The sequence below is a fragment of the Roseicyclus sp. genome, from assembly GCF_018402035.1.
In the GTDB taxonomy this organism is placed as follows: Bacteria; Pseudomonadota; Alphaproteobacteria; order Rhodobacterales; family Rhodobacteraceae; genus Roseicyclus.
Genome location: NZ_JAGYJN010000003.1, coordinates 230687 through 286179, shown reverse-complemented (window position 1 = coordinate 286179; position 55493 = coordinate 230687). Strand labels below are relative to the sequence as shown.

At 62.1% G+C, this 55493-nt stretch carries 54 protein-coding genes (2 of these 54 running past the window's edge); 24 read left to right on the top strand and 30 right to left on the bottom strand.

Features of this window, described 5'->3' with window-relative positions:
* The 4 genes in view from KG698_RS07415 to KG698_RS07400 are tightly spaced (at most 47 nt apart) and all read right to left on the bottom strand, a layout consistent with a single transcriptional unit that may run on beyond the window.
* Positions 1-743, bottom strand: partial view of a flagellar motor protein MotB gene (locus KG698_RS07415; RefSeq protein ID WP_213684920.1) — the 5' portion only. The gene continues 103 nt to the left of window position 1, outside the view; 743 of the gene's 846 nt are visible here — the first part of the coding sequence; it begins with the start codon at positions 741-743; its stop codon lies off the left edge, out of view.
* A 47-nt stretch (positions 744-790) separates the two neighbouring features.
* On the bottom strand, positions 791-2053 hold the full coding sequence (gene arsJ / locus KG698_RS07410; RefSeq protein WP_213684919.1) for an organoarsenical effux MFS transporter ArsJ: 1263 nt from the start codon (positions 2051-2053) through the stop codon (positions 791-793).
* On the bottom strand, positions 2050-3048 hold the full coding sequence (locus KG698_RS07405; RefSeq protein WP_213684918.1) for an ArsJ-associated glyceraldehyde-3-phosphate dehydrogenase: 999 nt from the start codon (positions 3046-3048) through the stop codon (positions 2050-2052). Before KG698_RS07405 ends, arsJ begins: the two co-directional genes overlap by 4 nt.
* Positions 3045-3890, bottom strand: coding sequence for a helix-turn-helix domain-containing protein (locus KG698_RS07400; protein ID WP_213684917.1), 846 nt, complete (start codon positions 3888-3890; stop codon positions 3045-3047). The genes KG698_RS07405 and KG698_RS07400 overlap by 4 nt, the downstream gene beginning before the upstream one ends.
* A 145-nt stretch (positions 3891-4035) precedes the next feature.
* Here KG698_RS07400 and KG698_RS07395 point away from each other — a divergent pair, with 145 nt between their 5' ends.
* On the top strand, positions 4036-5685 hold the full coding sequence (locus KG698_RS07395) for an iron ABC transporter permease (RefSeq protein WP_213684916.1): 1650 nt from the start codon (positions 4036-4038) through the stop codon (positions 5683-5685).
* A 63-nt stretch (positions 5686-5748) separates the two neighbouring features.
* Here KG698_RS07395 and KG698_RS07390 read toward each other — a convergent pair whose 3' ends face one another.
* Positions 5749-6768 (bottom strand): extracellular solute-binding protein, encoded by a 1020-nt coding sequence (locus KG698_RS07390; RefSeq protein ID WP_213684915.1) that lies wholly within the window; start codon positions 6766-6768, stop codon positions 5749-5751.
* A 184-nt stretch (positions 6769-6952) separates the two neighbouring features.
* Here KG698_RS07390 and KG698_RS07385 point away from each other — a divergent pair, with 184 nt between their 5' ends.
* Positions 6953-8128, top strand: coding sequence for an MFS transporter (locus KG698_RS07385; RefSeq protein ID WP_213684914.1), 1176 nt, complete (start codon positions 6953-6955; stop codon positions 8126-8128).
* Between the two features lie 7 nt (positions 8129-8135).
* Here the strand turns inward: KG698_RS07385 and KG698_RS07380 are convergent, their stop codons facing one another.
* Positions 8136-9425 carry a DEAD/DEAH box helicase gene (locus KG698_RS07380; RefSeq protein WP_213684913.1) on the bottom strand — a complete coding sequence of 430 codons (1290 nt, stop codon included), beginning with the start codon at positions 9423-9425 and terminating at the stop codon, positions 8136-8138.
* Between the two features lie 318 nt (positions 9426-9743).
* Here KG698_RS07380 and KG698_RS07375 point away from each other — a divergent pair, with 318 nt between their 5' ends.
* A complete protein-coding gene (locus KG698_RS07375) occupies positions 9744-10766 on the top strand; it encodes an aspartate-semialdehyde dehydrogenase (protein ID WP_213684912.1) in 1023 nt (340 codons plus the stop codon).
* A 177-nt stretch (positions 10767-10943) separates the two neighbouring features.
* Positions 10944-12554: a mucoidy inhibitor MuiA family protein gene (locus tag KG698_RS07370; protein ID WP_213684911.1), complete on the top strand. Its 1611-nt coding sequence runs from the start codon at positions 10944-10946 to the stop codon at positions 12552-12554.
* 4 nt (positions 12555-12558) lie between these two features.
* On the opposite strand, the gene KG698_RS07365 is transcribed toward KG698_RS07370, so the two are convergent.
* From KG698_RS07365 to KG698_RS07350, 4 genes are all read right to left on the bottom strand, one after another.
* The gene (locus KG698_RS07365) at positions 12559-13062 is read right to left on the bottom strand and encodes a relaxase/mobilization nuclease domain-containing protein (protein ID WP_213684910.1); all 504 of its coding nucleotides are present in this window, start codon (positions 13060-13062) and stop codon (positions 12559-12561) included.
* A gap of 45 nt (positions 13063-13107) precedes the next feature.
* Positions 13108-13419, bottom strand: coding sequence for a transcriptional regulator (locus KG698_RS07360; RefSeq protein WP_213684909.1), 312 nt, complete (start codon positions 13417-13419; stop codon positions 13108-13110).
* A 5-nt stretch (positions 13420-13424) separates the two neighbouring features.
* A complete protein-coding gene (locus tag KG698_RS07355; RefSeq protein WP_213684908.1) occupies positions 13425-14405 on the bottom strand; it encodes a sodium-dependent bicarbonate transport family permease in 981 nt (326 codons plus the stop codon).
* A 64-nt stretch (positions 14406-14469) separates the two neighbouring features.
* On the bottom strand, positions 14470-15120 hold the full coding sequence (locus KG698_RS07350) for a carbonic anhydrase (RefSeq protein ID WP_213684907.1): 651 nt from the start codon (positions 15118-15120) through the stop codon (positions 14470-14472).
* A 150-nt stretch (positions 15121-15270) separates the two neighbouring features.
* Between KG698_RS07350 and KG698_RS07345 the strand changes: the two genes are divergently transcribed.
* The 3 genes from KG698_RS07345 (at position 15271) to KG698_RS07335 (ending at position 17948) form a co-directional block, all read left to right on the top strand.
* A complete protein-coding gene (locus KG698_RS07345) occupies positions 15271-15654 on the top strand; it encodes a hypothetical protein (RefSeq protein ID WP_213684906.1) in 384 nt (127 codons plus the stop codon).
* Between the two features lie 114 nt (positions 15655-15768).
* Positions 15769-17112, top strand: a complete 1344-nt coding sequence (locus KG698_RS07340; RefSeq protein ID WP_300983240.1) for a M17 family metallopeptidase — start codon at positions 15769-15771, stop codon at positions 17110-17112.
* Positions 17109-17948 carry an NlpC/P60 family protein gene (locus KG698_RS07335; RefSeq protein WP_213684904.1) on the top strand — a complete coding sequence of 280 codons (840 nt, stop codon included), beginning with the start codon at positions 17109-17111 and terminating at the stop codon, positions 17946-17948. Before KG698_RS07340 ends, KG698_RS07335 begins: the two co-directional genes overlap by 4 nt.
* Here KG698_RS07335 and KG698_RS07330 read toward each other — a convergent pair.
* Positions 17945-18289, bottom strand: coding sequence for a DUF2794 domain-containing protein (locus KG698_RS07330; protein WP_213684903.1), 345 nt, complete (start codon positions 18287-18289; stop codon positions 17945-17947). The two genes, KG698_RS07335 and KG698_RS07330, sit on opposite strands and share 4 nt — an antisense overlap.
* A gap of 6 nt (positions 18290-18295) precedes the next feature.
* On the opposite strand from KG698_RS07330, the gene KG698_RS07325 reads away from it, so the two are divergent.
* Both KG698_RS07325 and KG698_RS07320 read left to right on the top strand, forming a co-directional pair.
* Positions 18296-18679 (top strand): hypothetical protein, encoded by a 384-nt coding sequence (locus tag KG698_RS07325; protein ID WP_213684902.1) that lies wholly within the window; start codon positions 18296-18298, stop codon positions 18677-18679.
* 238 nt (positions 18680-18917) lie between these two features.
* Positions 18918-19139, top strand: coding sequence for a hypothetical protein (locus tag KG698_RS07320; RefSeq protein WP_213684901.1), 222 nt, complete (start codon positions 18918-18920; stop codon positions 19137-19139).
* 3 nt (positions 19140-19142) lie between these two features.
* On the opposite strand, the gene KG698_RS07315 is transcribed toward KG698_RS07320, so the two are convergent.
* Positions 19143-20012, bottom strand: coding sequence for a branched-chain amino acid aminotransferase (locus KG698_RS07315; protein ID WP_213684900.1), 870 nt, complete (start codon positions 20010-20012; stop codon positions 19143-19145).
* A 192-nt stretch (positions 20013-20204) separates the two neighbouring features.
* On the opposite strand from KG698_RS07315, the gene KG698_RS07310 reads away from it, so the two are divergent.
* Genes KG698_RS07310 through dxs form a run of 6 tightly spaced genes read left to right on the top strand, consistent with a single transcriptional unit; the run spans position 20205 to position 25430 of the window.
* Positions 20205-20720 (top strand): MarR family winged helix-turn-helix transcriptional regulator, encoded by a 516-nt coding sequence (locus KG698_RS07310; protein WP_213684899.1) that lies wholly within the window; start codon positions 20205-20207, stop codon positions 20718-20720.
* Positions 20717-21430 carry a response regulator gene (locus KG698_RS07305; RefSeq protein ID WP_213684898.1) on the top strand — a complete coding sequence of 238 codons (714 nt, stop codon included), beginning with the start codon at positions 20717-20719 and terminating at the stop codon, positions 21428-21430. Before KG698_RS07310 ends, KG698_RS07305 begins: the two co-directional genes overlap by 4 nt.
* Positions 21431-21444: 14 nt before the next feature.
* Positions 21445-22377 (top strand): histone deacetylase family protein, encoded by a 933-nt coding sequence (locus tag KG698_RS07300; protein ID WP_213684897.1) that lies wholly within the window; start codon positions 21445-21447, stop codon positions 22375-22377.
* Positions 22374-22619 carry an exodeoxyribonuclease VII small subunit gene (locus tag KG698_RS07295; protein WP_213684896.1) on the top strand — a complete coding sequence of 82 codons (246 nt, stop codon included), beginning with the start codon at positions 22374-22376 and terminating at the stop codon, positions 22617-22619. Before KG698_RS07300 ends, KG698_RS07295 begins: the two co-directional genes overlap by 4 nt.
* A 40-nt stretch (positions 22620-22659) precedes the next feature.
* A complete protein-coding gene (locus KG698_RS07290) occupies positions 22660-23490 on the top strand; it encodes a polyprenyl synthetase family protein (RefSeq protein WP_367114059.1) in 831 nt (276 codons plus the stop codon).
* Between the two features lie 20 nt (positions 23491-23510).
* Complete coding sequence (dxs, locus tag KG698_RS07285) at positions 23511-25430, top strand: 1-deoxy-D-xylulose-5-phosphate synthase (protein WP_213684895.1); 1920 nt, start codon at positions 23511-23513, stop codon at positions 25428-25430.
* A gap of 35 nt (positions 25431-25465) precedes the next feature.
* Here the strand turns inward: dxs and KG698_RS07280 are convergent, their stop codons facing one another.
* From KG698_RS07280 to KG698_RS07240, 9 genes are read right to left on the bottom strand one after another with little or no spacing between them, the layout of a single operon-like run.
* Positions 25466-26248, bottom strand: a complete 783-nt coding sequence (locus KG698_RS07280) for an ion transporter (protein ID WP_213684894.1) — start codon at positions 26246-26248, stop codon at positions 25466-25468.
* A 19-nt stretch (positions 26249-26267) separates the two neighbouring features.
* On the bottom strand, positions 26268-27500 hold the full coding sequence (locus tag KG698_RS07275) for a class I SAM-dependent RNA methyltransferase (RefSeq protein WP_213684893.1): 1233 nt from the start codon (positions 27498-27500) through the stop codon (positions 26268-26270).
* Complete coding sequence (locus tag KG698_RS07270) at positions 27497-27919, bottom strand: glyoxalase (RefSeq protein ID WP_213684892.1); 423 nt, start codon at positions 27917-27919, stop codon at positions 27497-27499. The genes KG698_RS07275 and KG698_RS07270 overlap by 4 nt, the downstream gene beginning before the upstream one ends.
* 9 nt (positions 27920-27928) lie before the next feature.
* On the bottom strand, positions 27929-29788 hold the full coding sequence (locus KG698_RS07265) for an ABC transporter ATP-binding protein (protein WP_213684891.1): 1860 nt from the start codon (positions 29786-29788) through the stop codon (positions 27929-27931).
* Positions 29785-31632 carry an ABC transporter ATP-binding protein gene (locus tag KG698_RS07260; protein WP_213684890.1) on the bottom strand — a complete coding sequence of 616 codons (1848 nt, stop codon included), beginning with the start codon at positions 31630-31632 and terminating at the stop codon, positions 29785-29787. The genes KG698_RS07265 and KG698_RS07260 overlap by 4 nt, the downstream gene beginning before the upstream one ends.
* Positions 31633-31674: 42 nt before the next feature.
* Positions 31675-32253 carry a LysE family translocator gene (locus KG698_RS07255; RefSeq protein WP_213684889.1) on the bottom strand — a complete coding sequence of 193 codons (579 nt, stop codon included), beginning with the start codon at positions 32251-32253 and terminating at the stop codon, positions 31675-31677.
* Positions 32254-32256: 3 nt separating this feature from the next.
* Positions 32257-33417, bottom strand: a complete 1161-nt coding sequence (locus KG698_RS07250) for a CCA tRNA nucleotidyltransferase (protein WP_213684888.1) — start codon at positions 33415-33417, stop codon at positions 32257-32259.
* Positions 33414-34007, bottom strand: a complete 594-nt coding sequence (locus KG698_RS07245; RefSeq protein WP_300983155.1) for a CoA pyrophosphatase — start codon at positions 34005-34007, stop codon at positions 33414-33416. The genes KG698_RS07250 and KG698_RS07245 overlap by 4 nt, the downstream gene beginning before the upstream one ends.
* Positions 33991-35001: an Hsp33 family molecular chaperone HslO gene (locus KG698_RS07240; protein ID WP_213684887.1), complete on the bottom strand. Its 1011-nt coding sequence runs from the start codon at positions 34999-35001 to the stop codon at positions 33991-33993. Before KG698_RS07240 ends, KG698_RS07245 begins: the two co-directional genes overlap by 17 nt.
* 148 nt (positions 35002-35149) lie before the next feature.
* Here KG698_RS07240 and KG698_RS07235 point away from each other — a divergent pair, with 148 nt between their 5' ends.
* Positions 35150-36424: a glycosyltransferase gene (locus KG698_RS07235; RefSeq protein ID WP_213684886.1), complete on the top strand. Its 1275-nt coding sequence runs from the start codon at positions 35150-35152 to the stop codon at positions 36422-36424.
* Here KG698_RS07235 and KG698_RS07230 read toward each other — a convergent pair.
* Complete coding sequence (locus KG698_RS07230; RefSeq protein ID WP_213684885.1) at positions 36404-37528, bottom strand: polysaccharide biosynthesis/export family protein; 1125 nt, start codon at positions 37526-37528, stop codon at positions 36404-36406. The two genes, KG698_RS07235 and KG698_RS07230, sit on opposite strands and share 21 nt — an antisense overlap.
* 222 nt (positions 37529-37750) lie before the next feature.
* On the opposite strand from KG698_RS07230, the gene galE reads away from it, so the two are divergent.
* The gene (gene galE / locus KG698_RS07225; protein ID WP_213684884.1) at positions 37751-38764 is read left to right on the top strand and encodes a UDP-glucose 4-epimerase GalE; all 1014 of its coding nucleotides are present in this window, start codon (positions 37751-37753) and stop codon (positions 38762-38764) included.
* On the top strand, positions 38761-39777 hold the full coding sequence (locus tag KG698_RS07220) for an NAD-dependent epimerase/dehydratase family protein (RefSeq protein WP_213684883.1): 1017 nt from the start codon (positions 38761-38763) through the stop codon (positions 39775-39777). Before galE ends, KG698_RS07220 begins: the two co-directional genes overlap by 4 nt.
* Positions 39778-39782: 5 nt before the next feature.
* Here the strand turns inward: KG698_RS07220 and KG698_RS07215 are convergent, their stop codons facing one another.
* The gene (locus KG698_RS07215) at positions 39783-40748 is read right to left on the bottom strand and encodes a KpsF/GutQ family sugar-phosphate isomerase (protein ID WP_213684882.1); all 966 of its coding nucleotides are present in this window, start codon (positions 40746-40748) and stop codon (positions 39783-39785) included.
* 96 nt (positions 40749-40844) lie between these two features.
* On the opposite strand from KG698_RS07215, the gene KG698_RS07210 reads away from it, so the two are divergent.
* Positions 40845-41294, top strand: a complete 450-nt coding sequence (locus KG698_RS07210; RefSeq protein ID WP_213684881.1) for an NUDIX domain-containing protein — start codon at positions 40845-40847, stop codon at positions 41292-41294.
* Here the strand turns inward: KG698_RS07210 and KG698_RS07205 are convergent.
* Positions 41291-42565 (bottom strand): SpoIIE family protein phosphatase, encoded by a 1275-nt coding sequence (locus tag KG698_RS07205; RefSeq protein WP_213684880.1) that lies wholly within the window; start codon positions 42563-42565, stop codon positions 41291-41293. The two genes, KG698_RS07210 and KG698_RS07205, sit on opposite strands and share 4 nt — an antisense overlap.
* A gap of 152 nt (positions 42566-42717) precedes the next feature.
* On the opposite strand from KG698_RS07205, the gene KG698_RS07200 reads away from it, so the two are divergent.
* Positions 42718-43044, top strand: coding sequence for an Hpt domain-containing protein (locus tag KG698_RS07200; protein WP_213684879.1), 327 nt, complete (start codon positions 42718-42720; stop codon positions 43042-43044).
* A 9-nt stretch (positions 43045-43053) separates the two neighbouring features.
* Here KG698_RS07200 and ilvA read toward each other — a convergent pair whose 3' ends face one another.
* Positions 43054-44301, bottom strand: coding sequence for a threonine ammonia-lyase IlvA (gene ilvA / locus KG698_RS07195; RefSeq protein ID WP_213684878.1), 1248 nt, complete (start codon positions 44299-44301; stop codon positions 43054-43056).
* Between the two features lie 121 nt (positions 44302-44422).
* Between ilvA and KG698_RS07190 the strand changes: the two genes are divergently transcribed.
* On the top strand, positions 44423-45649 hold the full coding sequence (locus KG698_RS07190) for an argininosuccinate synthase (protein WP_213684877.1): 1227 nt from the start codon (positions 44423-44425) through the stop codon (positions 45647-45649).
* A 20-nt stretch (positions 45650-45669) separates the two neighbouring features.
* Here the strand turns inward: KG698_RS07190 and KG698_RS07185 are convergent, their stop codons facing one another.
* Positions 45670-46920 (bottom strand): MFS transporter, encoded by a 1251-nt coding sequence (locus tag KG698_RS07185; protein ID WP_213684876.1) that lies wholly within the window; start codon positions 46918-46920, stop codon positions 45670-45672.
* 98 nt (positions 46921-47018) lie between these two features.
* Between KG698_RS07185 and zapE the strand changes: the two genes are divergently transcribed.
* Entirely contained in the window at positions 47019-48119 is a 1101-nt protein-coding gene (zapE, locus tag KG698_RS07180; RefSeq protein WP_213685011.1) for a cell division protein ZapE, read from the top strand.
* On the opposite strand, the gene KG698_RS07175 is transcribed toward zapE, so the two are convergent.
* The 3 genes from KG698_RS07175 to accD are packed head-to-tail and all read right to left on the bottom strand — an operon-like array spanning position 48112 to position 50864.
* Positions 48112-48633, bottom strand: coding sequence for a hypothetical protein (locus tag KG698_RS07175; RefSeq protein ID WP_213684875.1), 522 nt, complete (start codon positions 48631-48633; stop codon positions 48112-48114). The genes zapE and KG698_RS07175 overlap by 8 nt on opposite strands.
* Before the next feature lie 48 nt (positions 48634-48681).
* Positions 48682-49917, bottom strand: a complete 1236-nt coding sequence (locus KG698_RS07170; protein WP_300983147.1) for a folylpolyglutamate synthase/dihydrofolate synthase family protein — start codon at positions 49915-49917, stop codon at positions 48682-48684.
* Between the two features lie 35 nt (positions 49918-49952).
* Positions 49953-50864, bottom strand: a complete 912-nt coding sequence (gene accD / locus KG698_RS07165; protein ID WP_213684873.1) for an acetyl-CoA carboxylase, carboxyltransferase subunit beta — start codon at positions 50862-50864, stop codon at positions 49953-49955.
* 120 nt (positions 50865-50984) lie between these two features.
* Between accD and rnr the strand changes: the two genes are divergently transcribed.
* Positions 50985-53243, top strand: a complete 2259-nt coding sequence (rnr, locus tag KG698_RS07160; protein ID WP_213684872.1) for a ribonuclease R — start codon at positions 50985-50987, stop codon at positions 53241-53243.
* A gap of 136 nt (positions 53244-53379) precedes the next feature.
* A complete protein-coding gene (locus KG698_RS07155; RefSeq protein WP_213684871.1) occupies positions 53380-54729 on the top strand; it encodes a lytic murein transglycosylase in 1350 nt (449 codons plus the stop codon).
* Positions 54730-54764: 35 nt separating this feature from the next.
* Here the strand turns inward: KG698_RS07155 and dapD are convergent, their stop codons facing one another.
* Positions 54765-55493, bottom strand: the 3' portion of a protein-coding gene (gene dapD, locus KG698_RS07150) for a 2,3,4,5-tetrahydropyridine-2,6-dicarboxylate N-succinyltransferase (protein WP_213685010.1). 99 nt of this gene lie beyond the right edge of the window; 729 of the gene's 828 nt are visible here — the last part of the coding sequence; its start codon lies beyond the right edge, outside the window — the gene reads right to left on this strand; its stop codon occupies positions 54765-54767.

Below are 55493 nucleotides of genomic sequence, written 5' to 3'. Positions count from 1 at the left end.
ATGCGGCTTGGGTCCAGACCCGCCATCTCAAGCAAGCCACGAAAGCGATGCGCCCGGTCTGTCGAGACATGCCAGCGTGTCTGGGCGGCAACCACCACGGGTTCAGCGGCAACATGCCCCGCAACCGCCACGGCATTTGTGACCGTTGCAAACAAGCTGGCCATCACGGCGGCGATATCGGCCAGCCATGGCGCGGCGGCACCCGTGTCAGGGTCGAAAATCGGTTGTCCGGGGCGCGAGAATATCTCGATGATCAGCCCCTCATCGGTCAGCCGTGTCGCGACATGGGCCAACAAATGCTCGGGCAGGGCGCTATCGCCATTCTGCCCGGTCAGCGCGGCGGCAAGCTGGGCCAGCGCAGTGGCATCTTGCCCCGGTTCATCACGATGATTGGTGCCAGATACCCCGAGGCTTTGCCGCCCCTCGGTCGGGCGCAGGCTGGTGGCACCGGTGCCCGATTGGGCGGTGGTTGTTTCCGAAAACGGGCTGTCGCCGCCAAAGGCACCATCACCCCCACCCGAGATACGCGTGATGGGAATGGTGGGCGAGAAGTAATCCGCGATACCCTTGCGCTGTTGTTCCGTCGTGGCGTTGAGCAGCCACATGAGCATGAAAAACGCCATCATCGCGGTGACGAAATCGGCATAGGCGACCTTCCACGCGCCGCCGTGATGACCGCCGCCTGCGATCACCTTTTTGCGCTTCACGATCAACGGGCGGGTCTTATTCTCGGTCTCGGCCATGGCAAGGGCCATAGCATGCCAAGCCTGAACAGCCCCTTAACGCCGTCTCAGGCTGCAACAGGGCGGAGCTGTCGTGCCAAGATCCCGCTCAGCGCCAGCATCACCGCCGCGACGCCCAAGCACGCGGGCAGCCCGCCCCATTGGTAACTCAACCCCGACAACAGCGTGCCAATGAGCCGCCCCGCGGCATTGGCCATGTAGTAAAACCCCACATCCATCGTGACCCGCTCGGCCTTTGTGAAGGCAAGGATCAGGTAGGAATGCAGCGCCGAATTGACGGCAAAGATCGCGCCGAACCCCAAAAGCCCCGCGATCAGCGTGCCGGTCAGCCACGGCGCGGGCGCGCCCGCAAACCACACCAGCGTGGCCAAAAGCGCGGGCAAAAGCGCAAGGCCCAAGGCCCAACGCCATGCCTCGCCGATCAAGGCGGCCTCGCCCCGCGTATCGGCCCGCAAAAGGCGTGGCGCGCTGGCCTGCACCGCGCCGTAAAGAATGATCCAGACCGCCATAAATACGCCGATGGTGAAAAACGCCGTGCGATTGCCCGCGACTGTGCCATCCGACAGAACCGCGTAAAAATAGATGGGGATGCCCACGACGAACCACACATCGCGCGCGCCGAACAGGAACACCCGTGCCGCCGACAGCCAGTTGACGTTGTGGGATTTGGAAAACACTTCGGTGAATTTGGCGCCTTTGCGACCCGTGGGCAGGCCGCTTGGCATGCGCAGCGCGATCACCAACAAGATTGCTGCCAGCACAGCCGCCATCGCCAACACCGACCCGACAAAGCCGACGAGGGCGAGCAACGCCGCCCCGAGGAGGAAGCCCAACCCCTTGACCGCATTCTTTGACCCGGTCAGCAGCGCAACCCAGCGAAACAGCACCCCCTCGCCCGCAGGTGCCAAAAGCTTCACCGCCGATTTCGACGACATCTTGGCCAGATCCTTGGCCACACCCGACAACCCCTGCACGCACATCACAAAGGCGACCGAGGCGGCGATCCCCCAGCTTGGGTCCAACTGCGCCAGCGCGATCAACGCCACGATCTGCAACCCAAGCCCTGCATAAAGCGTCGCCGTCAGGCCAAAGCGCGCCGCGATCCAGCCTGCCGACAGGTTCGTCACGATCCCCGCGATCTCGTACAAGATGAACAGATAGGCCAGCTGAACAGGGGAAAATCCCAGCGTGTGGAAATGCAACAGCACCAGCATGCGCAGCGCGCCGTCGGTCAGCATAAAGGCCCAATAGGCCGCCGTGACCGCGATATAGGCGGCCATGCCTGCCGGGCGCTGCGCGGTATCGGTCATGGGTTTTCGCCCACCATCAACGCGACATCGACCAAGCGATGCGCATAGCCCATCTCGTTGTCATACCATGCGTAGATCTTCACCTGCGTGCCGTTGACCACCATCGTGCTGGGCGCATCGACGATGCTGGAACGTGTGTCATTGGTGTAATCGGCGCTGACCAAGGGGCGCTCCTCATAGCCCAAGATATCTTTAAGCGGGCCTTCAGCGGCGGCTTTGAACAGCGCGTTCACCTCTTCCGCTGTCGTCGCGCGCTCCACCTCGAAGACGCAATCGGTGAGCGAGGCGTTGAGCAGCGGCACCCGCACGGCATGGCCATTCAGCTTGCCCGTCAACTCGGGGTAGATCAGCGTGATCGCCGTGGCGCTGCCCGTGGTGGTCGGGATCAGGCTGTTCAACGCCGACCGCGCGCGGCGCAGATCCTTGGCCGGGCGGTCAACGATGGTCTGGGTATTGGTCACATCATGGATCGTGGTGATCGAGCCATGCTTGATTCCCAGCCCTTCGTGGATCACCTTGACGACAGGGGCCAAGCAATTTGTGGTGCAGCTTGCAGCCGTGATGATGCGGTGCGCTGCGGGGTCATAGATATCGTGGTTCACGCCATAGACGATATTGGCGGCCCCCCCATCCTTGACCGGGGCGCTGACGACCACACGCTTGACGCCTGCATCGAAATAGGGCGCAATCTTAGCCGCCGTTTTGAAGACGCCTGTGCAGTCGATCACCACATCGACACCATCCAAGGGCAGCTTGGATGGATCGCGTTCGTTCAAGACAGGCAGGCGCACACCATCGATGGTGATGCTGTCGGCATCGCTGCTGATATCGGCGCGCCAACGGCCATGCACCGTGTCGAACTCCAACAAATGCGCATGCATCGCCGGATCGCCCACGGCGTCGTTGATCCACGCGATCTTGGCCCCACGCTCCAAAAGCGGGCGCAGCGCAAGTTTCCCGATCCGGCCCAAGCCGTTCAACGCATAGGTGGTCATGTCGCGCTCTCCTGATTGCGGGCGATATCGTCAAGCGCATGCTGCAGCGAGATCCGGTCAAGCGCGTCCAAGGGAAGCGCTGCAAAGGCTGCGATGCGATTGCGCAACATCCCATAGGCATGTTGAAAGGCCAGCATCCGCTCGGCCTCGGTCCCTTCGGCTTTCACCGGGTCGGGCGTGCTCCAATGCGCCGACATCGGCTGACCCGGCCATGGCGGGCAGGCCTCGTTGGCGGCGCGGTCGCAAACGGTGAACACGAAATCAAAGGCCGGCGCATCGGGGCCTTGAAACTCCGCCACATTCTTTGAACGCAGGCTGTCGATGTCATAGCCCTTGGATTGCAACATCTTCACGGCCAGCGGGTTCAGCTCGGACTGCGGCTTGGTGCCGGCCGAGAACACATCGAACCGATCCCCCGCGATCTTGCGCAGGATCGATTCGGCAAAGATCGAGCGGGCGGAATTCCCGGTGCAGATAAACAACACGCTATAGGGGCGGTCGGCTGTCATGAGAGTGTCTCCAAAACTGTTTATAAGAGCGTTGGGCGGGCAAAGATCTGGCCTGCCAAGGCAGCAATCGATCCACAGCGCCCCGGTCATCGCGTTGATGCCCGCAAGGTCAGCGCCATAGCGCAGATAGGTGCCGCTACGGCTGCGCGTGATCAGCCCGGCGCGCACAAGATCGGCAAGATAGCCGCTCAGCGTATTGGGCCTAAGCGTCAGCACCTCGGCGATCTCACCTGCGGGCAAGAGGTCGGGATGACGCCGGATCAACAGGCGCAGCACATCCAGCCGCACAGGGTGGCCGAGGGTCGCGAATCTCTCTGCAAGTGTTATTTCCATATTTCTCGAAATATCGAAGTTGCACATACATGCAAGTGAAGCTTTTGCGACACTGCGGCCCATGTCGGACCTGTCACCTTGCAATCCGGCCAAAGCCTGACAAAAGAGATCGGATTGCTTTTCAAAGACCATAGCCGCCGCGCCCATGTCCAATACCCATCGCCTCCACCGCTCTCGACGCTTGTCAGCGCTTGCTTGGCTGGTGGCCGCGCTTTGCCTTTTGCCGATGGTGGCCGTGGCTGTTGCGGCACTTGGCGGTGGCGGCGAGACGCTGCGCGCGCTGGCCGGATCGGTCTTGCCGCGCTACGCGGGCACGACCGCCTTTCTGGTGCTGGTGGTGGCCATCGGCACCGGCGTCATCGGCACGGCGACTGCGTGGTTGGTCACGGCCACCCGCTTTCCCGGACGACGCATCTTGGAAATCGCGCTGGCGCTACCGCTCACCTATCCGGCCTATGTGCTGGCTTATGCCTATACCGATTTGCTGGACCATCCGGGCCTTGTGCAATCGACCTTGCGCGATCTGACCGGTTGGGGGCCGCGCGATTATTGGTTCCCGGAAATCCGCTCGCTCGGGGGGGCGGCGGCGATGCTGATCTTTGTGCTTTACCCCTATGTCTATCTTTTGGCGCGGGCGGCGTTTTTGCGCCAATCCGCGACCGCCTATATCGCGGCACGCACCTTGGGGCTGGGGCCATGGGGGGCGTTTTTCCGCGTCTCGGTGCCGGTGGCGCGCCCTGCTATCGCGGGGGGCGTTCTGCTTGCGATGATGGAGACCTTGGCCGATTACGGCACGGTCGCCTATTTCAGCGTGCAGACCTTCGCCACCGGCATCTATGTCAGCTGGTTCGGCCTGTTCGACCGGGCAGCGGCGGCGCAATTGGCGCTATGCCTTTTGGTCGTGGCGCTGACATTAGCCACGCTCGAGCGTCGCCAAAGGCAAAACCAGCGCCACCATGACGCCGGTCGCCGCTTTGAGCGGATGGAGCCCGTCACCCTGCGCGGGCGCGCCGCTTTGGGCGCGATCATTGTCTGCAGCCTGCCCGTGTTCTTTGGCTTTCTGTTGCCCAGCGGGATTTTGATCGCGCTGGCATCGGGGACCAGCCAAATCCTGTTCTCGCCACGCTACTTGGGCTTTTTGCAACATTCGCTAACGCTGGCCAGCATCGCCGCCCTGTTGACGGTGGGGGCTGCCATCGCGATGGGGTTCAATGCGCGCATCTTCCCCTCGCGCGCGGCAAAAACCGGCCTGCGCATCGCGGGGATCGGCTATGCCGTGCCGGGCGGCGTGATCGCGGTGGGGCTGCTCTTTCCCTTTGCGGGTTTCGACAATGCGCTTGATGCCTTCATGCGCCAGAATTTCGGGGTACGGACCGGGCTTTTGATCACCGGCTCGATCTGGCTGATGATCGCGGCCTATATGGTGCGTTTCATGGCGGTGGCGCTGAACACCTATGAGGCGGGCTTGGCTACGGTGAACCCCAATATGGATGCCGTGGCCCGCACGCTAGGCTATGGACCGACACCGATGCTGGCCCGCGTCCATGTGCCGATCTTGCAGCCCGCGATCCTGACAGCACTCTTGATCGTTTTCGTCGATGTGATGAAGGAGTTGCCAGCAACCCTGATCTTACGGCCCTTCAACTATGACACGCTGGCGGTGCAGGCGCACAGGCTCGCCTCGGACGAACGGCTGGCCGAAGCGGCGGTGCCCAGCCTTGTCATCGGGGCGGTCGGGCTGTTGCCCGTCGCGCTCTTGTGCTGGAGCATCGGCCGCGAAACGCGGCGCGGCTAACGGACATGCCAAAGCAAAAGCGGGCACCCAAAGGCGCCCGCGTCTTACCCTATAGGGTGAAGATCATTGCCATCCGGCGTTGTTCAGCACCTTAACCGCCGCCTCAACATTGGCCGCGATATCGGACAGGTCGATGGTGTCAGGCCGGAAGATGCCAAGCGCGGCAACCGAAGGGGCCAAGCCCACGCCGGGAACGGCGGGGTATTCATCATTGCCCGCCGAGAAATACTGCTGCGCCTGTTCCGAGGTGAGGTATTCAAGGAATTTGATCGCGTTCTCGCGGTTGGGCGCATTGGCCGCCACTCCGCCACCCGACACGTTCATATGCGCGCCGATGTCGTTTTGGTTCGGGAAGACCCAGCCGATATTGGCCAATTGCTCAGGCGTGATCTGGCTGTCGCCTTCGCGGATGATGCGCGAATAGTAATAGGTGTTGGACATCGCGATGTTGCACTCGCCCGAGGCGATGCCGCGCAACTGGTCGGTATCGCCACCCTGCGGTGCGCGGGCGAAGTTGCCCACCACGGCGGTGGCCCAATCCTGCACCGCTGCCTCGCCCAGATGCGCGATCAGTGCGGCCGCGATGTTCTGCGTATAGACATTGGTGGCCGAGCGGATGCAGACCTGACCGGCATATTCCGGCTTGGCCAGATCTTGATAGCTCTGCGGCGGGTTGGTCACTTCGGTCTTGTCATAGAACAAGATGCGCGCGCGCTGCGAAAAGGCGAACCAGTTATTGTCGTCATCTTGCAGGTAAGCCGGCACGCGGGCCTCGAGGATCGCACTCTCAATCGGCTGCAACAGGCCCATCGCGGCGGCGCGCGCAAGGCGCACGGTGTCGACGGTCAGGAACACATCGGCGGGGCTATTGGCACCCTCGGCCTGCATGCGGGCGATCAATTCGTCGCCATTGCCTTCGATGCGGTTGACGGTAATGCCCGTGGCGGCGGTGAAGTCGGAATAAAGCCGCTCATCCGTGTCGTAATGGCGCGAGGAATAAAGGTTTACCTCCTGCGCCTGTGCGGCGGTCAGGGTCGAGAGGGTGATGGCAGTCCCCAAAAGGGCGGCAAGGGTGCGTGTCATGGCAAGCTCCGTGTTTGGTCAATCCTATACCTGACTGAAACACTCAGTTGGGTTGATGCCGTTGAACATCTTTCAGAAAGGGCTGTCAATATTTCCGACAAAAATAATAGGAATACTGCGCCCGCTTGTCGCGGCCGGATGCAAGGTGCAGGGTCGCGCGGCAATCACGAGAAGGGGGAACGCCATGCGCGCCGGGATCGCGTTTCTGGTTATCGCCTACACACTGAGCCAATTTTACCGCGCCTTCTTGGCGGTGCTTTCACCCGTCTTGATGGAAGAGCTTGGGGCCACGACCGGCGATTTGGCTCGCGCCTCGGGGCTGTGGTTCATCTGTTTTGCCGCAATGCAATTGCCGGTGGGATGGGCGCTTGATCATCTGGGCCCAAGGCGCACGGCGGCGACGTTGTTCCTTATCGGCGGCGGTGGCGGGGCGACAATCTTTGCGCTGGCACAGACCCCCGGCGCGATCACTTGGGCGATGGTGCTGATCGGGATTGGCTGCGCGCCGATCTTGATGGCCACCTACTACATCTTTGCGCGCCAATATTCAGCGGCTATCTTCGGCACATTGGCCGGGGTGACGGTGGGCCTGTCTTCGCTTGGCAATATCTTGTCGGCCACACCGCTGGCTTGGATGATCGCGGCTTTCGGATGGCGCGCGACGGTGGGCGGTTTCGCGGGCCTGACCATCGTGATCGCGATTGCCATCGCGCTGTTGGTGCGCGACCCCGAAAAACCAGCGGGCGAGGCGAAAGGCAGGCTCTCGGACCTGCTGCGCATGCCACAGCTTTGGCCGCTCTTTGCAATGATGTTCGTGTGCTACGCGCCCGCCGCTGGTTTGCGCGGGCTATGGATTAGCCCCTATATGGCGGATCGCTTTAGCGCCGATCTGGCGCTGATCGGCAACACGACACTCGTCATGGGCTTGGCGATGGTGGCGGGGAATTTTCTTTACGGCCCTGCCGATCGCCTCTTTGGAGGCCGCAAGCGGCCCATCCTCATCGGCAATGCCATTGTTGCGCTGGCATGCCTGAGCTTTTGGCTCGCCCCACCGCAGGGTTTCGGGATGGCCATCGCCCTTTTCGCACTGATCGGGCTATGCGGTGCATCCTATCCGCTGGTGATCAGCCATGGCCGCAGCTTTTGCCCCCCACACCTGACGGGGCGGGGGGTGACGCTTTTGAACCTCTTCGGCATGGGCGGGGCGGGTGTGATGCAATTCGCCACCGGCCCAACCTATGCCGCCCTTGCCCGAAACAACGACCCGTCCACAGCCTATGGCACGTTGTTTGGCCTAATCGGTCTGATCATCATCGCCGGGCTTGCCCTTTACCTTTGGGCAAAGGACAGCACTGGCTAAAGGATGATCACGCCGCGCGCGAACGCCGTGGGCGGCGACCCTGCGGCTTGGCACTGGCAAAGGGACGACCGGCAGGCTTGGCGCCCTGACCCGGGCCGCGCCCACGGGCGGCACCACCGCCACCACCGCCGCCACCACCGCGACGGGGTTTTTCCATCTTCACGGCCTTGGGCCGCGTGCCCGACGCCACGGGGATCTCGGTCTTCATCAACCGCTCGATCTGGATCAGCAGATCGACCTCTTCGGCGCAGCAAAAGGCGATCGCCTCACCCTCGCGACCGGCGCGCGCCGTGCGGCCGATGCGGTGGACGTAATTGTCGGGCGTGTCGGGCAATTCGTAGTTGATCACGTAAGCCACGCCGGGAATGTCGATGCCGCGCGCGGCCACATCAGTGGCAACGAGCACATTGATCGTGCCATCGCGGAACGCCTTAATCGCGCGATCACGCTGGCCTTGGCTTTTGTTGCCGTGGATCGAAGCGGCGTTAAAGCCGTCATCGACCAACCCCTTCATCAGCTTTTCCGCCCCATGCTTGGTGCGCGCGAACACCAGCGTCAGCGCCGTGGGATCACGCCTGAGGATTTCGCGCAGCTGGGCGGGCTTTTCGCCCTTTTCCACATAGCGCAGCGATTGCGTGACCTTATCGGCCGCCTTGCCGGGGGGCGAAACCTGCACCCGGCGCGGATTGGTTAGATAGGCGCGGCTGAGTTCTTCCATCTGCTTGGGCATGGTGGCCGAGAACAGCATGGTCTGGCGCGGCGTGCCAAGCGCGGGCGCAATCCGGCGCAGCGCATGGATAAAGCCCAGATCAAGCATCTGGTCGGCCTCATCCAACACAAGATGGCGCGCTTGGCGCAGATCGACCGCACCGCGATCCATCAAATCGATCAAGCGGCCGGGGGTGGCCACCAAGATATCGGTGCCGCGTGCCATCACGCCGATCTGACGCCCGATGGACTGACCACCGACCACGGTGGCGATCTTGATCTGGGTGTTGAAGGTGAAATGGCGCAAGCTGTCCGCGATCTGGTTCACCAATTCGCGCGTTGGCGCAAGGATCAGCGCGCGCGCTGTCCGTGTCTGGGGGCGGGTGTCCGCCTCCATCAGATGTGCGATGAGCGGCAGGCCAAAGGCCAGCGTCTTGCCAGTGCCGGTTTGGGCGAGCCCAAGAATATCGTGCCCTTCCATCGCCAGCGGGATCGCTTGGTTCTGGATCGGGGTCGGTTTGTCAAAGCCACCGGCCTTGAGCGCGTTGAGCAGAACCTTGTTCAGGCCCAGCATATCGAAATCAAACAATTCATATCCTTTCGGGCGCCGCATCATGCGAACGCCATCGATCAGGGGCCACGCAGATCATGCATGGCGGACGAGGGTGCGACCGCGCCATTATCGGGACACGATCGTCAGAACCCTGCGTGAATGGGAACTGGGAGAAACTTGCTGTCGTTGTCAGGCCCACGGGGAATAACCCCGCCGTCCGACTGCTCACGCGGCAGTGCAGCGACATGAGCTGCACATGCGGGCTGTCGGGCCATATGTCAAGCGCCACGGCCCTTTTCCTTGGCGACTGCTTCCTTTATGTGCCGTCCATCCACAAGGGTAAGGACCAAACATATGGGATACCGAGTCGTCGTCGCCGGTGCCACAGGCAATGTGGGCCGCGAAATGCTGAACATCCTCGCCGAGCGGGAATTCCCGATCGATGAGATCGTGGCACTGGCCAGCCGAAGATCGCTGGGGACGGAATGCAGCTTTGGCGACAAGACCCTGAAAACCAAGGATCTCGATACCTTTGATTTCACGGGCTGGGATATCGCGCTTTTCGCCATCGGCTCGGAGGCGACGGCGATCTATGCCCCCAAGGCCGCCAAGGCGGGCTGCGTGGTGATCGATAACTCGTCGCTCTACCGCTATGACCCCGATGTGCCGCTGGTGGTGCCCGAGGTGAACCCCGAGGCGGTTTTGGGCTATGCCAAGAAAAACATCATCGCCAACCCAAACTGCTCGACCGCGCAGATGGTCGTAGCGCTCAAGCCGCTACATGACCGTGCGCGGATCAAACGAGTTGTCGTCTCGACCTACCAATCGGTTTCGGGCGCGGGCAAGGCGGGGATGGACGAGCTTTGGGACCAGACCAAAAGCATCTACAACCCGACCGACAGCAAGCCGCCGACCAAATTCACCAAGCAGATCGCCTTTAACGTCATCCCCCATATCGACAAGTTCATGGAGGATGGATCGACCAAGGAAGAGTGGAAGATGGTGGTCGAGACCAAGAAAATTCTCGACCCCAAGATCAAGGTCACGGCCACCTGTGTGCGCGTGCCGGTCTTTGTCGGCCATTCCGAGGCGATCAATATCGAGTTCGAGGATTTCCTCGACGAAGAAGAGGCCCGCGATATCCTGCGCGAGGCACCCGGCGTCATGGTCATCGATAAGCGCGAGGATGGCGGCTATGTCACCCCCATCGAATGTGTGGGCGATTACGCCACCTTCATCAGCCGTATCCGGCAAGACAGCACGCTCGATAACGGGCTGAACCTGTGGTGCGTCAGTGACAACCTGCGCAAGGGTGCGGCGCTGAACGCGGTGCAGATCGCCGAGACGCTGGGCAACCGGGTGCTGAAAAAGGGCTAAGGCCTTTGGCCAAGTTGAACGGGCCGATCCCTCTGGGGTCGGCCTTTTTCATGGCTAGGGCGCAGGCAAGCGGCGAAACTTTGCTGAACGGCCAGCGCCATCACGGTTTTTCATTGTCTCAGCCGTCGCAAAGCCGCAGGTCTAGTGCCATGTAAAGTCACGATCACGGAGCGCCCCATGATGCGTATCGCCCTGTCACTTGTCATGGCCATGATCGGCGCCGCACCGGCCTTTGCCGATGATATCTTGCTCAGGGCCGATGTCGCGGCGGCGACGATCTACCTATCCGGGGCCGAGGTCAGCCGGCACGCGGATCTCGCGATTGCCCCCGACAGCCATCAGATCGTGATCGCCATGCAAGACGCGGCACAGGCCGAGCGTATCATGCTGAGCGCACCCGAGGGAGTGACCATCGGACAGCCGCGCAAGATCACGGACTATCCCATCGCCGAGGGGGTCTTGGACGACCCTGCACAGGCCGCAGCCCGCGCTGCGCGCGACGCAGCCGAATTGGCGCTAACCCAAGCCCAAGACGATCTGGCACTGGTCAATGGTGAGGTGCGCGCGCTTGAAGCACAGCTTCGCTTTCTGGGCACATTGGTGGGCGACGGCATGGCCGATATGGACCCCGACCGCCTGCCGCAGCTTTTGGCAGCACTCGGGGCTGAGACCGCGCGGCTTGAGCGGGAATTGCATGCGGCGCGCATCGCGCGGCGCACCCCGGAGGCGGTGGTCCAGACCCGCGATGCCGCGCTTTCTGCGGCGCAAGATGCGCTGGACCGGCTGAACCCATTTGGCGTGGCGGTCGATGCCATCGCCTTTACGCTCGACGCCCCAAGCGCGACCGAGGGGCAGATCAAGCTTGACTACTTCACCCAAGCGGCAAGCTGGTCACCCAGCTATGAGCTGCATTTGGACAGCGAGACCGGCGCTTTGGAAATCGCGCCTTTCATCGCGGTCGCGGTGCAGGGTTCCGGCCCGTGGCGCGACGTCGCCATGCGCTTTTCAACCAGCCAGCCGGACCGCCCGCGCGCGCCAAGCGCGCTTTGGCCCAATCCCGCCCGGCTTATCGATCCCGTATCGCCACAACCCTATGCAATATCGCGCCTTGGCGCGGCCCCGATGATGGAGGCGGCAACCGATAGCATTGCCGCGCAGGCGGTCACCGGCTTGGCAGTGACCCATGTCTATGGCAGCCCCGTCAGCCTTGATAATGATGGCCGCGCGATCTTGCCGCTTGATCGCTTGGCCATGCAGGTTGCGCGCGAAATCCGCGCTGTGCCGCGCCTTGATCAAACGGCATATCTGCTTGCCACGCTGCGCAATGATAGCGGTGCACCGATCTTGCCGGGCCCCGCGCGCTATTTCCGCGATGGCGCGCTGATCGCGCAAGAGTGGCTGCCGCTGATCCCCATGGGGGCCGAGGCCGAGCTTGGCTTTGGTCCGCTCGATCATTTGCGCCTGGTCTGGATCGATCGGTCACTGGCCGAGGGGGATCGCGGGATTTTCGTCACCGCCAATACCCAAGAGCGCCGCATCGCCTTTGGGGTAGAAAACACCGGCACAAAGGCAGAGACGGTCCGCCTTCTTTATGCAACACCCTTTGCCGAGCAAGAGGATTTGCGCCTATCGATGACGCTGACGTCGCAACCTCAGACGGGCGATGTCGATGATCTGCGCGGGGTGCAGGCTTGGACATTGTCGGTGGCACCCGGTGAGACGAAACTGGTCGAGATGGGCCTGTCATTTGCTTGGCCCGAGGGGCAAGAGCTGGTCTGGCAGCCCTGAGGGATTAGCCGGGTGCGATCAAGACCGGGTTGTCATCATCCCATGGATCAGGTTCCGGACGGGTTATTTTCTCGGCGCCAAGAATACGTGGGACCAGATGGCGGTGCGCGTGACCGGGAAAGGGGGCGTTGAACCGGCGCATCAGACCCGCATAGGCGGCCCCGATCTCGGACCCTTTGCAAAGCCTTTCGCCATCTAAGATCCGGTGCAGCGCCAAACCCCCGCCGCGTTCGCGAAACACAAAACCATGGGCGCGCATCCGCGCCTGAAGATCATCCCAACTTGTCGCTTGGCCAATGTCAGCGGCGACACGCGCCCGGACGGGCGCAAAAAGCTGCTCCTCGGTCCTGCCGGACCTCTTCGCCCCTTTGTCCTCTGTCGGCAGGCTGCGGCGCAGGCGATGGCGAAGCTCTTCATGCAAGCTGCGACCATTGCCCCCTGCGGCCTCGGCCAGCGCGGCGAAGAGCGGTTCGGGCAGATCAATGATCAAGCGGCGGCTTTGCGACATGCAGCCACCCTCGCCGATCTTGATGAACCAAGCGTTAACGCCCGTTCAAAACCGCTCGGCCCTGAGCACCTCGCAATCGGTGACGGTGACCACGCCGATATGACGATCAACCACGGCAAAGGCCGCATCGAGTAGCCCATCCAACCGTTCAGGGCGGATGATGCAAACCACGCTGACCATGCCGCCCGCGCGGCTGACCTGCCCCTCGCGTGTCCATTGGCCGGATCTGCCCGAGCCACCCAGAACCGGCAGCACCGTAAACCCCGTGACACCTGCCTTGATCAAGGCATTGGTCAGGCGCGTCTCCATCACCGATTCGATGGTGATCTCGACCCGTTTGGCCTTGTGGGTCTGCATCTGCGTCAGCCTCCGGTAACGGCGCTGGCCACCGCAAGATAAAGCGGGATGCCAAGCGTCAGATTAAAGGGAAAGGTCACGCCCAGCGAGAGCGTCAGATAGACAGAAGGGTTCGCCTCGGGCAGCGCAACCCGCATCGCGGCGGGCACCGCGATATAAGAGGCCGAGGCGCAGAGCGTCATAAACAGCACGACCCCACCCGTCGATAGCCCCAGCATCAGCCCCGCGCCCAAACCCAACAAAGCGCCGATGGGCGGCATCACCACGCCAAAGAGAAACAGGCCCGGCGTCAACACCCCGCGCGCCGAGCGCAGGCCACGCCCCGCCACAAGGCCCATATCCAGCAAGAACAGGCACAAAATACCCTGAAAAGGTGCCACGATGAAGGGCGCGATCCGGTCCATGCCCGCGTCACCGGTGATCCAGCCGATCAGGAAGGAGCCGACCAAAAGCACGATGGACCCGTTGAGCAAAATCTCTCGCATCAGCCCATCTTCCATCTCGCCGCTGGCCTTGCCGTAGCGCGCGATGATCCACAATGCCGACAAGATCGCAGGTGCCTCCATCGCGGCGGCGACGGCGACCATATACCCCTCAGATGTCAGGCCAGCCGAGGTGATGACCGAGGTGGCCGCCACGAAGGTCACGATGGAGATCGAACCGTAATGGGCGGCAACCGCCGCCGCATCGGTGACGTCGAGCCGCGACATCACCCTGAGCAGCGCAAACGCGATCAAAGGCAGCGCGAAGGACAAGATCACGCCCACCAAAAGCGACATCAACAGCCTGGCGTCGATCCCATGATCGGCCACGCTGGCCCCGCCCTTAAAGCCGATGGCAAACAACAGGTAAATCGACATGCCCTTAGCGATAGCTTCGGGGATAGAGAGGTCGGATTTGGCGAAAGCCGCCAAAAGCCCCAGCGCAAAGAACAGGATGATCGGTGAAAGCAGGTTATCCGCCGCAAGCGCCAATATCCCATCCATCCACTCACCCCTGTCGGTTGTTTCGCCGCGTTTTCCTTAGCGGCCATACAACCGCCGGTAAAGCTTAGCCGCGCACGAAATGGCGCACTTCGCCGTCAAATGTCTCAAGATCCATCTCGGCCAGATCAGTCCAAAGCCCGTGCAGCGTCAGGCGGCCTTCATCAACCGCCTCGGCCACAAAAGGATAGCTCATCAGGTTTTCGAGGCTGATCAAAATCCCCTCTTTCTCAAGCGCGGTCTGGCGATGCGCGGCATCGGTGATATCAGCGATCCGGGTCACACCGGGGCGCAGAATATCCAGCCAGCGGCCAACGAAGCTGTCGATCTGGTCCAGCTCGGCGGCCTCGCCTGCGCACATTTGCAAACAGCCGCGCACGCCGCCGCATTGCGAATGGCCTTTCACGATGATGTGGCGCACCTTGAGGAACCTGACCGCGAACTCCACCGCTGCAGCCGTGCCTTGGTGATGCCCATCGGGCGCATAGGGCGGCACCAGATTGGCAATGTTGCGATGCACGAATAATTCGCCGACCTGTTGGCCAAAGACCGGCCCAACCGCGACACGGCTGTCACAACAGGCGATCACCATCGCCTGCGGGTTCTGACCTTCGATGGCAAGTTTGCGAAACAGGTCACGATTGCTGGGGAATTCATGGGTTTTCCAGCGCTTGTAGCGTTCAAGCAGATAGTCAGGCAGGGATTTGACACGGTGCATTTGCAGTCGTTCCTCGTGGATGTCCGATACCTCATTAGCCCAATGCCACGCAAATTGGAGGCGATTTTTCACGCGGCAATAAGGCTTTGTTCAGACCCGGATCGCATGGTCCCGCCTGCCCGTGGTGGGGGAGAAGTGTGGAGCGTATGAATGAGGGCGGGTGTAACGGACCTACCGCTGGGAGAGCCTGCGCGCTTCAACCCCAGCCAACTTGAATTACTATGTGACCGCTTGGGCGAGCATCGTGCCGAGGCCGAGGTTGCCTATGCGCTTGAACGGATCGCCAAGCATCTGTCCCAGCTTGGTTTAGATCGCCTCCGGGCGGATCGCGCGGCGCTGGAAAAGCTCTTGGCCGCCCTTGTCGGCGATGCGCGGTTGATCGGCATGGCGACGCTGGCACAGGCGGGGCGGCATGTGCTTGATTGCCTCGACGGGGATGATCCCGTCGCTTTGGCCGCGACCTTGGCCCGGCTCGAGCGGGTGGGGGATCGCTCCATCGACGCGATCTGGGATTTGGAGGATCTTTCCGGGTGACGGGCCTTGCGGCGACCGGGCATGGCGCTAGTGTGGCCGCACACGAAAATCGCCCTCAACCGCCCGAGTGTCATGCAAAAAGACCTATGTTTCGCCGCGCCCGATCCAACGGCTATGCCCATCTTGCTTGTCGCAGGCGACGATGCGCTCGATACGCTGACGCAGACACAGCGCGCTTGGGCCGAGCATCACGGCTTTCAAGGTAGTTTGGGCCAAAGCTGCACGCTGCCCGGTGATGATGGGCGGCCTGTCATGGTCTTGCTTGGCTCGGGCACAGCACAAGATCGGCTTTGTCGCCGTTTTGCACTTGGCCATGCCATCGCCGGGCTGCCAGAGGCGACATATCTGCTGTCCAACCCACCCAAGGGAACTGATGGCGCGGAATTGGCGCTTGGCTATCTGTTCGCGTGTTACCGCTTTGATCGTTATCGCGACCAAAGCCGCCCAAAGGCGCGCTTGATTGCCCCCGATGGGGTCAATGCCGCCCAATTGGAACGCATCGCTGCCGCCGAGGCGCTGACGCGTGACCTGATCAATACCCCCGCCGAGGATATGGGACCAGAGGCACTCGAAGCGGCGGCGCGTGATCTCGCGGGGGCGTTCGGCGCCACGATCTCAGTCACCACCGGCGATGATTTGCTGAGTGCGAATTTTCCCTTGATCCACACGGTAGGCCGGGCCGCAGCGCGCGCGCCACGCCTGATCGAGATGCGTTGGGGCAAGGGCAAGCGGACGCTGACCCTGATCGGCAAGGGCGTGTGTTTCGACACGGGCGGCCTAAACCTCAAACCCGGCGCATCGATGGGGTTGATGAAAAAGGATATGGGCGGCGCGGCCACGGTCTTGGGCCTTGCGCGCATGATCATGTCAGAGGGGCTGGATCTCACGCTGCGCGTCTTGATCCCGGCGGTCGAGAATGCGGTATCGGGCGCGGCCTTTCGGCCCGGTGACATCTTCACCGCGCGCAATGGCATGACGGTCGAGATCAACAACACCGATGCCGAGGGGCGGCTGGTTTTGGCCGATGCGCTGGCACTTGCCAATGAACAACCCGCCGATCTGACCATTTCGATGGCGACGCTGACGGGTGCGGCGCGGGTGGCGGTCGGCCCCGATATCGCGCCGTTTTTCACCGATGATGATGGTTTCGCCGCCGATCTGGCACGACATGCCAGCCGAGTGGCAGACCCGGTGTGGCGTCTGCCCTTCCATCCCGCCTATGAGGCGCTGATCGAGCCGGGTATCGCCGATCTCGACAATGCGCCCTCGGGCGGCATGGCCGGTGCGATCACGGCGGCGCTGTTCTTGCGCCGTTTCGTGCCCGATGTGCCGTGCTATGCGCATTTCGACATCTATGCCTGGAGCCAATCCAACGCACCGGGGCGGCCAAAGGGGGGCTTGGGCCAAGGGGCGCGCGCGCTATTTGCCCTGCTTGGCGAAGAAAGGGTAAAGTCATGAGTGATCCACGCACCACGCCTTGCAATGGCCGCGTGGCCCATATCTCGCTCGAGGGACAGGTCGAGGCTGAGCGCTTCGTCAATGGGCGCTGGATGATGGTCCAGCAACCCATGGTCAACATCACCGATGCGCCGCGCGGCAACCGGGTCAGCCAGCTTTTGTTCGGTGAGCGGTTCTTGTCGCTGGAAACGGCCGATGGCTTTGCCTTTGGCATGGCCGAGCGCGACAATTACGTGGGCTATATCCTGTCCGGCGCGCTGACCGGGGCCGAGGATTCCACCCATTGGGTTACCACCCCCGCCACCCATCTTTACCCAAAGCCGGATTTCAAATCGCCACCCGATGTGGCGCTGTTTTTCGGCAGTCAGGTCAAAGTCGCAGGCGAGCGCGATGGATTTTTGCGCATCCAGACTGGCCACCACATTCCTACCCAGCACCTCACCCCGATCCGTGCGCGGTTTTCCGACCCTGTGGGGATTGCCGATCTGTTTCTTGGCACGCCCTATCTATGGGGCGGGACAAGCCGTTGGGGGATCGATTGTTCCGGGCTGGTACAAGCGGCCCTTTTGGCCTGTGGCATCCCCTGCCCCCGCGACAGCGACCAGCAAGAAGCAGCCTTGGGCATGGCCCTTCCCGAGGGTGCGGCCCTACAACGCGGCGATCTGGTATTTTGGCGCGGCCATGTGGGCATCATGGCGAATGATCACATGCTGCTGCATGCCAATGCACATCACATGGCCGTCGCTTATGAACCGCTGGCCGAGGCGGTAGAACGCATCGAAGCGCGTGAGTTCGGCGCGGTGACATCTTACCGGCGCTTGGCGCTGCCCCGCTAGGTCTCGACCGCGCGGATCAGCTTGCGTTCCAGCACGCGCAGCACAACCTTCAGGTCATTGCCGCGCTTAAGGATACGACCATCCATGCCGATCACGGCATATTGCCCTTGCCGCTCGCGCAGGCGGGGGCGCTTTTCCACCCGGTAGATCGGATGCTCGGCGGTGCGTCGGAAAATCGAAAAGACCGCGACCTCGCTCAGATGCGAGATGCCGTAATCGCGCCATTCACCCGCGGCGACCATGCGCCCATAAAGCGTGAGGATATTGCCCAGCTCGTGGCGGTCAAAAGCCACCTGCTCTGTGCGCGCTGCGGGCCCGATGGGCAGGGAATGCATCACCATCCCGAAATGTTGAGCGCGATGGCCGCGAAAATCAAGCAAAAGCAGGGTGGCGTCTTCGAGATTCACTTTTTGTTAAGAAATGACTATATTGATGGCATGATGACACAAGAAACCGATCCCGCCCTGATCACTGCAATACACGACGTTGTCGTGCGCGAACTTGAACCCGCCCGGATCGCGCGGGTGGATGTTGCGCGCGATCTAGACCATGATGGAGACCCCATCTTGCGGATCAAGATTGTGTTCGAGGCAGATAATGACAGGCTCAATCCGACCGCGGTACGCGGATTGATCCGCCACCTGCGTGAAGCCCTCACCCCGCTTGATGTGAACGAATTCCCCATGTTCAACTTCGCGACCGTCAAGGAAGACGCCGCTGCAGCCGCTTGATCTTCTCAGAACGGCGAAACTGCTGGTCACAAACCGGTCATCTCGTCGGCCGCGGCAGTCAGACCTCAAACGTGCGGTCAGCAGCGCCTATTACGCAATGTTTCATGAGGTATGCCGAACCGTTGCCGACGGAATGATCGGCACTGCCGGATCAATACGCAGTGCACCCGCATGGCGACAAGCCTACAGGTCCGTTGAACACGGGTTTGCGAAAGCACAATGCAGCAACGGAAAGGTAATGACGAAGTTTCCGCAGGAAATTCAGGACTTCGGCAACCTGTTCGTCAAGTTGCAAGAGGATCGTCACAACGCCGATTACGACCCTACATCCCGCTTTCAACTGAGCGACGTCGTACAAATCATAGACGTCGCGGAAGAGACGGTAAAACTATACCGACGCACAGCGAACAAGGATAGACGGGCCTTCGCGGTCTGGGCGACCATGAAGGCCCGTCATTGAGGGTTACGCCCTTACGAGCGCCTCATAGGCATCCGACATGGAGCGGGTCAGCGCGCCCACTTCAAAGGTGTAGTCGCCGATCTGGCCCACCGGCGTGACTTCGGCGGCGGTGCCGGTCAGCCAGCATTGCTCAAAACTTTCCAACTCTTCGGGCATGATGTGGCGCTGATGCACGGTGATGTTGCGCTCGCCCAGCATGCGGATGACGGTCTGGCGCGTGATCCCGTTGAGGAAGCAATCGGCCAAGGGCGTATGCACCTCGCCATCCTTGACGAAGAAGATATTGGCACCCGTCGCCTCGGCCACGTAGCCGCGATAGTCGAACATCATCGCGTCCGAACAGCCCTTGGCCTCGGCGGCGTGCTTGGACATAGTGGCGATCATGTAAAGACCTGCCGCCTTGGCCTGATAGGGGGCGGTTTCGGGGGCTGGGCGGCGCCACTTGGCGATATCGAGCTTGGCCCCCTTAGTTTTGGCGTCGCCGTAGTAATTGCCCCAGCTCCACGCCGCGACGGCCATGCGCACCGGGTTGCGCTTGGAAGAGACACCCATATCATCGCCCGCGCCGCGCCATGCCAGCGCACGCACATAGGCATCGGTCAGGCCATTGGCCTGCATCACCGCGTATTTCGCGGCCTCGATCTCGTCGATCGAATAGGGGATCGGCATATCGATCATCTCGCCCGATTTCAGCAAGCGCTGGGAATGGAGGCGGCTCTCAAAAATCTTGCCGTTGTAAGCGCGCTCACCCTCGAACACAGAGGAGGCGTAGTGCATCGCATGGGTCAGGATATGGACATTGGCCCCGCGCCAATCCACCAACTCGCCATCCATCCAGATCTTGCCATCACGATCATCATAGGCTCCGGCCATCGGTCCGCTTCCTTGTAGGCTGCACCGGCACTTCCATCCGGTCGGGTTTTCGAATGTTGCGCAGATTACGTCCGTATCGGGCATATTATTGCGCAAAACGCCCTAATCGCTAACAATCGATTCTTGGAAAGTCAACAAGGCTGACATAAACTGATCGAAATCCCCAACGGGATGCAAACGAGGGGCTAGAATATGGCGGATCGCAATGCGGCGAATGTGATGGGGCGGGGCGAAAGCCTGTTGTTCCTGACCGACGACCAACTGCGCCGCGGGATTGAAGCGATGTTTTTCGCCTATCGCGGCTTCACCGCCGACCCTGATCGTATCTTGCAAGATTACGGCTATGGCCGTGCGCATCACCGCGCGATCCATTTCATCAACCGCAGCCCCGGCACGACGGTCAATAACCTGTTGTCGATCCTTGGCGTGACCAAGCAATCGCTCAACCGCGTGCTGCGCACCTTGGTCGAGGATGGTCTGGTCGACAGCCGCGTCGGCACCCGCGACAAGCGCGAGCGGCATTTATTCCTCACCCCCAAAGGCGCGGCCCTTGAGCGCGAATTGTCCGAGGCCCAGCGCAGCCGCATGCGCGACGCCTATCGCGCCGCCGGCCCCGAGGCGGTTGCGGGATTTCGCACCGTGCTTGAGCAGATGATGAACCTCGAGATGCGGCGGCAATACATGGACGGCGGGGATGGTGCGAGATGAGCGGCGAAATCGGCGCGCATCTGCTGATCGTCGATGATGATGAGCGTATCCGCGGGCTTTTGCAGAAATTCCTGATGCGCAACGGCTACATGGCCAGCGTTGCGCGCGACGCGGCACAGGCGCGGCGGCTGCTCAAGGGTTTGGCCTTTGACCTGATCGTGCTTGATGTGATGATGCCCGGCGAAGATGGGCTTAGCCTATGCAGCGCGATCAGGCAAAATCAGACGACGCCGATCTTGCTCTTGACCGCGCGCGGTGAAGCGGGTGATCGCATCAGCGGGCTCGAGGCAGGGGCCGACGACTACCTTGCCAAACCATTCGAGCCCAAGGAATTGCTGCTGAGGATCAACGCCATCCTGCGGCGCATGCCCAAGCCCGTGGACGAGCCGGAATTGCCGCAAATCCTCCATCTGGGGCCAATCCGCTACGACCTTGAGCGCGGCGAGATGTGGCGTGGCGCAAACCTTGTCCGGCTCACCGCGACCGAGGCCGCCTTGATGCGCATCTTCACCAGCGAACTAAATCGCCCGATCAGTCGCACGGAATTGGTGGGGCTTCTCAACCGCGATAAATCCGGTGCTGATCAGGTCCAAGAACGCGCCGTCGATGTGCAGATTACCCGCCTGCGCCGCAAGATCGAGGTCAGCCCGAAAGAGCCGCGCTATCTTCAAACCGTGCGGGGCGCGGGCTATATGCTGGCCCCCGACTGAGGAAAGATGCCGCCGTGACGCTTTTGGTTGAAAACCCTGCTGGCCTTGATCACCTGACCCCGCTTGGCCACCCCGAGCGGGTCGAGCGCCTGTCCGAGATTAACGAGGCGCTGTCTGCCCCTGAATTCGACGATTTGACCCGCATGATTGCCCCCATGGCCGATGAGGCCATGCTGCTTTTGGGCCATCCGCAAGCCTATATCGATTGGGTGCGCGCCCAGATGCCCGAGGTCGGGCGCGCAGCCCTTGACGCCGACACCCATGCCAGCCCCGGCTCGTGGGAGGCCGCTTTGCGCGGCGTGGGCGGCTGCATCGCCGCCATCGATGCGGTGCTGGGCGGGCGGGAAAAGAACGCCTTTGTTGCCACAAGACCGCCGGGCCATCATGCCGAGAAAACCCGCGCGATGGGGTTTTGCCTTTTTTCCACCGTCGCCATCGCGGCGCGCTATGCGCTGGAACATCACGGGCTCTCGCGCGTGGCAGTGGTGGATTTCGATGTGCATCACGGCAATGGCACGCAAGATGTGCTCTGGGATGAGCCGCGCGCGCTGTTCATCTCGTCCCACCAAATGCCGCTTTACCCCGGTTCGGGTGCCGCCAATGAGCGTGGCGGGTCGAACAATGTGCTGAACCTGCCCTTGGCCCCCGCCACGGATGGGGCGGCGATGCGGCGGGCCTATGAAACCCAAGGCTTTGCCCGTCTGCGCGCATGGGCGCCCGAATTGATCCTGATCTCGGCGGGGTTCGATGCCCATGCCGATGATCCGCTCGCCAATCTGATGTGGGACGAAGAGGATTTCGCCTGGATCACGCGCAGGCTTTGCGACATCGCCGATGAGGTCTGCGCCGGGCGCGTGGTCTCGACTCTCGAGGGTGGTTATGATCTGCCCGCATTGGCGGCTTGCGCCGCAGTGCATGTCACGGAATTGAAGGAGCGGGGCGCATGAGCGACACCAAAGCAATCGCGGCAATGAGCTTCGAGGACGCGATCCGGGAACTTGAACAGGTGGTCGGCGCGCTGGATCGTGGCGATGTGGCGCTTGAGGAATCGATCAAGCTTTATGAACGCGGCGCGGCGCTGAAGGCGCATTGCGAAACCAAGCTGAAAGAGGCCGAAGAAAAAGTCGCGCAGATCACGCTCGACAGCAGTGGCCAGCCCACGGGAACCACCCCGGTCGAGGGGCTGTGATCTCGTGTTCAAGGCAGCGCTCGCGGCGACACAGGCGGATATCGCGCAATTCCTGACGGTTGAGTTGGCACGCTTTGGCGATGACCGCGTGGCCCAAGGGATGCGCTATGCAACGGATGGCGGCAAACGGCTGCGCGGCTTCTTGGTGCTGGAAACCGCCGCGGTCTTCGGTGTGAACCGCGATCAGGCGATGTTCGCCGCCGGTGCAGTCGAGGCGCTGCATGCCTATAGCCTTGTGCATGATGATCTGCCCTGCATGGATGATGATGATCTGCGCCGGGGCCAGCCCACGGTGCATGTGAAATGGGACGAGGCGACCGCCGTTCTGGTGGGCGACGCGCTGCAAACTTTCGCCTTTGAGCTTTTGGCCGATCCGCGCGCGGGCGATGACGCGCAGCGCGTGGCGCTGGTGGGCAGCCTTGCGCGCGCCTCGGGCGCGCAAGGGATGGTCTTGGGTCAGGCGCAAGATATCGCGGCTGAGACCGCGCAGGCGCCCCTGACGCTCGACCAGATCACCGAATTGCAGGGCAACAAGACCGGCCGCTTGATCGAGTGGCCCGCCCTTGCGGGCGCGATCTTGGGCAGGGCCGATCCCGCGCCACTTTTGGCCTATGCCCGCGCTATTGGCTTGGCGTTCCAGATCGCCGATGACATTTTGGATGTGACGGGCGATGCCGCCACCGCCGGCAAGGCGCTGCAAAAAGATGCCGCCGCTGGCAAGGCGACCTTCGTGTCGCTCCTCGGGCTTGACGCCGCCAAGGCGCGCGCCGAAGCCCTCGTCGCTGCGGCTGAGGCCGCCCTGACCCCCTATGGCGAAAAGGCGCATCACCTGCGCGCGCTGGCCCGCTACATTGTCGAACGCGACAAGTAAGGCCGAAGGAGGCCAAGCCAGTGACCAACCGCCCGACGACCCCTTTGCTCGACCGCGTAACTTCGCCCGCCGACCTCAAGCGGTTGAGCGATAGCGAGTTGCGCCGCCTTGCAGATGAGCTGCGCGCGGAAACCATCTGGTCGGTCAGCCAAACCGGCGGCCATTTCGGCGCGGGCCTTGGCGTGGTGGAAATGACCGTGGCGATCCATGCCGTGTTCGATACGCCGCGCGACAAGCTGATCTGGGATGTCAGCCACCAAAGCTACCCGCACAAGATCCTGACCGGGCGGCGCGAACAGATGCGCACGATCCGCCAGAAGGATGGGCTTTCCGGTTTCACCAAGCGCTCGGAGTCGCCCTATGACCCGTTCGGTGCGGCCCATTCTTCAACCAGTATCTCGGCCGCCCTTGGCTTTGCCGTGGCGCGCGATCTGGGCGGGGCTTGCGACACCGGGCATGGCGATGCGATTGCCGTGATCGGCGATGGCGCGCTGTCGGGCGGCATGGCCTATGAGGCGATGAATAATGCGGGCCATCTGGGCAAGCGTCTGATCGTGATCTTGAACGACAACGAGATGTCGATCGCGCCGCCCACGGGGGCCATGTCCTCCTACCTGTCGCGGCTTTACGCGGGCGCACCCTTTCAGGAGTTGAAGGCCGCCGCCAAAAGCGCGGTGTCGCTCTTGCCCGAACCCTTTCAGGAGGGCGCGCGCCGGGCCAAGGAACTCCTCAAGGCCGCGACCGTGGGCGGCACGCTGTTCGAGGAACTGGGCTTTTCCTATGTCGGCCCCATCGACGGGCATGACATGGAACAGCTTTTGGCCGTTCTGCGCACCGTCAAAGCGCGCGCCGATGGGCCGATCTTGATCCATGCGATCACGAAAAAGGGCAAGGGCTATGCCGAACACCGCCCCGACCGGGGGCATGCCACCGCGAAATTCGATATCCAGACGGGGGAGCAGAAAAAGGCCCCGTCCAACGCGCCAAGCTACACAGCGGTTTTTGCCCAGTCGCTCATCCGCGAAGCCGAGCTTGACCCGCAGATCGTGGCCGTCACCGCCGCGATGCCCGATGGCACGGGGCTTGATCTGTTCGCCGAACGCTTTCCCAACCGCTGCTTTGATGTGGGCATTGCCGAACAGCATGCAGTGACATTTTGTGCAGGGATGGCGGCCGGTGGACTAAAGCCTGTCTGTGCAATCTATTCTACCTTCCTGCAGCGCGGTTATGACCAGATCGTGCATGATGTGGCGATCCAGCGTTTGCCCGTGCGCTTTGCCATCGACCGCGCGGGGCTGGTGGGGGCCGATGGGGCGACCCATGCGGGCAGTTTCGACATCGCCTTTCTTGCCAACCTTCCCGGTTTCATCGTCATGGCCGCCGCCGATGAGGCGGAGCTGGTCCATATGCTGCGCACGGCACTTGCCTATGATGAAGGCCCCTCTGCCTTCCGCTTTCCGCGTGGCGAAGGGGTGGGCGTCGATCTGCCCGAGCGGGGCCAAGTGCTTGAGATCGGGCGCGGCCGCATGATTGCCGAGGGCAACCGGGTCGCGATCCTGAACTTCGGCACCCGGTTGAAAGAGGTGCGCGAAGCCGCCGAGGCCTTGGCGCAAAAGGGCATCACGCCCACCATCGCCGATGCCCGTTTCGCCAAACCACTCGACCGCGATCTGATCTTGCAACTGGCCCGCCACCACGAGGCGCTGATCACCATCGAAGAGGGGGCCGTGGGCGGCTTCGGCAGCCATGTCGCGCAGCTTTTGGCCGAGGAAGGCGTGTTTGACACCGGCCTCAAGTATCGGTCGATGTTCTTGCCCGACAGCTTCATCGACCAAGCCAGCCCCGAGGATATGTATGCCGTGGCCCGAATGAACGCGGACGACATTGCAGCCAAGGTGCTGGATGTGCTGGGCGTGGCGCGGTTAGAAAAGCGGGCGTGATGACGGCTCATGTCGGGTGCGCCTGAAGGCACACCCTACCTCTCTAACCGCTCCTCGATCTTCCTCAGCCGATCCAGCACCTCGTCGCGGTAGGCATCGGTGGCCGCGTTGCTTTCGGCGGCGTGGGCGTCTTGCATGGAATTGACCACCAGACCCACGATCAGGTTCACCACGGCAAATGTCGTGACCATGATGAAGGGCACGAAAAACGCCCAAGCATAGGGATAGACATCCAGCACCGGGCGCACGATGCCCATGGACCACGACTCTAACGTCATCACTTGGAACAGCGTGTAAAGCGAGGCACCGATGGAGCCGAACCATTCGGGAAAGCTTGCCCCGAAAAGTTTCGTCGCCATCACCGCCCCGATGTAGAAAATGATCGACATCAGCAAGAACACCGACCCCATCCCCGGCAGCGCGGTCAATAACCCCTCGACCACCCGTCGCAGTGACGGCACCGCCGAGACGACACGCAAAACCCGCAAGATGCGCAGCGCGCGCAAAACAGACAGGCCTTGCCCACCCGGCACCAAAGCGATGCCCACGATCACGAAATCGAAGATGTTCCAGCCAACGCGGAAAAATCGCGGCCCAAGTGCCACCATCTTGAGCACCAGCTCGATCACGAAGATTGCCAAACAGGCCTGATCAAGCGCCAAGATCAACGGGCCTGCGGCTGCCATGATGCTGGGCGATGTTTCCATGCCCAAGATCACGGCGTTGAACAAGATCACGCCGATGATGCTGTTGCGGATGATGGGCTGTTCCAGCCACGCGGCCAGCCGCGCACGAAACCCGATTTGGGTAGCACTCATGTCACTCATAATAACTCCCTCAAACAGGGCTGAGATGGGGCAGGGTAAAGCTTGCCGCAAGCTCTACATGCGGCGACCAGCGAAATTGATCGACGGGTTGCACCCAATTCAGGCGATAGCCCCCCTGAATGAGCAAGGCCGCATCACGCGCGAATGTCACGGGGTTGCACGACACCATCGCAACGCGCGGGATTTGCGCGGTGACGATCTGTGTCACCTGCGCCTCGGCACCGGCGCGGGGCGGGTCGATGACGATCCCGTCAAAGCGCGCCAACTCGGCCGGCAAAAGCGGGCGGCGAAATAGGTCGCGGGTCTCGACCGTCAGCGCCTTCAGCCCGGTCGCGTAGCGCATGGCGTGATCAAGTGCTGCGGTCAGCGCCGCCGCCCCCTCGACCGCATGCACGGGGACCGCGCGCGCCAACGGCAAGGCAAATGTCCCGCATCCGGCGAACAGATCGGCCACCCGCTTGGCCCCATCAAGCGCGGCGGTCACAGCGGCAAGCAGCGCATCCTCGCCTGCCTTGGTCGCTTGCAAAAAGGCACCGGGCGGCGGGGCAACGGCAATCGTGCCGAAATGCACGCTGGGCAGCGTTTCGGCATAGACCGGTTCATCGCCCCAGTTCAGCCGCGCGATACTGGCGCGAAAGCGGGGCAAGACGGTGCGCAATTCTTCGTCAAGCGGTTTGCCGCCCGTCACCGCGCAATCGACGCCCGTGTCGGTCAGCGTCAAGGCAAAGCTCAAGGTCGCCGCGCGCGAGCCGCCAATCTGCGTGATCTCGGCCAGCACGGGCAACAGATCGACCAAGGGTTGGGCCAAGACATGGCAATCGCTGATCGGCACGATCACATCCGAGCGGCGCGCATAAAACCCGACAAGCGCCCCTTTCTTGGTGCGCCGCCCGGCAAAGGTTGCGCGCCGCCGCGCGCGGGGCGGCGATGTGGCGATGGGCTTGATCGGCGCGGTCAGATCATGGGCGGCAAGGGCGGCCACGATCACCCCAGCTTTCCATACCGCAACAAAATCATCGGAGGCATGCATCAAATTGCACCCACCGCAGCTTTTGAAATGCGCACAAGCGGGCCTGACCCGATCAACCGAGGGTTTGACGATCTTGGTATCCGTCATCTGATCACCCGCAACCACGCCAGCAACCACTTCACCGGGTAGGCTCAACGGCACGAAAACAGGGCCGGGCGCGATACCATCGCCGTGATGGCCAAGCCGGTGGATCGTCAGTTCTGTTTGGGTCATGGTCGCTTTATCGCTGGGCTGAAGGCATAGCCCTCGGGGCTGAGGATCGTTGCCTCGCGCAAACCATGTGGCTTGTTGGTCGCAGGCTCGGCCACGACATGCCCCGCCGCTGCGGCGCGCGCAATGGCCGCGTCGGGGTCGACCCCGAAAAGATAAATCTGCACCCCACCGCCGCGCGGCGGGTTCTCAGGGATCAAGCTGGGCAGCGGATGACGCGCAAAGGATGCATCGGAATGGATCTGCAAAATCATCGCGCCATGGCGCAAAATGGCGAAATCATCCGATAGCCGATGCGCGCTGAGGCCAAATACAGCGCTGAGAAACCCCGCAAGACCACGCACATCGCGGCTAAGAAGGTTCACGCCGATCCCCGCAAGGCTGCGGCCAAGATCATCGGCGGATACGGTTTCAAGATCCATAAACGCCGCCTACTCTGCCGCCTCGGTCAGGCCGATGAAGCCGCCCGATTGGCGGTTCCAATAGCGGGCATAAAGCCCATCCTTGGCCAAAAGCGCGTCATGTGTCCCATCCTCGACGATGCGGCCCTGATCCAGCACCACGATCCGGTCCATCGCCGACAGTGTGGACAGGCGATGCGCGATGGCGATCACGGTCTTGCCCTCCATCACCTTGATCAGGCTGTCCTGAATGGCGGCCTCGACCTCGCTATCAAGGGCCGATGTTGCCTCGTCCAGCACAAGGATCGGCGCATCCTTGAGAAAAGCCCGCGCAAGGGCGATGCGCTGGCGCTGACCACCCGAAAGCTTGACACCGCGCTCCCCCAAAAAGGCGTCATAACCGCGCCGCCCCTTGTGATCGACCAAGGCGGCGATGAAAACATCGGCCTCGGCGCGGGCAGCGGCGGCATAGACTTCTTCAGGGGTCGCATCGGGCCGACCATAAAGAATATTGTCAAAGGCCGAGCGGTTGAACATGGCGGTGTCTTGCGTGACCATCGCGATCTGGCGGCGCAGGCTGTCTTGTTTGACATGGCGCACATCAATGCCGTCGATCAAGACGCGGCCCGCCTCGGCCTCGTAAAGGCGCAGCAAAAGCGCCACGAGGGTTGATTTCCCCGCGCCCGAGGCACCGACAATCCCAAGTTTCTGGCCCGGTGCGATGGTCAGATCGATCCCATCCACACCGCCCGATTGCCGCCCATAGGCAAAGCTCACGCCGGACATGACGATGCGGCCCGTCGCCTTGGGCAGATCGACCGCGTCGGGGGCATCGACCAGCGCATGGGGCGGCGTCAGGGTGCGCATGCCATCCTCGATCTCGCCCAGATTGGCATAGATCGCCATCAGCGTGAAACTGACCCAACCCGTCATCTGTGCGATCCGCATTGAGACCGCACCAATGGCCGCAATCTCGCCCGCGCTGACCCGCCCATCTTGCCAGAGCATCACACCAAACAGCACCAGGGCCACGGGCAGAACGCCCGCCGCCGTCATCAAGACAAAGCGAAACCCGGTCGAGAACACCCCGAAATCCAAGGCGGCGGCACGGTACCCCTGCATGGCGGCGATGGCGGATTGATCCTCGTGATCGACATGGCCAAATAGCTTGACGGTCTTGATATTGGTGATCGTATCCACGATCTGACCCGTCACATTGGCCCGTGCAGCGGCCCGCGTCTTGGACAGTGACCGGATGCGCGGCAGGTACCAGCGGATCATGTAGAAATAGATCACCGACCAGACGGCCAAGATCATGCCGATCCGCCAATCAATCGCGGCCAGCATCAGCACCGCGCCCACCAATGTCGCAATCGCGAAAGCACCGGCATTGATCGCCTCGGTCACGACATTGACCAGCGCCGCTGCGGTCTGCATCTGCTTTTGGGCAATGCGACCGGCGAAATCATTGTCGAAAAAGCCAATCGCGTGGCCCAGTGACCAGCGGTGCAAACGGCTTTGGATCAAGGGCGCGACATTGGGCGGAATGACGATCCCGTTAAAGGCCGCCGCCGCACCGAACAAGAAGGGGCGGATCAGCAAGAAAAACCCGACATAGACCGCAATCAGCACGGCATTGTCGGCGAAGTAATCCACCGGGCCATGGGCCAGCGCACTATCGATCACCATGCCAAGCAGCCAGGCCGAGATAACCTCCATCGCGCCGGCCAAGGCCGAGAAAAGCGTGGCAAGCCAGATCACCGGCCAAGTGCCAGACAGGCACCAGCGGATAAAGGGCCATAGGCTGCGCGGCGGCGCACCCTTGGCGGGGGCAAAGCCGTCGATCATCTCGGCCAGCCAATCGCGCAAGCGGTGCAAAAGGGCGCTCATTCCGCCGCCTCCGCATCAGTGCCAAGAAACCCGCCCGATTGGCGCGCCCAAAAGCCAGCATAAAGCCCGCCCTTGGCCAGCAGTTCGGTATGCGTGCCTGCCTCGACGATATGCCCACCATCCAGCACCACGATCCGGTCCATCCGCGCGATGGTCGAAAGCCGATGCGCGATGGCGATCACGGTCTTGCCCTCCATCACGCCGTAAAGCGTGTCTTGGATCGCGGCCTCGACCTCGCTGTCGAGCGCCGATGTCGCCTCGTCCAGCACAAGGATGGGTGCGTTCTTCAAGATCACGCGCGCAAGCGTCACGCGCTGGCGCTGACCACCCGACAGCTTGACGCCGCGCTCACCCACATGGGCGTCATAGCCGCGCCGCCCTTGCAGGTCTTCCAGCGTGAGGATGAAATCATGCGCCTCAGCGCGCTTGGCGGCGGCGATCATCGCGGCCTCGGTCGCATCGGGGCGACCATAGAGGATGTTGTCGCGGACCGAGCGGTGCAACAGCGCGCTGTCTTGCTGCACCATGCCGATCTGGGCGCGCAAACTGTCTTGGGTCACGGTGCGGATATCTTGACCATCGATCAGAATCTGCCCCGCCTCCGCATCGTAAAAGCGCAGCAAAAGCTTCACGAGGGTCGATTTGCCCGCGCCCGAGCGGCCGACAAGCCCCAGCTTTTCACCCGGCTGAATCGTCAACTGCAACTGGTCCAGCCCGCCTGCGCCGCGCCCGTAGTGATGGCTAACCGCGGCAAAATCGATCTGGCCGCGATCCATAACCAAGGTCGCCGCATCCGGTGCATCGGTCAGGCGGATGGGATCGGTGATCGTCTCCATCCCCTCGGCGACCACGCCCAGCGAGCGAAACAGCGTCGAGACCGCCCACATGATCCAACCCGTCATCGCATTGAGCCGCAGCGTCAACGCGGTTGCAGCGGCGACCGCACCAACCGAAGCCGCACCGCTGGACCAGAGCCAGAAAGCCCAACCGACCACTGACACGATCAGCAAGCCGTTCAGCGCGGTCAACGCCACATCCATGATCGTGAACAGCCGCATCTCGCGCGCGAAGGTCTGGCGCGTTTCCTCTATCGCCTCCTTGGCGTAATCTAACTCGCGGTCATGATGGGCGAACAGCTTGACCGCATGGATATTGGTGTAGCTGTCAACGACCCGCCCTGTCGTCATGGACCGCGCGTCGGCGCTGGCCTTGGAGGCGGGGCCGATGCGGATAATCGTCCAGCGCAGCAACAGCGCGTAAAGCCCGAACCAGATCAAAAGCGGGACAGCCAAGCGCGGATCGGCATTTGCCAGCAGGATTGCCGCCCCGATCAGATAGGCGAGGGCAAAGGTGATGGCGTCGAAAATCTGGAAAATTGCATCGCCAGCGCTGCCAGGCGTCTGCATGATCCGGTTAGCGATACGGCCCGCAAAATCATTCTCGAACCAGCCAACTGATTGACGCAAAACCTGTTTGTGCGCGCGCCAGCGGATCAGCGCGCCAAATTGCGGCAAGATGGAATTGTTCAGGAGCGCGACCTGAAGCCCTTGGATCATCGGGCGAAGCGTCAGTATAAAGATCGCGGCGGCGATCAATTCCCAACCATGAGCGGCCATAAGGCTGGCCGGATCGCCGTTCGTCATCAAATCGACGACACGGCCCATGTACCAGATCAGCCCGATCTCGACCGCGGCGACAAAGATCGAGATGATGGCCGTCAGGGCAAAGACTCGTTTAAACGGTTGGGAATACACCCAAAGAAACGGCCAAACCCGGCGCGGCGGCGTGTCCGTCTCGACATAGGTCGTGTAGGGATCGACCAGATTTTCGAAGAAGCGGAACATGCGGCACCCGTGTGAAGCTTGATGCTTCATATAGGTCGCATGTTACAAAAAGACCATCACCGCCGCCGCGCCAAGCCCAAGTGACATGACCCGCGCAAAGACCCGCCATGCCGCAGGCGTGTTGAGTAACATGGCCAAAAGCGCGCCGGCGAAACTCCAAAACAAGCAGACGAAAAAGTTCAGCCCGGAAAAGGCCAAAGCAAGGCGCTGCGCCTCGCCCCATGGCCCAAGCCCCGCCGCATAGCCCGAGGCAGCGGCCAGCGCCACGGCCCAAAGCTTGGGGTTGATCCATTGAAACAAGATCGCCTCGATCATGGTAAAGGGGCGCGCGCGCTGGTCATCCGCCTGCCGCGCTGATGACCGCCACAGCGCCACCGCCATCCAAGCGATCCACACCGCAGCCGCGCCCTTGAGCGCATATTGCAACGCCGGTTGCGCCACCAAGATCGCGCCGATGCCAAGCCCGGTCATCCCCGCCACGATCCCGACGCCGATCACCACACCCGCGACATGCGGCAAGGTCGCGCGAAAGCCAAAGCGCGCGCCCGATGCGGTCAGCAAGATCACATTCGGCCCAGGGCTGAACAGGCCGAGGAGAACGAAAGGGTAAAGCGGGTCCAAGGGTCACTCCGATTGGGGCAAGCGCGACAAAAGCTCTGCTTGGCTGAGCGTAAAGCGCGACGCGATCCAGCGCGCCTCCAGCGCTTTGAGCGCCTGACCCAAAGCCGCACCCGACAGGCGCGGCATCAGATCGGCGGCTTTGACCGGAAACACAGCGCTGGCCCCGCGCGCGATCAAGCTGCGCAGGGTCGGGTCAATCGGTGTCTCGAACTGGCTGGCGCGCAGCACGGCAATATCCCATGCGGCATCGGCCCCATGCAGATAAGCCAGCGCATCGGGTGCGGTCGTGCTGCTCATGCCATCGCGCAGGATTGTAAGCCGCGCGATCTGTGCATTCGAAAGGCGCAAATCGGCGGCAATATCGACCGGCCCAAGGGCGGCAAGCCGCCGGATCGGATCAGGCGGCGCATCCTCAAAGCTGATGAGAATGGGCAGCATCCGCGCCATCGCACCGGGCAGGATGCGCGCCAAGATCCCGGCTTGCGCCATCGCGGCCACGGCTGGCGCAGGGTCAGGCGCGCCAAGAAGCTTGATCATCTCGGCGCTGACCCTTTCGCGCGACAACTGACCCAAACCATCGGCAAGTGCGGCGCATGCTGCCAAACCCTCGGCATCGATCCCGGCATTCGGATCGGCATACCATGCGTGAAACCGAAAGAACCGCAAGATGCGCAGGTAATCCTCGGCGATCCGATCATGCGGGTTGCCAATGAACCGCAAGCGGCGCGCGGCCAGATCGGCCAAGCCCTCGCCCGTCGGATCAAGCACCGTGCCATCGGCTTTGGCATAAAGCGCGTTCATCGTGAAATCGCGGCGCGCGGCGTCCTTTGCCACATCATCGGTATAGGCAACGGTTGCGCGGCGTCCATCGGTCGCCACATCGCGGCGCAGCGTCGTCACCTCGAAAGGGCGGTGATCCGCGATCAGCGTCACGGTGCCATGGTCAATGCCCGTCGGCACAACCTTGACCCCGGCATCTTGCGCCAATGCCATCACATCCTCTGGCCGCAGATCGGTGGCGATATCGATATCGGCAACCTCAAGCCCCAACAGCGCGTTGCGCACACACCCGCCCACGAACCACGCGCCATGCCCATCACGTGTCAGCAGGTCCATAACCGCGCAGGTCGCCGGATCGTTCAGCCATGGGGCCGCCACCTTCATACCGACACCCGGTCAGCCAAGGATTTCAGAATGCGCGCCGTCGCACCCCAGATATAGTAGGGGCCATAAGGCACCACGAAATAGCGCCGCCGCACACCGCGCCAGCGACGCCCTTCGATGCGATAATTTGCCGGATCAAGCAGATGCGCGATGGGCACGCGAAACACCTCGGCCACCTCGCCTGCTTCGGGCGTGGCTTGGAAATCGCGGATGATGTGCGCAATAACTGGTTTAATACTATAACCAGTTACGGTTTCATGAGCGGGTAGCTCACCCAAAATGTCGACCGTCGCAGGCGCAAGGCCGATCTCTTCATGGGCTTCGCGCAGCGCGGCAGCGGCGGCATCGGCATCGCCCACATCCAGCTTGCCGCCGGGCAGCGCGATCTGGCCCGGATGATGCTTGAGATGCGAGGCGCGCTTGGTCAGCACGACATTCTCACCAACCACCCCGATCAGCACGGCGGCGGGTTTCAGCACCCGGCCCGGCGGCAAAACAATCTCGGGGTTCAGCTCATAATCCGACGAGGGCTGCGGCGGGCTTTCACGCAGTGCCGCGACCATGGTCGCGAAATCAATCCTGCGGTCCATTGTCTTGCTCCGGTCCCGCGCTCGCCTCGAAGCCCAAGGTGCTGGGGTCGAATTCGTAATGCGCACCACAGAACTGGCAATCGGCGGTGACGCGGCCATCATCGGTCGTCATATGGCCGATATCGCGCGCCGAATAGATCGATAGGCTGTTGCGCACCCGCTCTGCCGAACAGGTGCAGCCAAACGCCACCGGCAGCGCATCATAGACGCGCGGCCCTTCCTCGTGAAACAGCCGCAACAGCAGATCGGTCGGCGCCACGCGCGGCCCGACCAGTTCCAGCGGCTCGACCGTGTCGAGCAAGATATTGGCCCGGTTCCAGTTTTCCGCCGCATCATCGTCAAGCAGATCGACCGCCGCCAGCAGCCCATCCTCACCCGATGCACCGTCACCCATCAGTGGCGAGGCTTTGGGCATATGCTGCAACATGACCCCGCCGCCGCGCCATAGCGACGGCTCGCCCGGTGCGCTGCTTTGGCCATAACTCAGCGCAAAGCGCGTCGGCAATTGTTCGGATTGGGCAAAATACGCCTCGGCACAAGCGGCGAGCGAGCCACCCGACAAGGGTGTGATCCCCTGATAAGGCGTCGTGTCCCGCCCCTGATCAAGCAGAATGGCGAAATAGCCCTGACCGATCTGGCCAAAGGGGTCTTGCCCAGCGATCAGCCGTGTTGCGTCGAAACTGGCATAGGCACGGATACGGCCCGGCGCACCCTCTTCGCTGGGGGCATAGAAATCGGTCGCGATCAGGCGGATTGGCCCATCGCCCCGCACTTGCAACGACAGCTTCCAGCGCAGCTTGATGGTTTGCCCGATCATCGCGGTCAACAGCACGGCCTCGGCCACCATCGCTTCAACCTCGGGCGGGTAGTCATGCTGGGCCAAGACCCGCTCAAGCGTCTGGTCAAGGCGCGCGACGCGGCCCCGGATATCGGATCGGTCGAGTTGAAACGGCAAGACGGTATCGTCCCACGCGATCTTTGTCGTCAATGTCATGGCTGGTTGTCCTGATCTGCGGGCCGTGGGTTCCATATAGAGGGCTGCGCCGCAATCCCAAATTTACTTTGACAATATCCGCTTCACCTTGCCGCTGGGCGCGTTTTGGGCTGTATGTCACGAAAGTGCAGAAACGTGATATTTCGATATGAACATACTCTTCGTCCACCAGAACTTTCCCGGCCAGTATCGTGATTTGTTTCAATGGCTTGTCGCACAAGGCGGCCATGAGATCGTCTTTTTGACCCAGCGCAAGGGCGTGCCCCCCGTCAATGGCGCGCGCATCATTGAATACACGACGCATCACAAACCGGCCGAAACGACCTATGCGCCGACCAAATATTGGGAGGAATGCACCGGCAACGGCTTGGGCGCGGCCTTTGCCGCGCAAAAACTGGCGGCGGCGGGGTTTAGGCCCGATATCATCCTTGGCCATGTCGGCTGGGGCGAGTTGACCTTTCTCAAGGAAATCTGGGCCGATGTGCCGATCATCGGCTTTTTCGAGTATTACTTTCTGGCCAAAGGCGGTTCTGTCGGTTTCGACCCGGAATTCCCCGCCTCGGAGCATGCGCCATTCTTGATGCATGCCCGCAACGCGGTGAATTTCGCCAATTTCCAAACCGTCGATCTTGGCCAATCGCCCACATTCTTTCAGCGCGACACCTATCCAGCCAATTTCCACGACAAGATCTATGTCTGCCATGACGGGATTCGCACAGATCGGCTGGTGCCAAACCCACAGGCCGCGGTGCCGCTGTCGCGCTTGGGGCGCGCGGTCAGCCGGAAGGATGAGATTTTCACCTATATGGCGCGCAACATGGAACCCGTGCGCGGCTTTCACAAATTCATGCGCGCGCTGCCGCACATCCTTGCCGAGCGGCCCAATGCGCGCGCGCTCATCATTGGCGGCAACGAGGTGTCATACGGCAAGGCCAGCGATGCCACCGGCGGCTACCGCGCCGAGATGGAGCGCGAGATCGGCGACCGTGTCGATTGGGACCGGGTCCATTTTCTGGGCAAGGTGCCCTATGATGCCTATCAGCAGATCATCCAGATGAGCCGCGCCCATATCTACCTGACCGTGCCCTTCGTGCTGTCGTGGTCCAGCATGGAGGCGATGTCGATGGGTGCCACCATCATCGCCTCAGATACGCCACCCGTGCGCGAGATCATGACACACGGCAAAACCGCCGCCTTGGTCGATTTCCACGATCACGATGCATTGGCCCGCCAAGTGATCGCGGTGCTGGCCCGCCCCGATGATTACGCCCATTTGGGTCCGGCGGCGCGGGCGCATATTGTTGCGAATTATGATTTCACGACCAAATGCCTGCCCACGCATATCGCGCGGATCAATGACCTTGTGCCCAAGGCGCGCGCCATCCCCTTCAGCGTTTCAACCTCAATTGGCCAAACTGCTTGATTGATTGGCCAGCCCAAAGACCGCGCCGACAAGGCCAAAGATGGTCTGGACCGATGTAATCGGGCTTTCGGTGACAAGCACCAGATCACCTTGGGCAAGGTGGAAGTTGCGCGCGCTGAACAAGCCATCGGCCGATGTCAGGTCAAGCGTGAAAACCACGCGCGACTGATCTGGCCCCGCCCCGTCAAGGCGCAGCGCGCTTTGGGGATATTCGCGCAAGACCAAGACACCGCCCGGATTGCCCCGGCCGCTTTGCACCCCGCCAATGATCGAGATCGCATCCAGCGCGCTTAGCTCATCTTGGACAAAGCGATGCTGGTTTTGCTGCCCGGCCGCACCAAGCGATAGGAAATAGCGCCGATCCTCTTCCACGATCACCCGGTCGCCACCGCGCAGCAGCGTATCAAGCTGTGGATTGGCGTAAAGCCGGGCAATCGATGTGCCGTAAATGTCACCGGCGCGGATCAGCCGGACCTGTGGATTGGTCAGCGCGGTTTGCACACCGCCACCCAAGGCAATCAGGTTAAGCAGCGTGAAATTGCGATCAGGCATCGGATATGATCCGGGTGCCGCGACCCCGCCGATCAGATCGACGGAATTGCCCCGCCCTTCGGCCATGGCAAGCTGCACCTGCGAGGATGGCACGATGGGGTTGATCGCCTCTTGCAGGGTTTGGCGCGCAACCTGAAGCGTCATCCCCGCCACACGCGTATCACCCACATAGGGCAAAAAGATCGTGCCATCGGGTGCCACTTCCAACGCTTGGATCTGCACCGCGCGCTGGCCGGGCGTTGACAAAAGCGAGCTATCGCTACTGTCCCAAATCGTGATCTCGAGCGTGTCACCGACGGCGATCACCTGTGTGCGCGCACCGCCGCTGGCGGGTATCCAGCCAAGATGCGCGGCCTGTGGGTTGGGCCAAGCCGCAAGATCAGCAAGAAAGTCGCGCGTCACGGCATGCACGGCGAAATCGGTCGGCTCGCCCGTGGCGGCTTTGACAATCTCGCGCTCAACGGCGGCACCACGCGGCAGAACCTCGCAACCCGCAAGCCCGAAAACGATCAGTGCACAGGCCAAAACGCCGCGAATTCGAGAATATGCCATATGCGCCCTGCCCCAAGATGCTTGCGCACTTGTTTACGCAGCCCAGCCACAATATCAACTTTCGTCACATAAATTATCGAAAGAAGATGCAGAAATGCCCCGCCGCTTTGCCCATGCGGTGCCGCGAAAAGCGTTGCGGCCCCTCGCTTGGGTGCATCTTTACCTTGAAACCAACCGCCAAAGCATGTTTGCGTCCGGCCAAATTAACGATCATCTGGCATCATGGCATCTCGTATCCTCCTGACCGGCGGCGCCGGCTATATCGGGTCTCACACCCATGTCGCGCTGGTTGCGGCAGGGCATGATGTTGTGATTCTTGACAATTTCTCGAATGCGCGCCGCGCGGTGCCCGAGCGGTTGGAACAGATCACCGGAAAACCGACGAAGATGATCGAGGGTGATGTGCGCGACCCCGCCACCTTGGCCGCGATATTCAAGACGCAGGCCATCGATGCGGTGGTGCATTTTGCAGCGCTCAAGGCGGTTGGCGAAAGCATGGCCCGCCCGCTTGATTACTTCGATGTGAATATCGGGGGGCTGACCACGCTGTTGCACGCGATGGAGGCGGCTGGTTGCCGCCGATTGGTGTTTTCCTCATCCGCCACGGTCTATGGAGTGCCCGATGAGGCACCGACAGCCGAAACTGCCCCCTTTCGCGCAATGAACCCTTACGGCCAGACCAAGATCATGGGCGAGCAAATGCTGGGCTGGCTGCAAGCCGCCAACCCGGAATGGGCGGTGGGGATCTTGCGCTATTTCAATCCGGCCGGCGCGCATGGCTCGGCGCTGATCGGCGAAGACCCGCGCGATATTCCCAACAATCTGATGCCTTTCGTCGCCAAAGTAGCGCTTGGCGAATTGCCCCGTATCAGCGTGTTCGGCAATGATTACGACACGCCAGATGGCACCGGCGTGCGCGACTATATCCATGTCGAGGATTTGGCGCGCGGCCATGTGCTCTCGCTGGAAAAGCTGTTGTCGACAGGCCAAGGGCATGTCGTGAACCTTGGCACCGGGCGCGGCTACTCGGTGCTTGAGGTCATCGCCGCCTATCGGCGCGCTTCCAATCGCGATCTGCCCCATGTGATCACCGACCGCCGCCCCGGCGATGTGCCGATTTACGTGGCGCGCGCCGACCGCGCGGCCGAGGTGCTTGGGTTTCAGACCGAAAAGGGGCTGGATGAAATGTGCGCAAGCTCGTGGAAATGGGTTTCGAACATGGCGGGTGGGGCATGACACGCAAAGCATTGGTCACCGGCTCGTCGGGTTTCATCGGCTTTCACCTGAGCCGCCAACTCCTCGCCGCCGGCTGGGAGGTGTTGGGCATCGACGCCATGACCGATTACTACGACGTCGCGCTGAAAGAGCGGCGTCAGGCGATGCTGTCGCAGAATGCCGGGTTTCGCACCGTCAACGACCGGATCGAGGCACCGGGCGTACTTCGTGACATGATGGCCGATTTTCGCCCCGATGCGGTGATCCATCTGGCCGCCCAAGCGGGCGTGCGCCATTCCATCGACAACCCCGAAAGCTATGTCGAGGCGAATTTGATCGGCACCTTCCGCCTGCTCGAAGCGATCCGCGCCGTGCCGCCCAAACATAGCCTTCTGGCCTCGACCTCATCGGTCTATGGTGCCAATACCGACATGCCCTATGCCGAGACGCAAAAGGCCGACACCCAGATGTCGTTCTACGCCGCCACCAAAAAGGCGAATGAGGCGATGGCCCATAGCTACGCCCATCTTTACGATCTTCGGGTCACGATGTTCCGGTTTTTCACTGTTTACGGGCCATGGGGGCGGCCCGACATGGCGCCGATCAAATTCACCAAGGCGATTCTCGCAGGGCAGCCTATCGACGTCTATAACCACGGCGATATGCGCCGCGATTTCACCTATATCGACGATCTGGTCGCTGGCATCATCGGATTGATCGATGCGGTGCCGCAGCGCCCCGCCAGTGCAGCCGATATCGCGCCGGGCGACAGCCTAAGCCCGGTCGCACCCTACCGCGTGGTCAATATCGGCAATTCCGAAAGCGTCGCACTGACCGATTTCATCGCCGCGATTGAAGCGGCAACAGGCAAAACCGCGATCCGCAACCTGATGGCGATGCAGCCCGGCGATGTCCCCGCCACTTGGGCCGATGCATCACTGTTGCAAAGCCTTACAGGCCACCGCCCCAAGACGCAGGTGGCCGAAGGTGTGGCGCGTTTCGTGGAATGGTACCGCGATTATTACCGGGTCTGAGCGCCTTAGGCGATCCCAGCGCGCAAGCAGTCATGCAGATGCAAGAGGCCCACAGGCGCGCCCGTGTCATCGACGACGAAAAGCGCTGTGATGCGATTGGCCGACATCACGGCCATCGCCTCGGCCGCCAGATCATCGGCCCCGATCACGCGCGGGTTGCGGGTGGCGACCTGTCCGGCGGTGCGCGCCATCAGATGGTCGATATTGCGCCGCAGATCGCCATCCGAGATCACACCAACAAGCCGCCCGCCATCCACGACACCGGCGATGCCGAAACTTTTTTCACTCATCACGATCAAAGTCTCGGCCATGGGTGCGTCAGCGGCCACGAGCGGCAGGGCCGCACCCGCATGCATCAGCTGCGCCACCTTGGAAAGCTGTGCGCCCAGCTTGCCGCCGGGATGGAAAGTGCGGAAATTCTCCGGCAAAAAGCCGCGTTGTTCCATCACCGCCACCGCCAGCGCATCACCCAAGGCCAGCGTCAGCGTGGTCGAGGTGGTGGGCGCCATGCCGATCACGCAAGCCTCGGGCGCGGGGGGCAGCAACAACCGGTAATCGGCCGCGCGCATCAAGGTGCTGTCGGCCCGCCCCGAGATGGCCACCATCGGAATAGCAAAACGCGCAACATGAGCGACCATATCGCGTAGCTCGGCGGTCTCGCCGGAATTCGAGATCAAAATGGTCAGATCGCCCGGCATGACCATGCCCAGATCGCCATGGCTGGCCTCGGCCGGATGGACAAAGGCCGAGGGTGTCCCGGTCGATGCAAAGGTCGAGCTGATCTTGCGCGCGATATGGCCGGACTTGCCGATCCCCGACAAGATCACACGCCCCTTGGTGGCAAGGATCGCGCTGACCGCATCGGCGAAATCTGCGGGAAGCGCATTGGCCATGGCACTTACCGCTGCACCTTCGGTTTGCAGCACACGGGTGGCGGTCGCGCGGATGGCGTTGTTCTGATCTTCGGTCATGGCCATCCCTTAGCCCAAGGCCCCGCTTTTGGCGAGAGGGGGGATTTCCCCAAAGCGCCCCATCTGGCACAAGGCTTCAAACAACATGAGGCTGCGATGAACAGACGTTTTGGCCATTGGCCCGAGCCGGGCCGCCACTACACTCCCCGCCCCGGCGTCTATGCCGTGATCGATGCGGGCGACGGCATCCTTGCCACCTTTCAAGAAGAGCCGCGGCCAGAGTTGCAACTGCCCGGCGGGGGGATCGACCCCGGAGAGCCACCCCTGCGCGCGCTCTACCGCGAGGTGATGGAGGAAACCGGCTACCGCATCCATACAGCCCGGCGGCTGGGGATGTTCCACCGCTATGTCTACATGCCCGAATACGACATGCATGCCCAAAAGCTGTGCCATATCTATTACGCCCGGCTGGGGCCGCGCCGTGGCGACCCGACCGAGGCAGGCCATAGCGCGGTGTTCTTGCCATGGGATGTCGCAGCCGAGCGTCTGGCCGTGTCGGGTGATCGCCATTTCCTGCGTCAGGTCTGGGGCGAACACAGGCGCTAGGCGCGCGGGCCGTGAACCTCGACCAATACGGCCGAAACATCGTCGGGAAACACGGCGGTTCCCGCAAACCGCGCCAGCGCCGCCTCGAGCGCTGCGAAAAAGCGTGGACCGCGCAGATGGGCGCATTGCCGCACAAGGTCGATCAGCCCGCCCTCGTCCAGCGTTTGGCCCTGGGGGTTGGGGCATTCGATCAACCCGTCAGAACAGATGAGCATCCGATCACCCGGCGCAAGTTGCATCTGCGTGCTGTCATAGGCCGCCCCGTCGATGAGCCCGATGGGAAGCCCGCCCGCGCCCACCCATTCGCACTGCCCATCAGCGCGCAGGATCAGCGGATGGGGATGGCCCGCCTGCACCAGTTGAAACTGCCCCGTGGGCAAATCGAGAAAGCCCAGCGCAAGGGTGAAGTACCGCTCGGACCGCATCTCGTTCAAGATCATCTGGTTCAACCTTGCGGCGGCGTCATGCGGGGCCAAGGCGCAAAGCGCGCCGTCACGCCCACGGGTCAGGGCGATATTCTGGTCAGGGGTCGCCGCACTCAAGATACCGGCCACACGCGCCGCGATCATCGCCGCCGCCACCCCATGCCCCGAGACATCGAGCCCAAACAAACCCACCGTGCGATCATCGACCGGGAAACAGCCGACCATATCGCCGCCGATATGGCCCGAAGCCTTGAGCCACAGCGAAACATCGACATGGCCAAAGCGGCGAAACCGCTCTTGCATCTGGGCGCATTGCAGCCGCCGCGCCTCGTCCAGATCATGGTCGAGCGCGTCGTAAAGCGTGCGCAACTCGCCCAAAGCACCCGACAAAAGCTGGTTTTTCTGTACCAGATCGCGCTGCATCGCCACGATCCGTTCCCCGGCAGTCAGGCGCGCGCGCAATTCGGGCGGGCGCACGGGCTTTGTCAGGAAATCATCGGCCCCTGCGTCCAACCCTTCGGTCAGCGCGCCATCTTCGCTGCGCGAGGTGAGTAAGATGACATAAACATACCCCTCGCGCTTGAGCGCGCGCAGGCGGCGACAGAATTCCGGCCCGGTCAGGCCGGGCATCACCCAATCGCTGATCACCAGCCCGATCTCGGGATCGGTCGCGGCGGCCAAGGCTGCTTCGGGCGTGGCACATTCCACCACCTCATGACCCCAGCGACGCAAAAGGGCGCGCAAAAGCATCCGCTGGGCGCGGCTATCATCAAGCAACAGAACCTTTGGCGGCTGAGTAGCCACATCCGTGCGGGGCCATGTCAGGCGGTTGGGAAGATGCAACATGTCGGTCTGCCTTGCGCGATGATGGCCCACCTGCACCCACGCGGGTTAACGCGGGATGAACCTGACAATGCAATGGATCGCGGCGTCAGATCGCAAGCCCTTGTTAAGCGGGCGGGCCTAACCAAAGGGCGAATGGCAAGACAGGCAAGAATATGATCGATTGGACCAGATTAAATGATCTGCGCAACGATATCGGGGCTGCGGATTTTACCGATGTTGCCCATCTTTTCATGACCGAGATGCGCGATCGTCTGGTGAGCATGGCCGCCGACCCCACCGCCGCCACGGCGGAGGATTTTCATTTTCTGCGCGGCAGTGCGGCCAATCTGGGCTTGTCTGACATGGTCGCGGCCTGCAACGCGGGCGAGGCGGCATGCCGCGCGGGTATGCCCCCCGATGTGGCCGCTGTCGCCGATGCTTTTGCCGCCGCCATGATCGCCATCGCGACCGAAATCCCCGGCCTTGGCAATTCCGTTTAGCGCCGCGCCTCAGATCAGGAAATCCGACAAAACCTCATCTTGCGAGATGTCGCGGAACCCAAAACCGCGCGCGGTGACGCGTTCAACGATCCGGTCGAAATTTGCCGGATCATCGGTTTCGATCCCGATCAACACCGAGCCGAAGTTGCGGCTGTTCTTCTTGAGATATTCAAACCGCGCGATGTCATCGCCCGGCCCCAACATATCAAGGAAATCGCGCAGCGCGCCGGGGCGCTGCGGCAGGCGCAGGATGAAGTACTTCTTCAACCCCTGCCATTTGCGCGCGCGTTCCTTGACCTCGGGCAGGCGTTCGAAATCGAAATTCCCCCCAGATGTCACGCAGACCACCGTTTGCCCCGCAATCTGATCGCGCATTTCGGCCAGCACATCCACCGACAGCGCGCCGGCGGGTTCCAACACGATGCCCTCGACATTCAGCATCTCTTGAATGGTGATGCAGATGCGGTTTTCAGGCGCGATCAACACATCTTGCGGCGCGACATTGCGCAAGGCCGCGAAGGTCAAATTGCCAATCCGCGCCACCGCCGCGCCATCGACAAAAGTATCGGTGATCGGCACCGTCGTAGGTGCGCCATGGGCCAACGCAGCGGTCAGGCTGGCGCCACCGGCGGGTTCCACCAGCGTCAGCGCGGTCTTGGCACCCACCGCATCGAGATAGGAGATCATCCCCGCCGAAAGCCCGCCGCCGCCAACAGGCAAGATCAACCGATCAGGCGCGTGGCCCATTTCATCAAGCATCTCGACCGCGACCGAGGCTTGACCCTCGATCACATCGGCATCGTCGAAGGGCGACAGGAAATGCGCGCCCGTCTTCGCACATTCCGCCTTGGCGGCGGCCAATGTCTCGTCGAAGAAGTCGCCCGTGAGCACGATCTCGACCGTGCCTGCGCCGAATGTGCGGGTTTTCATGATCTTCTGCTCGGGCGTGGTCACGGGCATGAAGATGCGCCCGCGCACCCCGAAATGCGCGCAGACAAAGGCCACGCCTTGCGCGTGATTGCCAGCCGAGGCGCAGATGAAATCGCGCCGCGTGGGATCAATGGCCAGCGCCTTGCGCATCGCATTGAACGCACCGCGCAGCTTGTATGAGCGCACTGGCGACAAATCCTCGCGCTTTAGCCAGATATCGGCCCCGAAACGTTCGGAAAGATGGGCGTTGCGCTGAAGTGGTGTAGGCGGAAACAAATCACGCAAAGCGCGTGTCGTGGCCCGGGCGTTGTCTACGAAATCATTCATTCCATTGGCGTGCCGCAACTCGTGGCGCAAGTCCAGCGCCAGTTATCGCCGCTCACCTTGCCCCTGCTGCGAAAACCCGATATCGCCGCGCCGTTATTCCCGCATCTGATGGAGCCTGTCCATGTTCGCACCCAAGAAGGTTGTTCTTGCCTATTCCGGCGGTCTTGACACCTCGATCATCCTGAAATGGCTGCAAACCGAATATGGTTGCGAGGTCGTGACCTTCACCGCCGATCTGGGTCAGGGCGAAGAGTTGGAACCCGCCCGCGCCAAGGCCGAGATGCTGGGCATCGCGCCCGCGAATATCTTCATCGAAGATCTACGCGAAGAATTCGTGCGCGATTTCGTCTTCCCGATGTTCCGCGCCAATGCGCTTTACGAGGGGCTTTACCTGCTCGGCACCTCGATTGCGCGGCCCCTCATCTCCAAGCGGCTGGTCGAGATTGCGGCGATGACAGGCGCCGATGCGGTCAGCCATGGCGCAACCGGCAAGGGCAATGATCAGGTGCGGTTCGAACTCAGCGCCTATGCGCTGAACCCCGAGATCAAGGTGATCGCGCCCTGGCGGCTCTGGGATCTGACCTCGCGCACCAAGCTGTTGGAATTTGCCGAGGCGAACCAGATCCCCATCGCCAAGGACAAGCGCGGCGAGGCACCGTTCAGCGTCGATGCGAACCTGCTGCACACCTCGTCCGAGGGCAAGGTGCTGGAAAACCCCGGACAAGAGCCGCCCGATTACGTCTATCAGCGCACCACCAACCCCGAGGATGCGCCGGATACCCCCGAAATGGTGGAAATCACCTTTGAGCGCGGCGATGCGGTGGCGATCAACGGCGTGGCGATGTCGCCCGCCACGATCCTGACCAAGCTGAATGAGCTTGGCGGCAAGCATGGCGTTGGCCGCCTCGACCTCGTGGAAAACCGCTTTGTCGGGATGAAGTCGCGCGGCGTCTATGAAACCCCCGGCGGCACGATCCTGCTCGAGGCGCATCGCGGGATCGAACAGATCACGCTTGATAGCGGCGCGGGCCATCTGAAAGACAGCATCATGCCCCGCTATGCAGAGCTGATCTATAACGGCTTTTGGTTCTCGCCCGAGCGCGAGATGCTGCAAGCGCTGATCGACAAAAGCCAAGAGCATGTCAGCGGCACGGTGCGCGTGAAGCTTTACAAGGGTCACGCCCGCACCGTCGCGCGTTGGTCGGATCACAGCCTTTATTCCGAGGCGCATGTGACCTTTGAAGAAGATGCCGGCGCCTATGATCAAAAGGATGCGCAGGGCTTTATCCAGCTCAACGCGCTGCGGCTGAAACTGATCGCGTCGCGCAACCGCCGTACCAAAGGCTAACCCAAAAGCTGCGGCGGCCCTTAGGCGGCCGCAGCCTGCATCCGATCCTTGAGCGGCGATTCCTTGATCGGCAGATGCACGATGGCCGAGAGCGAACCCACGGCCACGCCGATCCACCACACGGCGGTATAATCACCGTAGATGTCGTAAAGTGCGCCGCCCAGCCAGACGCCGATAAAACTGCCTAGCTGGTGGGAAAAGAACACCAGCCCATAAAGCGTGCCCATATAGCGCAGGCCGTAGATCTGGCCGATAAGACCGCTGGTCAGCGGCACGGTCGCCAGCCACAGCGCGCCCATCACGATGGAAAAGGCGATGACGGTTTCCGGCGTGATCGGCAGAATGATGAACAGCCCCGCCGCCAGCGTGCGACCCGTGTAGATCAGTGCCAGAAGGTAGCGCTTGGGGAAATGATTGCCCAGCCACCCGGCGGTGATCGTGCCCACGATATTGGCAAGCCCAATGAGCGAAATCGCCACAGCGCCCAGCGCCGATGTGGTGGTGATGCCCATGCTATGCAAAAGCGATCCCGGTGCGATGGGGCCGCACAGCTCGGTCACGAAGGCGGGGAAATGCGCGGTGATAAAGCCAAGCTGATAACCGCAGGAAAAGAACCCGATAAAGATCAGCCCAAATGACGGGTCGCGAATGGCGCGGCCCACGATCTGGCCCATGCTTTCCTCGATCTCGGCCTTTGCCGTGCGGATCGGTGCGCGCAGCATGGGCAGCGCGAAGAGCGTCGCCATGATCATGCCCGCGAAAATCAAGAACACGCTTTGCCATGCGAAAACCGACAACAGCGCCTCGGCCAAGGGTGCGCCGAACACCTGCCCCGCCGACCCCGCCGCCGTGGCAATGCCCAAGGCGACCGAGCGGTTCTTGTCAGACGCAGCGCGGCCCACGATGGCCAAGATGACGCCAAAGCCCGTTCCCGCGATGCCAAAGCCCACAAGGATTTCCAAAAGCTGATGCTGGCCCGGCGTGATCGCATAGGCCGAAAACACCAAGCCTGCGGCATAAAGGATGACACCGAGAAAGATCGCCTTGCGGTCGCCAAAGCGTTCCGCGATGGCCCCAAAAATCGGCTGACCGATGCCCCAAGCAAGGTTCTGGATCGCGATCGCCAGCGAGAACTCGGCCCTGAGCCAGCCGAATTCCTCGGCGATGGGGATCTGGAACACGCCGAAACTCGCGCGGACGGCGAAGCAGATCATGATGATGATGCACGAGCCGATCAAAACCGGCGTGAACATAGTGTCTTGGCGGGTCATTGGCACGTTTCCCCTCTGCTTGGCGCGACCCAATCACGCCCCGCGCGCCCCTGCAAGACCCGCTTAACCCCGGCGGCGAATGGCTGTATCAGGCCGCCATGGGACAGCATCTGCAAGCAATCTACGACACCCGCGTGGCCGAAGGGCTATTGCGCCCCGATCCGGCCCAGCGCGCGGCACTGGTGCGGCTAGAAAGCCTGCGCGAAATGCTTGAGGTGAACCCGAAACCGCGCGCCTCGCTTTTGGCGCGCTTCTTCAAACCGCCAGAGCCGACAGGCAAACAGGGTATCTACCTGTGGGGCGGTGTCGGGCGCGGCAAGTCGATGCTGATGGACCTGTTCTTTCAGCATGCCCCCACACCCCAGAAACGCCGCGTGCATTTCCACGCCTTCATGCAAGAGGTGCAATCAGCCCTGCATGTGGCGCGCAAGACCGGGGTCGAAGACGCGATCAAACCCGTGGCCGAGGGAATCGCGCGCAATCTGCGGCTGTTGTGTTTCGACGAGATGCAGATCACCGATATCGCCGACGCGATGATCGTCGGCCGGCTGTTCGAGAAACTCTTTGCCGCCGGCGTGATCATCGTGACCACCTCGAACCGCCACCCCAAGGATTTGTACAAGGACGGGCTGAACCGGCAGCTGTTCTTGCCCTTCATCAAGCTTATCGAGGATCGGCTGGAGGTCGATCAACTGGATGCGATGACCGATTACCGCCAAGATCGCCTTGCCGGAACACAGGTCTATTTCACCCCCCTTGGCGCAGAGGCGACGCGCGCCATCGATGCCGTTTGGCGCGATCTGACCGGCGGGCAGGAAGAGGTGCTTTGCCTTGAGGTCAAGGGCCGCGAGGTCAAGCTGCCGCGCTACTGGGCGGGGATGGCGCGCGCCTCGTTCTGGGATTTGTGCGGCCAACCCTTGGGACCGGCCGATTACCTTGCGCTTGTGGGCGCGGTGAAGCTTTTGGTGCTCGAAGGCATCCCGCGCCTTGATGCCACCAAGTTCAACGAGGCCAAGCGCTTTGTCACCCTGATCGACGCGCTATACGAGGGGCATGTCCGCCTGATCGCTTCGGCCGAAGAGACCCCCGAACGGCTCTATCTGGAGGGGGCAGGCAGTTTCGAGTTCGAACGCACCGCCAGCCGCCTGCGCGAGATGCAGGGTGCCGCTTGGGGCGAAGGGCGCGACGCGCTTAGCTGATCGGCAAAAGCGGGTCGCAGTTCAGCCGCACATCCATGCCAAAGGCGGGCAAGGGCGTGAACGGGTCGATGGAACTGTCGGAAATCCATCTGTTGTCGATGCAGATATCCTGCGCCCAGTTGCCGCCGTTGAAACCGAACCCGCCCGTGGCACCGCAATCATTCACCTCGCCATTGGCGTTCCATTCCTGATAGCTCTGCGCCTCGCGCGAACCACCCATGGGAAAGGCCAAGCTGTCGGTATCAAAGCGCAGCGTCCAAGATGTCTTGGGCGTCAACATGGAGAGCGACCAAAAGCCAATGGGCAGCCCATCCTTGTAACCTTGGATGCGAAACGCGGTCACCTGTTTCTCGGTAATGATCCCGGTCCCAAGAAGGGTATCAGGAAAGCCGATGACCCCCTCCATCGTGTAGCCATTCGCGCCGATCCAGCAAAATTGCAACTGCGCGGCCTGCACGGGCAGGGCGGCAAGCATGGCCGCAAGCCAAAAGCTTATGATACGGGCAATCCACATGGATGTGAGTGTGAACCCTTGGCAGCAGAGGTCAAGGGCTGCGCGCGCCTAGCCGTTTTCTTTCAGGATCTCACCGGCCAGATAAAGCGAGCCACAGATCAAGATCCGCGCAGTCGGGTCTTGCGCCACGATCGCGCGCAAAGCATCGGCAACGCTATCTGCCTGCACCGCTTGTAGCCCCGCACGCGTTGCGGCATTGGCCGTTTCACTGGCCGACAGCGTTGCCATTTGCCCGGGGATCGACACGGCATGCAGGCTTTGCGCGACGCTTGCCAAGGGCGCCATATAGCCCGTCACATCCTTGGTGTTCAGCATCCCGCAAATCAGATGGGTGGGCCGCTTGGCCATGCCCGCCAAAAGCGCCGCAATCGCGCGGGCGGCGTGTGGGTTATGCCCACCATCAAGCCAAAGCTCGGCCTGTGGTGCGATGTCGAACAGCGGGCCATGGCGCAAGCGCTGCATCCGCGCGGGCCAGACGGCATCCGTCATCGCGGCCTCACAGGCGGCCTCGCCCTTGTCAAGCACGCGCAGCGCGGCAATCGCCATGCCCGCATTCTCAACCTGATGCGCCCCCAAAAGCGCGGGCATCGGCAGATCGAGCAGGCCGTTTTCATCTTGGAACACCAGCCGCCCAGCCTCGGCCCAGACATGCCAATGCTGGCCATAGGCGTACACCGGGGCAGAATGGCGCGCAGCAACCGCCTCGATCACCTCGAGCGCGGCATCTTGCTGGCGGCCCACGATCACCGGCACGCGGCGCTTGATGATCCCGGCTTTTTCACCCGCAATCCGGCCCAGCGTGTCGCCCAGATATTGCTCATGATCCATATCGACCGGCGTGATCACGCAAAGCGCGGGGGCATCAATAACGTTCGTGGCATCGAGCCGCCCGCCAAGACCTACCTCCAAAAGCGTGTAATCGGCCGGTGTTTCCGCAAAGGCCAAAAGGCCAGCGGCGGTCGTGATCTCGAAATAGGTGATCGGATCACTGCCATTGGCGGCAAGGCAACGGTCCAGCATCTCCGACAGCACATCCTCGTCGATCAGATCGCCCGCAAGGCGGATACGCTCGTGAAACCGCGCCAGATGCGGGCTGGTATAGGCATGGGTCACATGCCCTGCCCCCTCTAGCCCCGCACGGATCATGGCCAGCGTCGATCCCTTGCCATTGGTGCCAGCGATATGGATCACCGGCGGCAAGCGCCGCTCGGGGTGGTCGAGGGCGGCCAAGATACGCCACATGCGATCCAGCGTCAGATCGATGATCTTGGGATGAAAAGACATCATCCGCTCAAGGAGGACGTCAGAACGCGGCATGCTCACGGCGTGACCTGCGCCTCATCGGTGGCGTCAGGGCTGGGCAGATCGGCCACCACGGCAGGCGGCAAGCCGGTCAGCATACGGATGATGCCAATCAACTCAGCCCGCATCTTGCCGCGCGGCGTCACCCGGTCGAGCATCCCATGATCCAGAAGGTATTCAGCGCGCTGGAACCCTTCGGGCAGCTTCTCGCGGATCGTTTGTTCGATCACGCGCGGCCCCGCGAAACAGATCAGCGCATTGGGTTCGGCGATCTGCACATCACCCAGCATGGCGTAGGACGCGGTCACGCCGCCCGTGGTCGGATGGGTCAAAACCACGATATAGGGCAGCCCCGCCTCTTTCAGCATTTGGATCGCCACGGTCGAGCGCGGCATCTGCATCAGCGACAAGATCCCCTCTTGCATCCGCGCGCCGCCAGCGGCGGAAAACAGCACAAAGGGCCGCTTGAGTTTGACCGCCCGTTCACAGCCAGCGACGATGGCGTTGCCCACATACATGCCCATGGACCCGCCCATAAAGCTGAAATCCTGCGCGGCGGCCACGATGGGGGTGCGCCCGATCTCACCCTCGGCGACCAGCATCGCCTCGGCCTCGCCGGTGGATTTCTGCGCCGCGCGCAAACGGTCGGGGTATTTCTTTTGATCGCGGAACTTCAGCGGATCGTCGATGGGTTTTGGAACCGCAACCTCAAGGAAGATCCCATTGTCAAACAAGGCCGCGAAGCGTTCGCGCGGCGTGATCGCCATGTGATGCCCGCAATTGGTACAGACATTCAGCGCATCGGACAATTCGCGGTGAAACAGCATGGTGCCGCATTCATCGCATTTCGACCACAGGTTCTCGGGCATCTCGCGGCGCGAGAAGATCGAGTTGATGCGAGGGCGGACGTAATTGGTGATCCAGTTCATAAGGCGCAACGCTCCGGGGTCTGTCCGTGTTCTGACGAGATATGAGATGCGGGCCAAACTTGCAATCACAAGCCGATTTCGCGCATGACGGCAAACCGCGCGCATGATAGGGCACGCGCCATGGCCCAGCTTCCGACCAAAGAACAGATCCTCGCGTGGATTTCCGAAAATCCGCACGCAACCTCCAAGCGCGACATCGCGCATGCCTTTGGGCTGAAGGGGGCAAAGCGGATCGACCTCAAGCGCATGCTCAAAGAGCTTGCCGAAGAGGGGCATCTGGAAAAGCGGCGCAAAACCTATCTCGACGCCGCGCGCTTGCCGCCCGTGTCCGTGTTGCAAATCCTGTCCCCCGACGCGCAGGGCGATTTGTTTGCGCGCCCCTTGGAATGGGCAGGCGAGGGGCCGGTGCCACGTATCTTCTTCTCGCCGCGCGCGACCGACCCCGCCGTGGGCAGCGGCGACCGCATCCTTGCCCGCCTGCAAGAGGTCGAGGGGGAAGATTATCACTATGTCGCCCGCCTGATCCGCAAGATCGGCACCAACCCCGCCCGCGTCTTGGGCGTGTTCCGCGCCGGGGCCGAAGGTGGCCGGATCGTGCCGATTTCCAAGGGTTCGGATCGCGATTGGGTGGTGCGGGCGGGTGAAACCCATGGCGCGCGCGACGGCGAATTGGTCGAGGCCGAACAGATCGGCCCCAAGGCCCGCATGGGCAGCCCCCGCGCGCGCATCGTCACACGGTTGGGCGATCCGGGCGCGCCGCGCGCTGTCAGCCTGATCGCCATTGCCGAACATGGCATCCCCGATGCCTTTCCCGATGCCGCCGTGGCCGAAGCCGATGCCGCGACACCAGCCAGTGTCACTGGGCGCGAAGACCTGCGCGATCTGCCGCTTGTCACCATCGACCCGGTCGATGCGCGCGACCGTGACGATGCCATTCTCGCCCATGCCGATGACGACCCGAAAAACCCCGGCGGCCATGTGATCTGGGTCGCCATCGCCGATGTCGCCCATTACGTCCGCCCCGGCTCGGCGCTGGATCACGAGGCCAAGCGACGCGGCAACTCCACCTATTTTCCTGACCGGGTGGTGCCGATGCTGCCCGATACGCTGTCGGGCGATCTTTGCTCGCTGCACGAGCATGTGCCGCGCGCCTGTCTGGCCGTGCGCATGGTGATCGACGCCGATGGCAACAAGATCGGCCACCGCTTTGTGCGCGGGCTGATGCGCTCGGTCGCCTCGCTCAGCTATGAGGCGGTGCAGGCCGCCATCGATGGGCAACCCAATGCGAAAACCGACCCGCTGTGCGAGGATGTGCTGCGCCCGCTTTACGCGGCCTATGGTGCGCTGAAAAAGGCGCGCGCGCATCGCCAACCGCTTGAGCTTGACCTGCCCGAACGCCGGATCGAACTTAACGATGCGGGCGAGGTGATCGCGGTCGGCTTCAAAGACAGGCTTGATGCCCATAAGCTGATCGAAGAATTCATGGTGCTGGCCAATGTCGCCGCCGCCGAAGAGCTGATCGCCCGCCGCCAGCCGCTATTGTTCCGCGTCCATGAGGAACCCAGCCCTGAAAAGCTGGAATCATTGCGCGAAACCGCCGAGGCAAGCGGCTTTTCATTGGCCAAGGGGCAAGTGCTGCAAACCCGCCAACTCAACCGCTTGCTTGAACAGGCCCAAGGCGGCGATTTCGCGGAATTGATCAACATCACGACACTACGCGCGATGCAGCAGGCCTATTATTTCCCGCAGAATTTCGGGCATTTCGGCTTGGCGCTTCGGGCTTATGCCCATTTCACCTCGCCCATTCGGCGCTATGCCGATCTGGTGGTGCACCGCGCGCTGATCACGGCGCATGGCTGGGGTGATGATGGTCTGCGCCTTGAGGATGCCGAGGCGCTGGAAGACACCGCCAAGCATATTTCCGACACCGAGCGCCGCTCGATGGCGGCCGAGCGCGATACCAATGATCGCTACCTCGCGGCCTATCTGTCGGACCGTGTGGGTAGCACATTCACCGGGCGGATTTCGGGGATCGCGCGCTTTGGCGCTTTCGTGAAACTGGACGAGACAGGCGCCGACGGGCTGTTGCCGATGCGGGCCTTGGGCCAAGAATATTTCCACCATGATGCCGATAGCCAAACCCTGATGGGGGCCGAAACCGGGCTGACCATCGGGATCGGCGACCGGGTCACGGTCAAGCTGGCCGAGGCTGTGCCGGTGACGGGCGGCTTGGTGCTGGAATTGATCGAGATCGAGGGCCGTCAAAGCCCGATCCGGCGCAGCGGTGGCAAACATCGCGGCACACCGCGCCGCATGGCTGGCCAAGCGGCCAAGAAACGCGGCAGCTTGCGCAAGAAAACGCCATCCCGCCGGGGATAGCGCCGCAAAGTCTTTGGCGTGTGGGCGCTGCTCGTTCAAATTGCGCGCAATTGATTGCTGCAAGCCCCTGCACAGATGGCCCCGCTTAGGCTATATTGTCCCAAACAGAACAACAATTCTTCCGTCGAGCAGCAACATGCGCCACGCCTTTTTCTCCACGCTTGCCGTAAGCCTTGTGCTTGCGACATCCGCTATAGCGCTGGCGCCCACGGCCTCGCCGCGCCCGGATATGCGGCCCATCGCCGGGATCGCCAATGTCACGCTCTCAAGCCAAGGATCGCCGCTGGCGGTCAGCCAATCCTTGCGCCCCATGATACGCGGCCTGCGCGCGGCACCCGTCAGCGATGCGCGGCTTTCCGCAGCGGCGCTTGGCTTTGCCGACTGGAAGCACGGGTTTCGCGACAAGGCGCTGGCACAAGGGATCAGACCCGATACCTTTGACACGGCCTTTTCCGGGGTCACGGTGATCAACCGCGTGATCAATAACGACAATACACAAGCCGAATTTTCGCGCAGCTTGGCGGATTATCTTGATGGGGCGGTATCCGATGCGCGGATCAATAATGGTCGGGCCGCATTCGCGCGCCACCGCGATGCCCTGACCCAAATCGAGCGGCGCTACGGTGTCGACGCTGAGGTTGTCGCGGCGATCTGGGGGCTGGAATCAGCCTATGGCGCGCTACGCGGCAAGACCGAGATCATCTCGGCCATGGCCACCCTCGCCTATGAGGGGCGGCGGCGCGACTTTTTCGAGGCCGAGTTGATCGCCGCAATGCGCATCTTGCAGGCGGGCGATATCAGTGCGCGTCAAATGACCGGCTCTTGGGCGGGTGCCATGGGTCATACGCAGTTTATGCCGACCTCCTATCTTGCCTATGCGGTCGATTTCGACGGCGACGGGCGGCGCGATATCTGGTCGGATAACCCTGTCGATGCACTGGCCTCGACCGCCGCCTACCTGCGCGAGCATGGCTGGGTCACGGGCCAACCTTGGGGGGTCGAGGTCGTTTTGCCCCCTAGCTTTGATTACACTTTGGCAGGCAAGCACACCAAGCGCGGCGCGGGGTTCTGGCGGCGGCAAGGGGTGCGGCTGGCCGATGGTGGTCAAATCCCCGATCATGGGCAGGCCGCGATCTTGTTGCCCGCTGGCCATCGCGGCGCGGCGCTGATGATCTTCGATAATTTCCATGTCATTGCGCGCTACAACGCCTCCGATGCCTATGTCATCGGGATTGGCCACTTGGCCGACCGGATCGCAGGCGGCGCGCCATTCCGCGCCACATGGCCGCGCGACGCCCGCGGGCTCAGCCGCGCTGAACGCCAAGAGCTTCAGGGCCACCTTGCCGCGCGCGGCCTGCTCAGCGGTACGGTCGATGGGATCATCGGATCGCAAACCGCCGATGCACTTCGCAAATTTCAAACATCGGTCGGACTTGTGCCCGATGGTTTCGCCTCGGTGGATGTGTTGGAACGATTGCGCCGATAGCGCATGGTGCGCCCAAAGGCGCACCATCCTTCGGATCAATCGCGCAAAAGCTCGTTGATCGAGGTCTTGGAACGGGTCCGCTCATCCACCCGCTTCACGATCACCGCGCAATAAAGGTTCACACCATTCTTGGATGGCATGGAGCCTGCCACCACGACCGATCCGGCGGGCACCTCGCCATACATGACGGCGCCGGTTTCGCGATCCACGATCTTGGTCGATTGGCCGATGAACACGCCCATCCCCAAAACCGAGCCTTCGCGCACGATCACGCCCTCAACCACCTCGGAACGCGCACCGATAAAGCAATTGTCCTCGATAATCGTGGGGCCGGCCTGCATCGGCTCCAACACGCCGCCAATGCCCACACCGCCCGACAGATGCACATTCTTGCCGATCTGCGCGCAAGAGCCGACCGTCGCCCAAGTATCGACCATGGTGCCGCTATCGACATAAGCCCCGAGGTTCACGAAAGAGGGCATCAACACCACCCCCGGTGCGATATAGGCCGAGCGGCGCACGACACAGTTGGGCACAGCGCGGAACCCGGCCGCTTTCCATTCGCCCTCGCCCCAGCCCTTCCATTTGCTGTCGACCTTGTCCCACCAGCTACCGCCCTGCGCGCTGCCGGGCTGCATCTCCATATCCTTCAGGCGGAACCCCAAAAGCACCGCCTTTTTCGCCCATTGGTTCACATGCCAATGACCATCGGCCTGACGCTCGGCCACGCGCAACGTGCCGCTGTCGAGCGCGGTCAGCGTCGC

What these genes read in the sequence shown, in the direction of transcription:
- KG698_RS07335 (WP_213684904.1), top strand. Translation starts at nt 17,109, where the DNA reads ATGAGTGATCCACGCACCACGCCTTGCAATGGCCGCGTGGCCCATATC.
- KG698_RS07170 (WP_300983147.1), bottom strand. Translation starts at nt 49,917, where the DNA reads ATGTCTTTTCATCCCAAGATCATCGATCTGACGCTGGATCGCATGTGG.
- KG698_RS07235 (WP_213684886.1), top strand. Translation starts at nt 35,150, where the DNA reads ATGAACATACTCTTCGTCCACCAGAACTTTCCCGGCCAGTATCGTGAT.
- KG698_RS07350 (WP_213684907.1), bottom strand. Translation starts at nt 15,120, where the DNA reads ATGCACCGTGTCAAATCCCTGCCTGACTATCTGCTTGAACGCTACAAG.
- KG698_RS07330 (WP_213684903.1), bottom strand. Translation starts at nt 18,289, where the DNA reads ATGGTGATGCATTCCCTGCCCATCGGGCCCGCAGCGCGCACAGAGCAG.
- KG698_RS07200 (WP_213684879.1), top strand. Translation starts at nt 42,718, where the DNA reads ATGATCGATTGGACCAGATTAAATGATCTGCGCAACGATATCGGGGCT.
- galE (WP_213684884.1), top strand. Translation starts at nt 37,751, where the DNA reads ATGGCATCTCGTATCCTCCTGACCGGCGGCGCCGGCTATATCGGGTCT.
- KG698_RS07320 (WP_213684901.1), top strand. Translation starts at nt 18,918, where the DNA reads ATGACGAAGTTTCCGCAGGAAATTCAGGACTTCGGCAACCTGTTCGTC.
- KG698_RS07275 (WP_213684893.1), bottom strand. Translation starts at nt 27,500, where the DNA reads ATGACCCAAACAGAACTGACGATCCACCGGCTTGGCCATCACGGCGAT.
- rnr (WP_213684872.1), top strand. Translation starts at nt 50,985, where the DNA reads ATGGCCCAGCTTCCGACCAAAGAACAGATCCTCGCGTGGATTTCCGAA.
- KG698_RS07205 (WP_213684880.1), bottom strand. Translation starts at nt 42,565, where the DNA reads ATGTTGCATCTTCCCAACCGCCTGACATGGCCCCGCACGGATGTGGCT.
- KG698_RS07280 (WP_213684894.1), bottom strand. Translation starts at nt 26,248, where the DNA reads ATGAGTGCTACCCAAATCGGGTTTCGTGCGCGGCTGGCCGCGTGGCTG.
- KG698_RS07340 (WP_300983240.1), top strand. Translation starts at nt 15,769, where the DNA reads ATGCCCATCTTGCTTGTCGCAGGCGACGATGCGCTCGATACGCTGACG.
- zapE (WP_213685011.1), top strand. Translation starts at nt 47,019, where the DNA reads ATGGGACAGCATCTGCAAGCAATCTACGACACCCGCGTGGCCGAAGGG.
- KG698_RS07395 (WP_213684916.1), top strand. Translation starts at nt 4,036, where the DNA reads ATGTCCAATACCCATCGCCTCCACCGCTCTCGACGCTTGTCAGCGCTT.
- KG698_RS07210 (WP_213684881.1), top strand. Translation starts at nt 40,845, where the DNA reads ATGAACAGACGTTTTGGCCATTGGCCCGAGCCGGGCCGCCACTACACT.
- accD (WP_213684873.1), bottom strand. Translation starts at nt 50,864, where the DNA reads ATGAACTGGATCACCAATTACGTCCGCCCTCGCATCAACTCGATCTTC.
- KG698_RS07365 (WP_213684910.1), bottom strand. Translation starts at nt 13,062, where the DNA reads ATGTCGCAAAGCCGCCGCTTGATCATTGATCTGCCCGAACCGCTCTTC.
- KG698_RS07405 (WP_213684918.1), bottom strand. Translation starts at nt 3,048, where the DNA reads ATGACCACCTATGCGTTGAACGGCTTGGGCCGGATCGGGAAACTTGCG.
- KG698_RS07185 (WP_213684876.1), bottom strand. Translation starts at nt 46,920, where the DNA reads ATGACCCGCCAAGACACTATGTTCACGCCGGTTTTGATCGGCTCGTGC.
- KG698_RS07175 (WP_213684875.1), bottom strand. Translation starts at nt 48,633, where the DNA reads ATGTGGATTGCCCGTATCATAAGCTTTTGGCTTGCGGCCATGCTTGCC.
- KG698_RS07250 (WP_213684888.1), bottom strand. Translation starts at nt 33,417, where the DNA reads ATGAAGGTGGCGGCCCCATGGCTGAACGATCCGGCGACCTGCGCGGTT.
- KG698_RS07230 (WP_213684885.1), bottom strand. Translation starts at nt 37,528, where the DNA reads ATGGCATATTCTCGAATTCGCGGCGTTTTGGCCTGTGCACTGATCGTT.
- KG698_RS07345 (WP_213684906.1), top strand. Translation starts at nt 15,271, where the DNA reads ATGAGGGCGGGTGTAACGGACCTACCGCTGGGAGAGCCTGCGCGCTTC.
- arsJ (WP_213684919.1), bottom strand. Translation starts at nt 2,053, where the DNA reads ATGACCGATACCGCGCAGCGCCCGGCAGGCATGGCCGCCTATATCGCG.
- KG698_RS07325 (WP_213684902.1), top strand. Translation starts at nt 18,296, where the DNA reads ATGTTGAGCGCGATGGCCGCGAAAATCAAGCAAAAGCAGGGTGGCGTC.
- KG698_RS07190 (WP_213684877.1), top strand. Translation starts at nt 44,423, where the DNA reads ATGTTCGCACCCAAGAAGGTTGTTCTTGCCTATTCCGGCGGTCTTGAC.
- KG698_RS07220 (WP_213684883.1), top strand. Translation starts at nt 38,761, where the DNA reads ATGACACGCAAAGCATTGGTCACCGGCTCGTCGGGTTTCATCGGCTTT.
- KG698_RS07355 (WP_213684908.1), bottom strand. Translation starts at nt 14,405, where the DNA reads ATGGATGGGATATTGGCGCTTGCGGCGGATAACCTGCTTTCACCGATC.
- KG698_RS07260 (WP_213684890.1), bottom strand. Translation starts at nt 31,632, where the DNA reads ATGTTCCGCTTCTTCGAAAATCTGGTCGATCCCTACACGACCTATGTC.
- KG698_RS07305 (WP_213684898.1), top strand. Translation starts at nt 20,717, where the DNA reads ATGAGCGGCGAAATCGGCGCGCATCTGCTGATCGTCGATGATGATGAG.
- KG698_RS07240 (WP_213684887.1), bottom strand. Translation starts at nt 35,001, where the DNA reads ATGACATTGACGACAAAGATCGCGTGGGACGATACCGTCTTGCCGTTT.
- KG698_RS07385 (WP_213684914.1), top strand. Translation starts at nt 6,953, where the DNA reads ATGCGCGCCGGGATCGCGTTTCTGGTTATCGCCTACACACTGAGCCAA.
- ilvA (WP_213684878.1), bottom strand. Translation starts at nt 44,301, where the DNA reads ATGAATGATTTCGTAGACAACGCCCGGGCCACGACACGCGCTTTGCGT.
- KG698_RS07370 (WP_213684911.1), top strand. Translation starts at nt 10,944, where the DNA reads ATGATGCGTATCGCCCTGTCACTTGTCATGGCCATGATCGGCGCCGCA.
- KG698_RS07375 (WP_213684912.1), top strand. Translation starts at nt 9,744, where the DNA reads ATGGGATACCGAGTCGTCGTCGCCGGTGCCACAGGCAATGTGGGCCGC.
- KG698_RS07215 (WP_213684882.1), bottom strand. Translation starts at nt 40,748, where the DNA reads ATGACCGAAGATCAGAACAACGCCATCCGCGCGACCGCCACCCGTGTG.
- KG698_RS07390 (WP_213684915.1), bottom strand. Translation starts at nt 6,768, where the DNA reads ATGACACGCACCCTTGCCGCCCTTTTGGGGACTGCCATCACCCTCTCG.
- KG698_RS07265 (WP_213684891.1), bottom strand. Translation starts at nt 29,788, where the DNA reads ATGAGCGCCCTTTTGCACCGCTTGCGCGATTGGCTGGCCGAGATGATC.
- KG698_RS07245 (WP_300983155.1), bottom strand. Translation starts at nt 34,007, where the DNA reads ATGGACCGCAGGATTGATTTCGCGACCATGGTCGCGGCACTGCGTGAA.
- KG698_RS07270 (WP_213684892.1), bottom strand. Translation starts at nt 27,919, where the DNA reads ATGGATCTTGAAACCGTATCCGCCGATGATCTTGGCCGCAGCCTTGCG.
- KG698_RS07360 (WP_213684909.1), bottom strand. Translation starts at nt 13,419, where the DNA reads ATGCAGACCCACAAGGCCAAACGGGTCGAGATCACCATCGAATCGGTG.
- KG698_RS07155 (WP_213684871.1), top strand. Translation starts at nt 53,380, where the DNA reads ATGCGCCACGCCTTTTTCTCCACGCTTGCCGTAAGCCTTGTGCTTGCG.
- KG698_RS07400 (WP_213684917.1), bottom strand. Translation starts at nt 3,890, where the DNA reads ATGGAAATAACACTTGCAGAGAGATTCGCGACCCTCGGCCACCCTGTG.
- KG698_RS07295 (WP_213684896.1), top strand. Translation starts at nt 22,374, where the DNA reads ATGAGCGACACCAAAGCAATCGCGGCAATGAGCTTCGAGGACGCGATC.
- KG698_RS07310 (WP_213684899.1), top strand. Translation starts at nt 20,205, where the DNA reads ATGGCGGATCGCAATGCGGCGAATGTGATGGGGCGGGGCGAAAGCCTG.
- KG698_RS07315 (WP_213684900.1), bottom strand. Translation starts at nt 20,012, where the DNA reads ATGGCCGGAGCCTATGATGATCGTGATGGCAAGATCTGGATGGATGGC.